The organism is Aliiroseovarius salicola, assembly GCF_027891095.1.
GTDB classification, from domain to species: domain Bacteria; phylum Pseudomonadota; class Alphaproteobacteria; order Rhodobacterales; family Rhodobacteraceae; genus Aliiroseovarius; species Aliiroseovarius salicola.
The window spans coordinates 1-44,310 of sequence record NZ_JAQIIO010000015.1 but is presented as its reverse complement, the minus strand read 5'-3'; the positions used below and the strand labels follow the sequence as shown (position 1 = coordinate 44,310).

Here is a 44,310-nt window from a genome sequence, read left to right as displayed (position 1 = left end):
TCCAAAGGCCAGCTCTGGTCAAATTTTCACGGCGGGCTCAGAGCTGCATATTGCCACGAATGTTCCAAGACTCGGCTCAGGGGACCAAGATGCCATTGGCATTAGTGGGAGCGATCGGCACCGCTCCCTGCCAAAGATTTACCGTTAAGCTTCAACTTAATCACCAAGAGCCAATCTCAATGTTGCGATAGGACACAGACACCTTGTCGCCGTCGGCAAGTTTCAATGCCCCCTCCAGACCAAGCGAGAAGTTAACCATATCGCCCTCTTTTATGTTTGGGCGGCCAGTTTTGGAAAACACTTCGTTGCCATCGCAAATTATGTGAATTTCGCCGGGCGTTTTGTCCTTTAGGCTCTTTTTCTTGGTCGAATCCCACATCACCCGTACTTCAACGCTGTGCCACTCGCCGAAGGTGTCGGGACCAAAGCAAGTTTTGCGGTTCACTTCATAGCCGTATTCGTTTCCGACAATAAATTGCAGTACCGGTGTCTCTCCGGCTAAAAAACGTACTGCATACAGATGGTTGTCTACTGCGTTCAAGATATTGTCAGAGGGAACGTTGACTTCCCATCGATAGGCTATGCGATCACCGTGCCTGTGTGCACTTGACGATTGGTACTCGGTGCGCTGCCTTGTTGCCGAACAAGCTGTTTCGAAACCAGGGGCACATCCGTCTGAGCTAAGTTGAGCCGTGACAACCCCATCTGACACGGTTAGCGATGCTTCGTCAGGCGCGAATATTTGGAATTCGTTTGCATGGGCACCGCTCACCGCCAAACATGCGGGTAATGCGGCGGCAACGAATGCTCGACATGTCAGATCAATTTTCATTTTGCTACTCCTTTGCGAACTCGATGCGCGGTTGCTTTGAACAGCTTCCAACCGCTATCCTAGGACGACAGGGGTGATCCGAAATGTCCGGAGAAAATTCAGAAATTTCTGCTAAATCTGAGGATGCGATTTGGCTCGGTAGGTCCCAATTTCTCATTCGGGAAAAGGAGTTGAAGAGCGCCAGCGGTCAAACAATTCGGTTACGGCGACAAAGCACAGAAGTATTGGCCTTTCTCGTGTCGCGCGCCGGACATGTTGTGTCGAAAACCGCGCTTATTGAAAATGTCTGGCCGGATACCTTTGTGACCGACGACAGCCTGGGGCAATGTATTGTTGATATCAGGAGAGTATTGGAGGACACAGATCACAGCATCTTGCAGACCTATCCCAAGAAGGGTTACCGTCTGGTCCCCGCAAAACACAATACACGGCAAGCTGGCATTTTTAGCACGAAACGTCGGTGGTTTTTGCCTTCCATTGCTGCCGTCGCACTGGCCGTCTTTGCTGGCATACAGGGCTACTTTTTCACTATGCGGGATACAACCGATGTCGCATCCCCGGCTTTGCCGAATGAACCTTCATTAATTGTTCTGCCGTTTGACAATCAGTCGGGCAAATCCGATCTTGAATATCTGGCTGCCGGGTTCAGTACATCCATCCGCACGCAGCTTTCAAAGTTTCCCCAGATTTTTGTGATCGCCGGACCGACCTCGATGACATTTAAGAACAGTCCTGGAACGGCACGCGGTATCGGACGTGAAATGGGCGTGGGGTATATCCTCGACGGAAGCATTCATGAACTGGGCGAGGGACTTTCAGTCAATGCCGAATTGATTGACGCAGCTTCCGAACGTACCATTTGGGCCGACCAATATGATTTATCAGGCGAGGGAGCACTGCAGGCACATACCGCCATTGTTGAGCAGATCGTATCGACATTGAACGTCGTTGTGTTGGAAGAAGAAATTGCAGCGGTCAATTCTCGACCTTCTGAAAGCGCGCACGCATACGACCTGTTCATGAGAGCTGAAGCCGCTTCCAACCGCCTTACGCGCGATGGTCGCTTGAAATCTGTCGAGCTTCTGACGCAGGCAATTGAACTGGATCCTGACTATTTAGCGGCGCACTTGGAGCTGAGTGGGCGGTACTTGAGCCTTTATCGTTTTGGTGCAGCCGACGATCCGGAAAAAGCCGTTCGTCTGGCTCGCTACCACGCTGAGCAAGCACTTGAGATCAGCCAATCTGACTATCGAAGTCATTTTAGGATGGGGATGTTGCACCTGTTTGCAGATCAGGACCATAACTTCGCCCTTGCTGCGTTTCAACGCGCGCTCGAGAAGAATCAGAACGATGCGGATGTATTGTACAATATGGGATTTTTACGGTCGCTCATGGGAGACGCTGCTGAGGCCATTGAGTGGAACGACAAGGCAAAACGTGTGAATCCTCGCTATCCGGGTTGGTATAATTTCAATGCAGCCCAATCACGGTTTTTCATTGGTGACTACGAGGAAGCTGAAACCTTGGCACGGTTGGGAATGGCGCAATATCCAACTTCTCTCCCACCCCGAAGAGTATTGATTGCCACACTCGTTGAGATGGGAAGACTAGAAGAAGCGCGAAAAGAAGTTGATGACTACCTGAAAGTTAGTCCCGATTTCCGCCTATCAACGTTTCGAAACACGCCTTTTCAACACGATGCTGACCGCGAGCGGTATTATAACGCTATGCGCGATGCGGGGATGCCAGATTAATTGTTGTACTTGTTTGGGACCTAATACTGTTTTTGCAAGCGGCTAGAACATCGGCTTTGGCTTCAGAGAACAAGTCGCCCCAACCGCTGCCACACCTTCCACGTACTAGGCAAATTTTGTTTGCGATTGGTGCGGATGGTTCGAATCCTACCACCCCAGCCACTTTCATGAAGACTTGATGTTAAGGGTTGCTAGGGCGATCTCTGAACGTCGTTGCCCCAGTTGGGGCCACAGGTTTGGATGGTTGAACGGCGAGCGGGTGCTGTTTTATTCTAAAGGGCTCCATCTGAGAACCTAGTCTCCAATCTCAGAAGTACTGCTGCTCCTACCGATTGGCGCGGCCTCTGCGCGGAATAAGGGGCAGTCATCCTAGCCTAGCTGAGTGTGGTTGAAACTTGCCCAACAGTCGATCCCGAACGAATTCTCTCTACTTACGCGCACCTTTATCAATTACGCTTGGTCACCCCATACGACGCCAGGTTTGCTACCATTAAGCTGATACGCAATTGACTGCAGTATAATGCCATTGGTATTGATGTCGCTGTATTCCTGGTCTGATTGTCCCGTGACTGAGAACACTCCAGGGCTGAACCCCAGCAAACTGGTTTTTGCTTTATTACGGATGCTCGCCACAAGTAGATCTGAGTAGGTGCCTGGCCGCGACGCGTTCCAGAGGTAAGCCGCCTTGCTGTTGAGCATATCAATGGCTCGGATAAACCCTTTGGTTTTGAAGCGCGGGGAGGGGTCGAGTGTCTCGTAGGTCCAGCTCCCTTGGTCCGGCCCAATCTGAAACCCTTGGTACACGAACCAGGGCGCGCGGTTGATTGGACCTTCGGAAACACAGACCGGCTTACCGGATGTAAGATATGCCTCGACCTGAGCGGCAAACAGCGCGTCTGAGGCGGCGCGTGCGAGGTCGGACGCCCCCAATTCAACATCTTCCAGAAGGTGGGGTTCCGTCCCAATCGGGCCAAATCTTGCGACATCATGTAAAAGATGCACGCTGTTATCGAACGATGAGCCGAGGCTCGGAACCGAATATGGCGATGCAACTGGGAAGCCCCAAAGTCCAAAAGCGCGCGAGATATATCCTGCATAGTTAGACTGATAGGACGACACCAAACGCGTGCCCTTTACGGTTAACGGAACCCCATCCCGAATGGTTTCGTGTAGGTCCCAACCTTCCACGATACGGGCAATCCCAAGGTCACTTTTTGAGTAATTGTCGAGCAGATGCAGCGATACAAGCAGTCTTGCGGTATCGCTTGCATTGTACTTATCAGTACCCTTAGCCTTCCCGTCTGTGGATGCCAGACCTTTCGGGAGTTGCAGGTCGTTGAATTTGCCCGTTTCCAACCCCGCGAGCACCGCATTTATCCGATGAGAGAACTCGGCATCGTCAATAATACCAATGCTATGTGCACTCATGATTGCAAGGATAAGAGAACCGGTGTCCCACATCGTGCTGAAATTATAGGATTGGATCTTTTCGTTCTCGAGCCAGGCCGTTGCAGGAACCATTCCGGTTTCCGGGTCCGTAAGCTTTTCGAAGTACGACCAAGCGAGTTTGGCATCATCGATCAATTGTGCGTGCTCAGTCGAACTTGCGTTGCCTGTTTTCAGTTTGGCCGGCCAGCGTCTCGAGAGACGTGTAAGCCTCGATTGCTCATTTGTAGTAGATACAGCCTCAACGAACTGGCCCAAGTTGAGAATATTGAACTGTTGGGATTTTCCAAGTCCAACAAGCTCTTGGACAAGAGCATCAGCTCTGCCTGTCCCACCGAATGTCTTCTCATTGATTACCAGCACAACATCGTCGGTAGGCGAATGACTTTCTGAAATACGCTCTTCAAGGGTATGCACCTTGGTATCTGCCGAAGGTTCTTCCAGCACTAGTGAGGCATTCACGCGCATTGCGCCGTGCTCATCATACCCGGAAAACGGATCACCCATTGGCGACAAGTTCAAAACGGCATTGAAACCACCATGTATCCCCTGTTCCACCGATAAGGCATCGCTGTCTCCTATTGCGACACACGTTGTGCGTGTCCTTCTGTGAGAAGGCGTATTTGGTTCTATTGCGCCGAAAGAAAGATCTCTCGCCCTCTGCCATGTTTCGTTCTGGCCCGAGACCAGAACACACGGGTGCTGGTTCTGTATCTCACTTGCAAGCTGGTCTGCATCATTTGTTGCGTCAGAAGAAATGAAATCCTCGCTGATTACCGTGAATGGCAACCCTGCTGATGTTAGTTTGGATTTCAGCGTGTTATCAGGTGCATCACCTTTGATGCAAAGCACCAAATGCCGCGAGATATGTGCTCCTGACCTGAACCTCAATTCTGATGGTAACATGAGATAATTGCGGCTTGGGGTGAGGTTCTGGCGAAGCCCATCGCCAAGGATTGCCCCCTGATCAAATAGCTCTTCTTCGCTGTTCAGCAGGTCACCGGGGAAACTTGTGGCAAATACAACAGGTCCTTGGTGGGATGTCGCTTCGGAAATTGCTGCTCTTATGTCTTTAACGGTTGGCGAGCGAGGTAAACGCCTGCCTCCGTTGATCTGCTGAGTACCGTCGCTGTTTCGCCAGATTTCAACCTGTTCCGGGGTCTCAGGTAGCAAGATGGAATTCAGAATCTTGGCCGAACGTAGCCCGCCCATGGTTGGGGCTTGGTCGGATGGAAGCCGAGCGACGACGGTCTGTGGAGCGGCAAATTGCGCCTTTGTGGCACTGCCTGCTGCGAGAAATTGCTTAAGCCGATATCTGGCTGTGCTCACAGATCTCATGCGCTGATATGTGTTCTGAAAAGCAAGATCCGGAAGGTCGAGCATCACTTCCACCAATCCTGGATAGTCGGTGATCAACTCGGATAGAACGTGCGCCAATTCAGTGTTGGCATCGGGTTCTCCTGATGTCTTATGATCCAATCTCACGGCAAGACCCACAGGAACGTTCTGGGAGATAATTGGATCTAAAAAAGAAAAGAGCCCAGAGGGTGAGGTGTTGGGCGTAATCCCGTCGATGAGAATTAAACAAGGGTCTGTGTTGGCAGCTTGTAAAGGTCTCAATGTAGAAGAAAACGCTGTCGCCCCACTGAGGATGACGCGGGAAAGAAATGTTCGACGGTCCATAATCTAGCCTCAATCTACTGCCTGTCATGAACTATGGCAGCTAGCTCAGCCTTGGCCAATGCCGCAGTTTACCGCACACCCAACCATGCGACGATAAGCGAGTTTCGTCATTATTCGTTTTGTATTAGCATACATTCAAGACCTAGTATGTAATCTCGAGCGACTGAGGCAGCAGAGTTTGAAAAAAACGGAAAAGATCAAAAGCAAGGCTTCGGCTAAACCTGTGTTTTTTGATCCCACGTCTCACCGACTGGTGTTTTTTTCCGTTTCTGCAATTGTGTTCCTGATTTTAGCGGCGGTTTGGTTTACCTTTTTTGCTGCACATATCTACGAAACCAGTCTCCCTCCGCTTGCTGCAGATGGCACAACTTCAATCGTTGAAAACAGCCAAGGGAACTTATCGTCACCTCAAACTCAAATACAGAAGGACCCGTTGGCCAAGGTGCAAAGTTCGCCCGGGGTGCACAGTTGGGCCGATGCAGACAATGATAACGAAACTGTGGGCAAAGAAGTCGTAGCGCAAGCCGCTCCTCGGTTCTCTAAAGTCCATGCGTTTGTCCCCTACTGGTCTAAGGCAGGTCTTGTTGAAGCACGCACAAACATCGCTGCAATTGACGTTCTGTTGCCCGAGTGGTTTTCAGTTGATGGCAGATCCGGAGAGCTGACCAGCCTTCCGAACGACCAACGCAACAAACTTCTGGGTATTTGGGGTCAACACCGCGATCGCATAAGTCTCCTTCCTGTCATCAATGCCGGCGTCAATCAGGGCGAAAATCGCCTCTCGTGGCTAACCTCTCCGGATCAGCAAGAGGAGCTCATCAAGGCGGCGTCTGCTCTGGCAGAAGAGAAGGAGTTTGATGGCTTCTGCTTCGATTTCGCCGGCGCATCCGCTACAGAAGTTGAAGGCATTAGAACCTTCGCTTTGATACTGAAGGCGGAGTTTGATCTGAAGGGAAAGGAAAGCTGTATCATCGCTGCAATTGAGGATGAACTTTTGAAACATCCAACAATTGCCGATCTGACAGACAGGCTGATAGTGCTCGCCTTTCAGGAGCCCGGACCTTTCAGTGTGCCAACGCCGCTCGCCGATCAGATATGGTTTGAGCAAGCATTGTCTGCTCTTCTTGAGAGAGTCCCTGCCGAGCAACTTGTCATCGCGCTTGGTAGCTTTGGGATGGATTGGGTTAGTGGAAATCCCAATCCCGATTATTTGAACTATTTCGAGATTACCGAGGCTGCTGCCCAACATGATAGCTCTATCGAAATGGACGCTGAAAGCCTTAATTCACATGTATCGTTTTCTGATGATGAAGGGCATCGGCATCAGATTTGGTTTTTGGATGCCTTAAGTGCTTTCAACCAATTGGCGCGCTCGCCGCTTGATGAGCTTCTTGGGATCGCAATATGGCCTGTATCCGGGGGGGATCCCGGAGTGTGGGATTTGATTTCTCGCATGGATCCAAGTTCAAATGATGCTTCAGTCGCTTTGCAGAACATCCGATCAGCACCTCATGTCCATTACGTAGGCAAGGGGCCTCTGCTTTCTGTTCGAAACCCAGCTATCCCAGGACGGCGAGACCTGGTTCTTGATGATGAAAGTGGACTGATCATTGATGCGAACTACCTAGAGCTTCCACGAGCTTTCACGGTTCACCTCAAGGGCACAATGCCGAAAAACACAGTCATTCTCACGTTCGATGATGGGCCAAGCCGTGCTTACACGCCAAAAATCCTGGACATACTAAAGGAATATGATGTTCCAGCAGTGTTTTTTGTAGTTGGAAGCCGTGTCCAGAGTTCTCCTGAATTGGTTGGCAGGATGGTTGAAGAAGGGCATGAACTGGGGGTTCATACGTACTACCATCCCAATATATCTGAGATCTCCGGTTTGCGTCTCAGATTGGAACTACATGCATCACAAGAACTAATCAAAAGCGTCTCAGGCCTGAATACCAATCTGTTTCGTGCTCCATACGGTTTCGATGAAAACCCCGAAACTCTTGAAGAGGCAGGAGTTCTTAATCTGATCGCTGACGAGCAATATGTTGTAGTTGGGATCGAAATCGATTCTTCGGACTGGATGCGTCCGGGAGTGGAAAACATCGTGGATACCGTCACGACCCTTGTCGACGCAAATCAAGGTAACGTTGTTTTGCTCCACGATGCAGGAGGAAACCGAGAACAAACGATCCAGGCGCTGCCGAAAATTATTGAAGCATTACAGGAGATGGACGTCTCCATTGTTCCTCTATCTAGTATTTCCGAACAAGGTGAGATTTTTCATTCGCGTGAGGTGATACAAGAACAAGATCTCCTTCGAGATCTTTCTTTCTGGCTGATCCGGGCCCTGAAGACAGCCATAACCGCAGCTTTCTTTGTCTTGATCACAATTGGCATCATTCGTTCCGTGGGGGTGCTGGTGCTGGCACTTATCAAGGAACGGCGCACGCATGAAAGTGGTGCTCCCCAATTGCCCGTTACGGTCTTGATCCCGGCATATTGCGAAGAAACGGTCATCACCAAGGCGATAACATCGGTGCTCCAATCGACCTACCCGATTGAGGAAGTGATCGTTATCGATGACGGTTCGACGGATGACACAGCTCGTGTAGTGAGTGCCAATTTCAGTTCTGATCCCCGCGTCCGATTGGTTCGGCAAAACAACCAGGGCAAGGCGGAAGCCCTGAACAATGGGATAGGTCTCATCACAACGCCGGTTTTTGTGGCGATTGATGCAGATACGATCATCGCACCCGAGGCGATTGGACTTCTGGTCAAGCACTTCAATGATGAAAAAGTTGGCGCTGTGGCCGGCAACGTCAAGGTCGGAAACCGCAGGAATTTGATCACCCGACTTCAGGCTGTTGAGTATATCACGGCGCAAAATCTGGACCGCCGGGCTTTTGAAGTATTCAACGGTATCATGGTGGTTCCGGGTTCGATTGGCGCCTGGAGGACCGAAGCTGTATTGGAATCTGGTGGCTATACGCTTGAAACAATCGTTGAGGACGCCGACTTGACAGTATCGATTATCCGGAGCGGGTACAGCGTCGTATTCGAGCCGGATGCACATGCATTCACCGAAGCCCCTGAGACGATACCTCAGTGGATGAGGCAACGGTTGCGTTGGCATTTTGGGATGCTGCAGATTGCGTGGAAGCATAAATCGGCGTTCCTGGAGCGTCGGCCGGTTGGACTGTTTTCTATTCCTGATCTGGTATTTTTTGGCGCAATCGCATCGCTTTTTGCGCCGATTGCGGATTTTGTGATGGTCGTCAATCTGATTGATATTATTAGTCAGTTGGGCAACGCCGAACTGGCCAGGCCAGAGAGCAGCGCCATAGTTGTTGCTATTGCCTATATCGCTTATTTGCTCTCTGATCTCGTGTTGGCGGCCATCGCGTTTGGTCTTGAGCCAAAAGAAGATAAGCGACTGTTGCCATGGGTTCTAACCCAGAGATTTTTCTATCGCCAAATCTATTGGATGGTAGCTCTGCGTTCGGTCGCCAGGGCTTTGACTGGGAAATTTACAGGGTGGCGCAAGATCACACGGACGTCGTCGATCAGCCCAACAGCGACTCTTGGGCTTTCGAGGGCGAAAGTCAGACATGTATTTGCCGACAAGGCACCGCGATGAGTGTGATATGGAAACGAGGGCAGCGTCAGGCCCTATGGCATCAACCGCAGACCTGAAAACTTACTGTGCCCGATCCAGATCCGAACCTTTGCATAGTGTGTTTTTCGATATCGATCAGAAATCCGTCACCGCCGAGATTTTTGCTGCAACAACCATTGCAGTCTGAATCAGCACATAGGTCGAGCACTTCTACCACAATCTCTCGATTGCCTTTGCGTAGCCTAAGGTGTTTGCCACCTAGTTTGCGCCAGTGTTTCTTGTGAACAGCGGCAATGTTTCTGCGCGCCACCCATCCCTCTGATTTTTTACCACTTACTCCGTAAAACTGACCTGCCCACTTGCAGCCATTATACTGTACGCACTCCACGCTTCCCGGGTCGGGGTAACTTTCGTAATTGGTCAGAGCGGCTTTTTGCCACTTCCCTTCACAGGTCACATCAGCCAGCGCCGCGGGTGCAACTAAAAACAGGGCATAGAATAAGATCGGCTTCAAAGCCTTCAGCATCGTCATACTGCTCTCCTCTAGTCGGAAACTTGATTGTTTCCCAGTGCTCCATTCTTTTGGATAAGCGTAAAAGCCGAATAGTTTTCAAACTTGACGGAAAACGGATGCTGCGATCCGTTAGGTGCAAGTTGCCAGCCCCCAATTAGGGTTCTGAAGTCGCTTTCTCGCTTAATCGAAGCTTTTCGTCCGGCGTTTTCCACTCGAGATTTGGTAACTTTTCACCTTCGATACTACGTATGAATAGGGTAGTATTGTGTTTATTTTAGGGTTTCTACATGCTTATGCGACATTGGCAAAGTTTCGCTTAAATGTAGGTAAGGGATCTGTCAGAAGAAACCCGCCTGAAGTGGGCAGGTCGCTCAATTAGCGTTCTTGCATGTCCAAACCTTCCCCCTTCCGCTATTTCAACACCAGTCCCGAAATCATCCGGCTTGCGGTGATGATGTATGTCCGTTTTCCACTATCGCTTCGAAATGTGGAGGACCTGCTACATGAGCATGGCATCGAAATTAGCCACGAGACCGTGAGACACCGGTGGAACCGCTTCGGTCCCCTTTTCGCGTCGAAGATCCGACGAAAGCGAGTTCAGCAACTTCGGGCTTTCTCGCGGTGGCAGTGGCACCTGGACGAGGCTTTCGTGAAAATCAATGAGGAGCGGCACTACCTCTGGCGTGCTGTGAATCATGAAGAGGAGGTGCCGGAAAGTTATATCATTAAGCGACGGAATAAGCGCGCGGCCCTTAAATTCTTGAGGAAAACGATGAAGCGACATGGCCAGCCCGAGCTTGTCGTTGCAGATCGCCTCAGGTCCTATGGGGCCGCAATGAGAGAGATCGGCAATGCGGAAAAGCAGACAACTGGCCGATATTTGAACAACCGGATCGAGAACTCGCATCTTCCTTTTCGACGACTAGAACGCGCCATGTCACGATTTCGAAGGATGCGAAGTTTGCAGAAACTCGTCGCCGTCCACGCCTCAGTCTTCAACCACTTCAATCAGGATCGCAGTCTTTCAAAGCGAGAACATTTCAAGCTCAACCGAACCGTCGCTCTCACCGAGTGGCGCGGTCTTTGCGCTGCATAAAGGGCAGTCATGCGGGCCTAGCTGAGACGAGTTCGAATTAGTCTGACAGCACACTTTAGATGACCTATCCCAAGAGCAGGCGGAATTCGACGAGGGACTGAAAGCTTTTGAAACGCTGGTCAAATAACTTGAAAACGGCGACGTGGCGATCTCAGGCGGGGGCATCAAAATGTAAAAAAACCACCCAACTTTCTCAAGAGATTGTTCGAACGTGAGCCGAATGAAAGCCGCACGAATGGAGTGTTCCGACGGCTGTTAAAACTCATTTCCCGCAGCGCAAACACCGAACGTGGCATTGGTGAAACCACAACATCTCCCAATGAACCGGAAATTTAGGAAGAGTATTAACGGCCCAAAGCCGCCGCTCGACTTTGCTTCTGAATGCTGCGATGCGGCACATCATAGCTGCCATTGATGCGCGGTGCAGCAATTTTGACCAGCCAATGTCGGTAGCGCGCAACGAAGCGGACCTTCAAGGCAACAGAATGAATGTTCGGGCAGTCCAAAGTGGGCATGCTGCAATCAGCTCATCCAGTTCGGATTACAACGAAAGGCGCCAGGGTAGTTTCCGGCGCCTTTCTCAGGATTCTGATTTGGCCTCTGTTTTTGGTCTGTCAACCGATGTGATGCAATCCTCTATGAGTGCGTCAAATCAATTACGAACAGGCAGTCGAACATCATTTTCTCACCGCCCGCCCGGACCATCCCGGATAGGCGCGCCTTGCCAGTCATGTCCACAAAATCGCCAGTAGTTGCGATAACATTATCAACCGTCGGGAAGCCACCGGTGATATGCGAACGGGAACCTTCCCCAGATCCAAAGCCGTTTATGAAGGTCTGTAAACTGGTCTCACCTTTTGAGATGATCGTCCCGCCGGGAAGCATGAAGATTGATACACCGGTTAAGGTCAAACCACCGTTTTCATCGGGCGTGATATTAGCCAAACAATCTATACCCCGGCCCAACTTCAATTTGGACCCAGGGTCAATGACATCCATTTCATGGCACGCAAAACTCGTCAGCGCAAAGCCAACGTCTTGCTCCGTTAGCTCTACGCCTAAACGTGCCGAAACATCAGCCAAGTTTCCAACTTCGGTTCCTTCACCATACATCTGCAAAACGACCGAGGTATTGGGGGCTGTGCTCGACGCTGTTGGTAAGGATCCAAATCCTAGACTGAGCGCCGCGATTGCAAAGATATTTCTGATTTTCATAACGTCACACTCCTTGGCAATTGTGGATTTCTGACAACTTCCGACGCTAGCTCAGCATCGAAACAACCTCTTCGGTGGACCAAAGAGCGTTGGCGATGTAGCGGAAATTGGTTAATGCGGCGAGGTAGCCGTCGCCTTCGGGAAGCATTGCCGCCGCGGTTCCATCCTTGACCACTGCCACTTCAAACCCCTGTTCAAGCAGTTCACGCAAATGGCTTTCGGTACACAGGTTTGCCGACATTCCCGCTAAGATGACTTGGTCCACACCATTTTTGCGAAGCTGCAATGCCAGGTCATTATGTTCGGGGCCATACAGCTTGTGAGGCGACGAAACGATGGTTTTTCCGTCGTTGATGTAAGGTTTGTATTGTTCCAGAAAATCCGCACCGGACCCTTCAAAACCTTCAAGACTCAGAGGATCCTTGCGGTCAAACATGCCAATCTTGTGCATGAGCTTTTCAAGCGCACCCTCAAATTTCCAACCCTTGTCGGTGGGGTAGTAGTAGTGGGGTGAAACCGCGACGGTTATGTCGGCAGCCTTGGCCGCCTTGAATAGGCTCTCGATGTTGGCAACCGTGTTGTTTTTTACGACGCTGGCGCCGACGACACCCCAAGTCACCCCATCGGGGCTGAGAAAATCGTTTTGCGGGTCGGTCACAACAAGCGCCACACGCGATTTGTCAATGACCATGTCGCTGGGTGGTAATGCGGGCTGGGCTGGATCTGCATAGGGGTCATCCTGCGCTTGTGCAGCGGAACCCGCCAAACTTGCAGCAGCTGCTACGCCAACTGCCGCCGTCCCGGAAAGGGCCTGACGACGGGTGATTTTCGGGTCGTCATCGTGATTATGGCAGTTACACATGCTTTCTCTCCTTGTTCAGTGAACGGATGCTGAACTCTGCCATATGCCATGTGCCTTTTCGTCCGAGAGGTGTAGCATTTACGGTCATCACTGATTTGTGATGACCTAAAGCATCCAGTCGTGACAAAATGAGAGAATGCAACTCAGCCATGAACCTGTATTGAACGAATTAGACATCCAGGCAGAACCTTTTGCGGTTTGTACATTGGAAGGCTCATGCAAACTGTATCTGGGGCAACGACCCGAGGCCGTGTGGCACTATGTCGTTTCTGGAACGGGAAAGCTGAAAATCCAATCTATGACCGATGTCGAGTTGCATTCAGGGCGCATTGTTTTGGTCCCAGCAGGAAGCCGGCACAGTTTAATCCATAATGGCTCTGCCGATGTTTCTGGAGGTGTCAACATTCCGGCAAAACTCGATCTGGAGCGAATTGCCGCCAAAGGTGAAGGCAATGGCAAAATGATTGTTCTGTGTGGTGCAGTCTCGCTGGGAATGCGCAATACCAACGGTCTTGTAGACTTGCTGCGGACGCCCCTTCATTTGGATATCGAAACCTCCGCCATCGCCGAACGGGCCGTGCTGGGTATCATTGATGAGGTTACCGGTCATCGCACAGGGGGGCAGGCCATGGTTCGCCTGTTGCTGCTGCAATGTGTGTTCGAGATCCTGCGCCAACGTCTTGAAGCGGGTGATCCAGCGCTCATCTGGTTATCTGGATTGGCCGATCCGAATTTATGGCAGGCCTTGCGCGTTATGCTTGATAATCCAGGCGGAGCACACTCTCTCGAAAGTTTGGCAGAGGCTGCTGGCATGAGCCGCTCACGTTTCGCTGAACAGTTTAAGGCCGCCTATGGCCGTGCGCCGATGTCGTTCTTGCGTGAATTGCGAATGGCGCGTGCGGCACAGATGTTGCTCGACGGGAGACAACCAGTCAAACAGATTGCTCGAAAACTCGGGTTTCAAAGCCGTAGTGCATTTACCCGGGCGTTTACCGAGTTCTGCGGACAGTCCCCGCGTTTATTTCGCACGTCTGACCACTCCTGCTATTAACGATGCATCTTTCCCTAAGTGTCGCCAGTTTTACAATTATGGGTTCCAAGCTGCGTATTGCTTCAAGCCTGACCAACATCTTCTTTGGTGAGGCGGCCATTGATTGAAAGTCTGCTGCCTGCGCATTGGTGCCTGATACAGAATTCCACACAAGGGCTCAAACCGGACCTCGGAGGCATAGCAGCATCTGTCGTCAGTCCAATTCGCTAGCGGTCGCTTCGGCCCATTACCAGATCTTGGCCAGTGATGCATTCGCCGCGCACCCAGATAAGGGCAGCCACACTACTCATTGTGCACTTTCGTTCCGGCAAGAGGCGGTTTCCAGCCATTCGCAGCGGAAATGAGTTTTGTTTATGTTTTAGTGCTGAGGGACCGGGTTCGCGATATGGGCTGTCATTCCGATGAGGTTGCCTCGTGTATCATAAACCTGTCAAAAATCTTGTCAGGCTATCAGGGGGCTTGCGGCGCTGGCTCCAGTCCATAGTCTTCGATGATCTCTACTGCCCTGCCATTTGCGAAGTTTTCGCGCAGCGCGGCAAAAAATTTCCCTGACGCGACTGCATCCGGAAAAGACTGCCGTATCGCGGCGTAATAAAGGATTGCTTTATCGGCCCCAGCATATCTGACGTTGTGGGTCAGATCATTTAAATCAAGGATCCGCCTGCCTCGGTCCCGATTGGAATAAACCGCATCAAGACGGCCGGCTGCGAGTTTGCGGAAACCCGAAACATCATCCGGTCGCGGATCAATTTTAATCGGGTCGAGACCCGCTTCTGTCATCCGGTCGCGCAAGGCTTCGAGTTGGACAGCAGTGTTGGACGGCGCGAAAACCCCCACACGAAATCCTTCGATTTGGGAAAGGTCAGCGAAGGTCATGACATTTCCGGTGCTAACGAAGAACCCGTATTCCGTGCGAAACAACGGCGACGAAAACTGAAGCCATGCCTCTCGTTCGGCGTTGCGGCCGATCACCATCATTCCGTCCGCTGTGCCTTCGCGCATCAATTCCTGCGCACGGCGCCACGGAAAGATATCAAAGCTGCAGTCCAGCTCCGCAGTCTCGCAGGCCGCAGCGATTACGTCCCGGCCTGGTCCGGCCACCTGATTATTTTCTCCATAGATGAATGGCGCGAAGTCCAGCGTAACAAAACGGATATCCTTTGCTTGTAACGGGGCCGAAAGAACCACAGCCAGCGCAAATGACAAAATGCGTAACATCTGTATCTCCGGACAATCTCTTTTAATGCTGATCCAAGGTCTATAACATGTGCCATACTTCACCGCCAATATTGGAGCGCGGCTTGGTATTTTTGACTAAATCCGTTCGCGGCCGGTTTCTCAGAATTACGGTGCCGCTGATATTTCTTTCGGTGCTGGGTGTATTTTCCGCAATAGAATACATGGCACATAGATCCGCAACGGCGCGGTTACAGCAGACATCCGGCGCGTTGCTGAGAACGCAAAGTGCCGCTTTGGCCAACCCGCTTTGGAACCTTGATTACGAACAGGTCCGGTTGAGCCTTGAAGCAATTGCGACCAATCCGGAAATTGTTATAGCCCGCGTTTATGGCGAAGACGGTGAAATCATGGCCCAGGCCGGTGATGATGTTGCCCTGCAAGGTGATGAGTTCTTATTTCAGCAAGAGATCGTTTTTGATGCTGGGACAGGGCCGCGCAGGATCGGCGAAATCGGGTTTCTGGTGACGCAAAACGATATCAGGCAACAGACCCGCGATCGTCTGTTGCTGGCTGCATTGATCGCTCTGGCAGCGGTTACCATGGAAGTTGGCGCGGCACTTTTCGCGCTTCGCCGAATTGTCGGAACGCCTCTGGAGCGACTGCTCACCGCAATCAACGCCGCCAAAAGTGACAGATCGCGTGCCCGGGTCGGCGAAGCGCCGCCGGACGAGATGGGGCAAGTGATGTCGGCCTTCAATCAGATGCTGGACCAACAAGAGGCTTATGAATCCGAATTGCTGGTTCAAACCCGAATGGAAAGCGAATTGAGTATCGGGCGCGATATGCAGCTTTCCATGGTGCCGCGGGATTTTGGAGCGCTCACCAAGGGGCATCCGATCTCACTTTGGGCTACGCTAGAGCCGGCTCGCGAGGTAGGGGGTGATTTCTACGATGCCTTCCATGTAGGCGGCGGAAAGCTATGCCTTGTGATCGGGGATGTGTCCGATAAGGGCGTGCCTGCTGCGCTGCTGATGGCAGTTACAAAAACCATGGTTAAGTCAATTGCTGCCGAAGGCGCATCCGCCAGCGAAGTAGTGGCTACAGTTAATGAAGAACTGTGCCGTGGCGATCACCGGGATATGTTCGTGACGCTCTTCGTCGCAATTTTGGATCTGAACTCCGGCGCCCTGAGTTACTGTAACGCGGGTCATAATCCGCCGCTTCGGCTGCACCGCAATGGTCAGGTCTGTGCTCTGCCTGATCGTAACGGTCCGGTTGTAGGTGCGTTGCCAGGGCTGAAATATACGCAATCCGATGCACAGTTGACCGATGGTGAAACCCTGCTGCTTTACACGGATGGTGTAACCGAAGCCTCGGACAGCAAGGACATGTTGTTCGGAGATACAGGATTGCGCAATCTGCTGGGCAGTCTCGCAGGGCAGCCTGTGACGGACATCGTGCATTCTATTGTGCAGGCGGTTGAGCATCACGAAGGCGAAGCCGACCGGACAGATGACGTGACTATCCTCGCAGTGGAATTCCACGATGCCGGGGTCTTACACTGGCGCGGTACGACCCATGCCACCCTTGAGGAGATCAGCAGGCTTGGCCAGGATATGGCAAGTGCATTGGGTGATGATGCGTCAGCGGTCGCGACAAAGGCACAACTAATTCTGGACGAGATTGGTTCAAACGTGGTCAATCATGCTGCCAAAAGATCAGACACGCCGGTGGAAATAATCGTAGAAGTTTCCGGAACAACCGCAGAACTGACACTGGAAATTTCCGATACGAGCCCGGCATTTGACCCTGCAACGGCGCCGGAACCAGACACCTCTCTTTCGGTTGAAGAGCGTGTCATTGGCGGTCTGGGTCTTCATGTAGTCCGTAACATAAGTAAGACATTCTCATATGCTCGACAGGTGGATCGGAACATCTATTATATTACGGTGAGCGCATGACAAACTTGGGCAATCGCACCGGACGGATCGGTAATCGGGGGAAGCGACATTGAATATTGAAGTGATTGACGACGGTATTGTCGCTCTTATTCGGCCCGAGGGAAAACTGGATTCGAGCAACTCCGCCGAGTTTGAATTGGCGGTGAATCAAGTTGTGAACGGACTGGATACAAGCCTGATCGTAGACCTTGGAAAGGTGTCATTCATGGCCAGCGCCGGGCTTCGTGTGTTATTAGGCGCCGCAAAAAAACTTTCAGCTGACGACCGAGCGCTGAGAGTATTTGGATTGAACGGGCTTGTGCGCGAGACGTTCGAAATCTCCGGGTTTGTCTCAATTCTTGACATCAGTACCAGTGAAGCAGAAGCCCGCGAAGGGCTGAAGTAATGCCTTCGAACCTGATGATCGCGGCAACCGTTTTTGGTGGTCTCGGTCTGTTTTTCTTTGCACTTCAGTTTCTCAGCCAGAACCTCAAATTGCTGGCGGGGCACCGGCTGCGCACAGGGATAGCAAAACTGACCGCTAATCCGGCATCCGGGCTGGGTGTTGGTGCAGTGATGATCACCGTTACGCAAAGTGCAGCGGCTTCGGTGTTTTTGATGGTTGGCTTGGTGCGTGCCGGGATGATGAACCTCAGGCAGGCACAGCCGGTGATCCTGGGTGTGTCCGTCGGGGCCGGGCTGACCGTCCTCTTTCTGACCATCGATATCCAATTGGCCGTGTTTCTGGTCATTGGCGGCTCGGGAATTTTCTACGCCTATGGCGGCGCATCGGCTGTGCGTCTGGCAAGTGTCGTTTTTGGAATCGGCCTGTTATTTCTCGGCCTTCAGATCATGCGTGAAGGGGCGACAGCGCTGGAGCTTCAACCTTGGTTTCAGTCAGCTGTCGAACTGACACGTGGCCAGCCGTTGCTTGGCTTTCTGATTGGCGCAGGGCTCACCATTATTGTTCAATCGTCGGTCGCGGTGACCGTTGTGATGATCGCCTTCCAGCGCGTTGGGTTGTTCGAACAGACCGAAGCCATCATGTTTGTCTACGGCGCCAATGTGGGGTCGTCGGTACTGACCTATCTTCTCGCGTCAGGCCTGACCGGCGTCGCGCGGCAGGTTGCTCTTTATCTCGTCGGATTCAATTTTTTGGCAGCGCTCATTCTTGTCCCGCTGCTATATGTCGAGATCGGGTTGGGCGTTCCTCTTGTTGCTGCTGGGGTGTCGTCCATCAGCAGTGACCCCGGAACGCAGGCGGCCATCGTTTATCTGGTTTTTAATTCAATACCTGTGCCTTTTTTGTTGCTCGCGCTTGGCGGCACAGCGCGACTTCTGGCGCGGTTCGCGCCAGAAACAATGATAGAACAGCATTCCAAACCCAAATTTCTGGCTGGTACTTTGCCGAAAGAGGCCGGTCTGGCTTTTCACTTGATTGAACTGGAACAGGCCCGGCTTTTTAATCCGCTTGCCACAGCGTTGGATGCAATGCGCGCGGGTCGCACAGGCGCGGCTCTTGATGACGCGCTGGATGCGTTTGACAGCCTAGAAAACTCGGTTTCGACCGCAGTTGACCGCGTGACTTCCTCAACAGATTTGGGGCCTGATGCCTACGATCAGTTGGACGTAATTCTGAAGGTTCAGGCCAACCTGATTGCAGCACGACAAACGATGGCAGGGCTCGCAGTCGAGATCGCGCATTTACGTAAATCCGCGCCGGATCTTTCGTTCCCGGATGCGATGGTCGAAGGGCTGGATACAATCCTGCATGTGCTCGTCGACGTGGCTGAAGCCCGAGAGACAACTGATATTGAGGCGCTCTCCCGAATGACGTCGGATGAAGGCAACGGATTCAGATCAGTTCGGGCCGCCTACCTTGCCGGGGAAGATGCTGTAGATGCCAACGACAGGATTTCCCTGCTTGCTGCTGCCAACTATTGCGAACGCCTGATCTGGCTGATGGGTGAGATGTGTCAAAGCTACGACGAGTTGCGTAGTCACTGATCGTGATCTGCGCCTGCAATAAGGTCTGATGGTATCTGAACAAAGTACAGGTCGGGCAAATTATAACTGCGCAACATGCAATAAGAAGCCCCGGCAAGTACTGCCGTGTATCAGATGTGACTTTTGCCGACCACGCTCTGGTATTAGGAATGTCTGCCCGATAGCCACAGTTGATCGATTTTGGCTTTCGATTGTAGATTTAAACGTTTTTCGCAAAATACGTGCGTAACACAGTGCATAGCAACAAGGCTGACGCTGTAATCTACGAAGTCGGCTTTGTGCGCATCATACGCATTCGGGTATTGCGCAGCATCGGGCAATAGGGGCTCGATGCTGTCCTTGGCCGCGCATAGCGCCAAAGTCCGGTTTGGGCCGTGAGAGACCGCGACGATGGCTCAATTGACCCTATATTTTCCGCATCGCCGCAAGTCCGCTTCGAGCCCACAGTGACATATGCTGCGCAACGTATGAACGAACAAAATACGCAAAGCTGACATTGCTGATGTTCAGGCCGACTAGCACCCGACATCACAATGGCCAGTCTTCAATGCAGGCCCTAAGGATACGAATCGAAGTTGACGCCGGTTCTATTCGGTCTTGCTAGCCCTTGGCATACCACCCGTTGTCAACATAGGTCGCGTTGCCGTTGACGAAGCTTGCTTCATCTGATGCCAGGAAAACTACAACGGCGGCGACTTCTTCGGGATAGCAAATCCGGCCCTGCGTTGCCGCCATACCTGAATCTTCCCACTCTTGACCAGCGGCATCCAGCTCGGCAATTTCCTTCAGCCCATGGGCGGTTTCCACGAAACCCGGGCAAACGGCATTACAGCGGATTCCAGCGTCGCGATATTCGGTTGAGATTGTACGGGCCAATTGCAAAACAGCCCCCTTGGACATGCAATAGACAGATTCCAGCGCGTACCCGAGTTCTGCGGCAATCGACGAGGTAATAACGATCGAACCGCCGCCGGTGGCGCTCATGTCCTTAACCGCACGGCGACATGTTAGAAACGCGGATTTCACGTTCACATCCATCAGCCAGTCATACTCGTCCTCGGTGGTTTCATGCAGGGACTTCACAATAATTGTGCCAGCGTGGTTGAACAGAACATTATATGGCCCATAGGTTTCCACGGCGGCATCAAAGGCCGCGTTGATCTCGGCGTCCTTGGTCACATCTGCATGGAAAAACGCCGCCTCGCCACCAGCGCTACGGATCATGTCGACCGTTTTTTGCCCTTCTTCATCCTGTATATCGAAGATACTGACCTTGGCACCTTCCTCAGCAAAGGCCAGTGCGGTTGCCCGCCCCATACCGGTGGCACCGCCGGTTATCACTGCAATTTTACCTGCCAGACGACCATTTGGGGATTTGGAATTTTGGGGCATTTGTCGTTCTCCAAACTGAAATTCAGATACATTCACCGCCATCAATGACAAGCGCATGCCCGGTCATGAAGGTGGACATGTCAGAGGCAAGAAACAGGATGGAATCGGCGATTTCACCAGTCGTGCCCCAGCGACCCATCGGAATGGTACGCGCGACATAGCTTTCCAGCTTGTCACGCCCACCCATCTGCATTTCGAATCCGGCGTTGAATGGGGTGTCGATAAAGCCCGGGCACAGGGCGTTGATGCGAATATTGTGTTTAGCATAGTCGGCGGCCATTTGGCGGGTCATCGCCACGACGGCATGTTTGGTCGTCGCATAGGCGATCATCTCGCGGTCATACTGCACGCCTGAGTTTGACGAGGTGATGATGATGCTGCCGCCGCCCTGGATGCGCATGTGCCCGACCGTTGCCCGTGCCGCGATGAAGTGGGACCTGACATTCAGTCGCCAAGACATATCCATCCCTTCAATGGGGACTTGTTCCAGATTGCCTTCGATCTGGTAACCTGCGTGGGAATGCAACACATCAAGGCGACCGTAGGTTCTGACAACCTTGTCAATCTGGGCGCTGACAGCGTTATCATCGAGTACGTCTAGTCCTGCCGAAACCGCGGTCACACCTTCGGCTCGCAGATCTTCCACCACCTGCGCCGCTTTGTCGGCATCAATATCTGTAACTACCACCTGTGCGCCATGGCGAGCCATTGCCATCGCACCCGCGCGTCCTATGCCCGAGCCCGCGCCCGTCACCAAAATAACTTTGCCCTCCAGAACAGGAAAATCTGACAGAGAACGTGAGGTTTCAGCATGGGTCATTTTGTTTTCTTGCCTCCGCGTCGAAGCAGCATTTGAGCGGTGATCAGCATAAGCAGAGACACCCCCATAACCATGGTGCCGATGGCGTTGATTTCAGGAGTGACGCCGCGGCGGATCGACGAAAACACATAGATCGGAAGTGTTGTCTCGGACCCGGCGACAAAGAACGCGATGATGAAGTCGTCAAAGCTGAAGGTGAAACTGAGCAGGAACCCGGCGAGGATTGCCGGGAATATTAATGGTAAGGTCACCTGTCTGAAGGTTCCCATTGGGGTCGCGTAAAGATCTGAAGACGCTTCGGTCAAAGCGCGGTCCATCCCGGCGAGGCGGGCGCGCACGATGATGACCACCAATGCCATCAGGAACATCGTATGTGCGGCGATCAGCGATCCCATGCCCATGCGCAGCTTCGGTGGTTCGAACCCGTTCGGCCAGATTGAGGCAATTAACGGGTTTAACTGGTCAAAGACCGTGACCAGCCCGATTAGGGTCGCGATCCCGATCACGATGCCGGGGATCATGACAGCGACATAGATCAGCAAATCAAAGGCAGTGCGAACCGGGCCTTTTATCCCTTGCAGGGCAACGGCTGCCATAGTTCCGAAAACGCTTGCAAACAAGGCCGAAGCAAAGGCCACCATCAGGCTGGTTTCCAACGCGTCCATCACGAATGGATTGTTCAGCGCCTTGCCGTACCATTTGGTTGAGAAGCCCTGAAGCTGGCTTGCGTGACGCCCGGCGTTGAAGCTGAACAGCGCGATCACACCAATTGGGATATACAAAAAGAGGTAAACGCAAATAGCATAGATTCTCATCGGGTCACCTCACATGATCGACACATCTTCACGGCTAGCGCCGAGGCGGCTGATTAGCCGCATGTAGAATGTGACGGTGATCAACATGACCGCCACAAGGGCCACCGCCACCGCCGAGCCATAGGCCCAGTTACGTGATTGCAGGAACAAATCGACCAGCGCGTTGCCAACGAAAAAGACCTTGCCCCCTCCCAGCAAGGCCGGGATCAGGTATTCCCCCATCAATAGGATGAACACGAGCATACAGCCGGTTGCGATACCGGGAATTGAAAGAGGCAGCGTGATTTGCAGGAACGTACGCCATGGTTTGGCCCCCAGATCGGAGGACGCCTCGAGCAAGCGTTTGTCCAGTTTGTCGAGGCTGACGTAGATCGGGAATACCATTAGTGGCAAATAACCGTAAATGATGCCGACCAGAACGGCAAATGGCGTGTTGATCAGACGAATGCCTTCGAGTCCTACCCATTCCAGCAGCGCGGGAATTCCGCGCCCGCCCAGCAGGAAGATCCAAGCGTAGCTTCGGATGAGGATCGAGGTCCAGAATGGAACGATCACCAGCACAAGCAGGATCGTTTTCCACTTCGGATTCGCCTTTACGGCAAGAAAGTAGGCCAACGGATAGGCGATCAACAACGCTAACAACGTGCCTATCGGGGCCAGCGTCATCGTGTTCTTGAAGGCGGTCCAACGGGCTGGAAGATTGGCATATTGCTCAAAGGTGAAAGCGGGCACAACGCCACCGGACGGCGCCCGCTCTCCAAAGCTGAAGATGAAAACAACACTTAGCGGAATGATCAGCATCACCAGAAACCAAGTTCCGGCAGGTGCCAACAGCAACCAATTACGTGTACGATGCGTCATGTTGTTTTACCCCAAACCTGATCAGGCCGACTTGAAGCGGGCCATCAACTCGGCACGGTTCGGATCGGTCAGCGTGACCGCAGCGCCAAATTCCAGCGGATCCAGAAGTTCCTGAGCTGGGAACAGAATCGGATCGTTCTTCAACGAGTCAGGCAACAGGTCAAAGGTTCTTGAATCGGCGGTCGGGTAACCGTGGGCGAGCACCTCTTTGGCATTCACCTGCGGATCCAGCAGGAAGTTGATCAGAGCGTAACCTGCCTCCTTGCGTTCCGAGCTTTTCGGGATGGCAAAATAGTCGCTCCAGATCTCGCCACCTTCTTTACCCAGTACATAGTGGATTTCAGGTATGTCTGTGTTGAGCTGTTTGCCGTCACCAGACCAGCAAATCGTCAACCAGGCATCCCCGTTCCGCATCGACGGCTGATAGTCGGACGTGATTGCAAACAAGTGTGGTTTAACCTCGATCAGCAGCTTTTCGGCATCCGCCAGTTCTTTTTCGTCGACCGAGTTGAACGAATATCCATGGTAATTCAGCGCGCTGCCGATTGTGGTCAACTGATAGTCATGCACCATCGTGCGGCCCGAGAATTTGTCCATCGTGATGTCAAAGAACTCTTTCCAGGACGAAATCGGCTTGCCATCGTTGTGCTTGGTGTTCACGGCCATGCCTGTCGAACCCCAGTTTTTAGGCACTGCATACAATGTTCCATCGACGGATCCAGCTTCGGCATAGCGCGGATCAAATGCCGATGCGTCATAGTTTGGCAGTTTGGACGTATCCAAAGGTTCAATCAGACCCTCTTTAACGTAATCTTCGATCGTATAGTTGGTCGGCACATACACATCCCAACCAGTCGCACCAGCTTGCAACTTCGCCAACATTTCTTCGTTTGACCCGAATACATTGACCTGCACATGCGCGCCGGTCGCTTCGGTAAAGGCCTCAAAGTTTGCCGGATCGTGATAATTCGGCCAAGTTGCAACAACGACTCGGTCACCAATATTACCAGCAAAGGCTGGGCTGGGGCGTAAACCAGGAACAGTCGCCCCCAAAACTGCGGTCGCAGCGCCCAATCCAGTGACATTCAGAAAATGGCGACGCGTGATCGAGCCCTTCCGGTAGCTTTCCAGCTTTTCCATGAACTCCGTCTTGGAGATGTGGTCGATGTCTTTGGTCATTGAGTTTACTCCCTTTGGTTGCAGTATTTTTTAGTTTGGATTGAGAATGAGCGCCGCGCTGGCGTCCCAGGACACCCGCGCCTGATCGCCCACCTCAAAGCCCCCCTCATTCAATTCTGACTGCCTTGGCGACAGCACCAGAAAGTCGCCAAGCGTCTCGTGGTTCACCAGGTATTCGGTGTGCTCTCCCAGAAAAATCCGGTTGTGTACTTCCACCTTCACCCCGTCGCTCTGGCGATGAAGCTTCATCTGTTCGGGGCGCACGCTGATGCAAACATCCTGTCCCTCAGCCAATTCGACACCTGGGGTTCCCTGTACGCTCATACCGTTGTCCAGAAGAATAGTGGCCAGCCCACCGTTTTGGTCGGTTACGTTGCCGCTGAAGAAATTGGAGGTGCCGACAAAACCAGCGACATATCGCGAATTTGGGCGATCATAGAGCTCCTGGGGGCTACCAATCTGAACAATCCTACCCTCTCGCATGATGCAAATGCGGTCGCTCATCGACAGCGCCTCTTCCTGGTCATGCGTAACCAGAACGAACGTAATGCCCAGCTGTCGCTGCAAATCCTGCAACTCGATCTGCATCTCCTTGCGCAACTTGCGGTCCAGCGCCGCCATCGGCTCGTCCAGCAACAACAACTTGGGCTCATTGATGATCGCCCGGGCCAAGGCAACCCGTTGCTGTTGACCGCCCGACATTTCCCAGATTTTCCGATCCTCAAAATCGCTGAGCCGGACAATTTCAAGTGCCTTGGTGACCTTTTCGGCAATTTGCGCTTTGGGCAGGCGCGGGCGACGTTGGCGCAAGCCATACCCGATATTCTGTGCCACCGTCATGTGCGGGAACAGCGCGTATTGTTGGAAAACCATGTTCACCGGACGGTGATGCGCATCAAGGGTGTTTACTACTTCGCCATCCAGCAAAACTTCGCCCTCGGTAGGGGTCTCAAAACCAGCCAGCATTCGAAGAGCTGTTGTTTTTCCGCATCCTGACGGGCCAAGGAATGACAGAAATTCTCCCGCGCTGATCGACAGGTTCAAATCGCTGGCTGCCAGTACATCACCGAAGCTTTTCGAAACACCTCTTAGCTCAGCAATAGCCTTTTTATTCGCTGGGCTGGAGTCGCCGACGTATCCCCCGTTTTCCATTAAGCTCTATCTTTTCCTGATTTGTTGAATACTATCCATTTAGGAAAAACTGTAAGAAAAACTGATTTGACTGTATATACCACGTTTTTAGTATAACAATCAGAGTAGCGGGGAAACTGCATGAAAACACTTATAGAAGCGACCGGAACGCTCATTGATGCGATCGGTTCCGAGAGTTTTGCGCAAGCCCTGTCTAACGCTCTGACGGGGATCGCCCCGTTCGACTATACAGTGGTTTTTGGATACCTCGGGGCAACCCGTCCGTTGGATTTGTTCGACGACTTTCCAAGAGGTAAACGCAAGATTTTTGTCGAGGATTACCAAGAAGGTCCCTATCTTCTCGACCCTTTCTATCTGGCGTGCGCAAACCAGGTCGTTCCGGGTCTTTACAGGATCAAGGATCTCGCGCCGGATCGGTTCTTTCAGGGCGAGTACTTTCGAAGCTATTACGCCCGCACCGGCCTCGCTGAAGAGATTGGTTATTTCATTGAGATGCCCGGTAACGCAATCGTCGTGGTTTCACTTATGCGAGCTCAAAAGGCGTTTTCTGCGAAGGAATTTCGTCAACTTGGCGAATACTGGCCTGTGGTGCAAGCCGCCTGCCAACACCACTGGTCCGACCTCGCAGTTCAATTCGGTGTAGACGCGAACAACCCATCGGATGATAGCTTGCACCACAGCGTCGAGCTTGCTTTTACCAGTTTTGGAGAAGGCGTTCTTACCCCGAGAGAGAGAGAGGTCGTGGAATTTACTCTCAAAGGGCACTCTGCAGATGCAGTAGGGCGCATCCTTGAGATCTCGCCCGGAACAGTGCGCATCCATAGAAGGAATGTGTATTCGAAACTTCAAATCAGATCCCAAGGAGAGCTGTTTTCCAAATTTATCGATACACTGGTTTCAGGGGGTAGCCCCTAAGGAAATTGCTGAGGGGTTTGGATGCACAGCTTTGGAACTCTCGGCATGCTAACTGGTCATTCCTGCCATCGGCGAAACGCAAAGAATTGCCGGTGAAAGCCCGAACTAGGCACTTGTTTTGGGGGCGGTCAACGTCTGTTTTCGCCTGTAGCCTGTAGCCTGTAGCCTGTAGCCTGTAGCCTGTGACCACAGACTTAATAAAAACCAAATATTTGCGATGTACGGTGATCAGCGGGGTGGAGCACGGAGCTTCGGGATATATGAGTACGGAGCGACAGAAAATGCAGGCGGATGATTGGTACACCTGCATTGATGACGAACTCGAAGCGCTTCGTATCGCCGCGTGGTCAGCAGTCCATGAACACTATACCCTGCCTCCGAAGGCCCGGGGCGCAATCGGGCCGAAACTCAGTAAGCTCAACAATGCAGAAAAGAGTGCAATTATTTGAAGCACCTTTTCACTGCGCATACGGTATCAACATTAAGATGGGAGTCAGAGTCTTCCTGAACGCCGGCTGCACTATTCTGGATACTGCTGCAGTGACGATCAGCGACCAATGCGCACTGGGTCTTAGTGTACAGATCTACTGCGCCGAACACCATCAGGGTTCCGTCAAGCGATGCTTTGAAGTGCTGAAGATTGCGCGGCCCTGTTTATCGGAAGACAAGTATGGATCGGCGGTGCCGCAATCATTCAGGCAGGTGTAATAATCGGCCAGGGCGCGGTCATTGGTGCGGGCAGTGTCGTCACAAAGGACGAAGATGACGGGCAGATCGTGGTGGGCAACCCGGCACGACCGACCGGTCGGAAAACGTGGTGGCTCCGGCAGGGACTGTTTCCGCCACCTGCGCCAGCATATTCGCCAAGCCGCCATTCGTGCGCTTGTATTTGCTGATGTACAAACGACGGCTTAGTCCCGCATATCGGTCATCTGTGCGGATCGCAGCGAATGTCCGCTCTTCGTCCTTAGTTTCAAACCTGAAGCATAAATTATGTTTGCTCCGCGCTTCGGACTATGCGGCAACACTGCATCACATCCGGATAGGGTATCTGATCATATTTCTTTGAAATCAGACACTTAGATAGCATTTGGAAGTGTGGGTGGGAATCCTACCACCCCAGCCAGCTTTCATAAAGACTTTAAACTAAGGAATGCTAAGGCGATCTCTGGACATCGGTGCCCCAGATGGGGTCTCAAAGTGGCGTATGTGTGCTGGTGGGGAAGGTCATGCTGTTCTAGCTATGACTGGTTAGAAATGGTCTGACAGTACACTCAAAACCGACCGAATAGCGGTGCGGATGGCGGAGATTTTGCCGGAACAGGAAGATCTTGTATCAAAGAAACCGAGTGTCCACTCAGAATTTCAATCTCATGATGTCCCGCGAGTAAATCCACGGTTTCACCATAGTTAACTATGTTCGTGCCATTGAACCTTACAGATCCTCCGTTCACGCGGTAGGTGCCATCAACAATAATAGAGACGCTGCGCGAGGAGGGGTGCAGTGTTTTGCCGGGGATATAGATTGGTCCCCAAAACGGAAGATAATTTTCCCGTAGTGTTGCCAGATCTTCGCCGAGTAATCCTATTGGTTTGTTCTGTGATTGCTCTGGTGTGAGGCCTTCAAGATCAAGCTGCCAGCCACTTTTCAAAACAAATCGTGGGCTATGCTGGTTGACGATATCCTGCATTATAGGCTCGTTTTTCGCGCGGTAATCCGTCATGCCCCAGGTGCTCATGAAGGGGCCGTGTTTTGGGAAAGACGACACCATTGTTCGTGCGTCAATGTATGGCGCGCCGGGCGCAAATGTTTCATGGATGACGGTGAGTGTTAGGAGTTGTCGATCTAGTGTCTGATGCATTGATCGAATGAAAGACAGCGCGCCTGTCAAGAGGGTGAGTAAAACTAAGGCAGATATAATGACTGGTCGAGTTGTACGGGAAATATGCGCAAACCCATTCCCCGAAACCACGGCAGCCGATGCCAGCACAAATGGAAAGAAATAGGGGTAAAACTGATTGTAAATGAGCGGTGTCGCCAAGGGCAGAGCAAGGGCAAGCGTTGTAAACCCAAGCACACGATGTGAAGATTGGCTCAGCTGATGGAGGGCAGTGATGACGCCCGCGGACAAAGGGATAATCCAAACCAGATTTTCTACAAAAGCACGGGTGGAATAATGTTTAAAGATTCCAAATTTTTCGCCAGAAAGGGTGACATCTGTGGTGCGTTCAATAAAGTTGAGGGGCGAGGCATAGTCGACAAATGTCAGACTGTGCAACCAGATCAGACCGCCAAAGACAGCCAATGACGTGATAGCTGCGACTGTTGCTGCGACCAGAAAGTATCGCAGAGATCTTTGAGAGATGAGCTGAACAGCGGCAAGCATCAATAAGCAAGGTAAATAGAAGATGGCCTTGATCGTGAAAAAACCGGCCAAGCCGATCAGCACACCTGCCAGAACGATACGTTTCGGAAACTGCACGGCGCTCACCGTCAACCACATCGCACCCATCAGGCAGCATAGGGCTAGCGGATCGGTTCGCAGTGACAGACCGTGACGAAGAGTGAAGCTGAATGACCAATAAGCCAAAACCGCAAAAAGCGCAGCGTTGACTGATGCCAGACGACGGGTGGTGTCAAAGATGAACCAGGTGGTCATGGTCACCACGAAAAACATCATCAATCGGGCGGCAATGATCTGATCAACTTCGTTCTCAGACACATAGGGTAGCCATCTGAAAAGGTGGATGAAACCGGTTTGCAAGAGCTCACGAAGGTCGCCGCGCTGATGATCGTAAATCATTGAGAGGTTCAGAAACTCGTCCCAATTGACTTCAAACCGAAACACCATGATCAACCGCATGAGCGCAATGATCACAACCGAGGCGATCAGTAGGCTGCGCAGGAAGCCGTTTTGAGCGATGGAGGAAGGAGTTTTAGTCATTTAATCGCTCTTGAACACAACATATCTCTGAAGCAGGAATGACAAGGCTACGACCGGGACAAGCGCTATTAGCCCTGCCAAATAGTCATTTGCCCCCAACATTCCAAAAAGTTTTATAAGGCTGATATTAAAAAGATAAAGCAGCGCCCAGACCGTCAGAAACGAACAGAACCGACCGCGAAGCCGTGATCTGAAAACGAGTTTTCCCTGGCTTAAAAAGCTGACACATATCCCAAAAATCAGCGCTACAAAGCTTGCCAGATAATAGGGTAAGCCAAGATAAAGACCTAACGCATAGATACCATAGCTGAAGGCAGTGTTCGCCAACCCCACCAGAACAAAGCGGATCATCAGCGGCGCCACCATCAATCGCCCCATGACTTCACCCTCTGGTATAAGCCAAAAAGCCTTTTTTTCTGGTTCACCATGAAATTCACCATGCAAAGTCGTAGATCACCCATCCGCCCTAGGGGCACATTATATTTTTGTGCAAGATTACGTGTCTCATCCAGTGCTTGAGACAACAGCTTCCAAGTGGTGTTAGCGTTGCTATACCGGTTTGCAATCAACACTTGGGGAATGTGAATGGCTTGTTGATGGCGTGACAAGGCCCAAGACAGATCGACATCCATTGCATAGTGAAACTGCGGATCGTAGCGCAATTCCCCCAGGCTTGACCGACGAATGCCGATTGGTATGCCGAACATGTTGCGTGCTGTCGTGATCGTCGCAAGCCCTGCCTTGTCGGCATCAAACAGGTGGCCTCGTTTAAAGATCCGGGTCGCTAGTTTGCGACGGGCCGGGTTGACATAGACTAAATTGCAATAGGCCGCTGCAACCTCGGGGTTCTCCGTCAGCGCCTCCTGCGCCAGTTCCAGCGTTCTCGGATCAGCCAGATAATCATCATGGCACAATAGCATGTAGAACTCGGTCTCGATTTCGTTCAGCAGGGCGTTGAAATGGTCCTGCATCGGAAGGGTTTCTGATTGCGTGATGATCCGCATGTTCAGGCGTGGTTCCCAGCTCGACAGGATCTCGGCCGTATTGTCGGTCGAGGCATTGTTGCTCACCACAACGCGCACGTCCTCTAAGGTTTGCTCCGCCACCGAGGTCAGTGCCTCGCCAACGAATTCTGCACCGTTATAGACCGGAATGAGAACCGTGAACTGCGCCAAATCTCTACCCCACCCGTTTGAGATAGCCATTGCGGGCGACCGTGATCTGCAACTTAGTGTGCCGCGCGTGATCAATCTCGAAATGGTCATCCTCTTGAAGATAGCTATGCACAGCAGTCATCGGGTTGTCGCCCGGCCCCCAGGGCCTGTCACCGATCGCAGTGTCTGGCAGGGTTTCGATCAGTGTGTCAAAGACGACGACATAGCTATTATGCGTCACAAGTGGGCCATAGGCTCGCAGTTCTTCCAGCACATGGTCATGAGTGTGGTTCGAATCCAGACAAACCAAAACCGACCTGCGACCAGCAACCTTTTCCCGAATTTGTGAAATTACGTCAGGATCTATGCTTGATCCTTCTATCAGATCCAGACGGTGCGCCATTGGATGAGCCTCGATCGCCTGTCGGTTTTGAGCACGAATGTCGATGTCAACGGCAACAACTATGGCGTCACCCGGCCCTCCGCACATCGCATTCAATTCCAAAAGAGATGCATAAAAAATGACCGACCCGCCGCGAGCAATCCCGGTCTCGATAATCAGATCTGGTTTAAGCGACCAGACCAACTCCTGCATTGCGACAATATCCTGCGGATATTGAATAATGGGCAATCCCATCCAATCGAACTGATAGGAATATCGCCGTTCCTGAGCTTGCGCCAGCCAATCCAGCGTCTTAGCAGAGAAACCTTCATCTGCCGCCATTCTGGCAATGTCTTCCCGCCGCTCGTTTTCAAATTCCTGGTCTGCCATCTGTACCTCGCATTTAAAAATCTTGTGTTCCTTATTCAGGACTATCGTTCGTCTTTATGTCTACGCCACCACTCGAATGTCGATTGCAAACTGTCCTGAAGGGCGCGCGCGGTGGGAGCGTTCAACTCTTGGAACTGCCGGGTAAGATCAGGGATAAGGACACGCGGTTCGCCCGGCCTGTCGGGAAGCGCTCCAACCCGGATCAGGTCGGGGCGTTCTGCAATCCGACCCAATTCCAGCGCAACATCCGCCAAGGTGGTAGATGAGCCATGCCCGAGATTAATCGCGCCTTCAATTGGAGATTTCACCAACATTGCTATGGATAATGCGACATCCCTGACGTCTGAAAGATCCCTTACCTGCCTCCCAGAGGAACATTCCGCAGGTGTTTCGCTCAACAGAGCCCTGCACAATGAAGGGACAAAGCGGTATGGATTCTCGTGCGGCCCGAAAAGGTGGAATATGCGTGCCCAAGAAAAGGAAACGGGAAGCGATTGCAGGTCGTTTAAAAGTGAGAGTTTGCTCTGTCCATAAAGGGTGGCTGGCGTGTCTTGATCTTCAATCTCAGTCAAAGGCTGATCGGACCCCGTGTATTCGGCACAGCTTCCAAGGGCGACAATGCGTTGTCCCCCGGCCGACTGAAAGGTTTGAAACAACACCTTTCCTGCCTCATACCACTGCCGGTTTGTCTCAGCTTCCCAGAAAGCGCCATGCTGTGTTTCCCAGGCGCAATGCACCAGATAGGCGGGTTTAGTTTTGGCGATCAATCGGGCGCAGCTCTCCGAGTCGGTGAGGTCTGCTGAATGCCAATGAATCTTGTCGTCCACATGGCTTTCCCGTGAGACCGCATGAACCTCGAACTCCCCGAGCAGATGCGGTAGCACCCGCGAACCAACAAAGCCCCGCGCACCTGTGATCATGAGTCTGGGTCGATCCATCACTTTACGTCCATGTCACGTAAGAATGGCAGGGCCAGATCGCGTTCGGAGATGGTCTGCGGCGCGATCGGCCAGCAGATGGCGATGTCCGGGTCATCCCAGCGCAATCCAGTTTCAACACCGGGTTTGTGGAACGCATCAAACTGATAGAACAGGTCTGCGTTGTCGCTCAGTGTAATGAACCCATGTGCCACGCCGCGTGGGATATATAGCGACAGCAAATTTTCGGCGCTGAGCTCTATGCCATACCACATCATGAAACTGGGAGAGTTTGGTCGCATATCTACGATGACGTCAAACACATGCCCATGGATGCAACGCACCAGCTTTGCCTCACCTTGCGTTTCGGGAATATAGTGCATCCCCCGCAGGGTCGCGCGCGTCAAGTTGTGAGAAATGGCCATCTGTTTGTCTGGCAGGCTCAGGCCGTTCTCAGCGAATTCACGGGCACAATAACTGCGCGCGAAAAATCCACGAGAATCTTGATTGGGGGTGGGGCGGATCTCAACTGCTCCCGTGATCGGAGTGGCCACAAACTGCATCAAAAGACCTCAAGCTCGGGAATGGCGACAACGAATTGCGCGCCCCATTCTCGCGTATGGGCAAGTTGTCCGGCAATCTCTTCACGTAGGTTCCAGGGGAGAATAAGGATATAGTCGGGCTTTTCCTTGTCGATCACCTCAGGCGCATGGACCGGAATATTCAAACCCGGTAGCAGCTTGCTCTGTTTTTGCGGACTCATGTCAGAAGTGAAAGGCAGGAATTCCGGCCCAATCCCGCAATAATTCAAAAGTGTGTTGCCCTTGGCAGGAGCACCATAGCCGCAGACGGTTTTGCCCTGCTTCCGCGCGTCGATGAAAAATGCGAGAAGATCACTTTTGCATTTGGCAGGCAGTTGAGAGAACTGGGCATAGCTTTCCACGCGATCCACCCCGAAGGCCGCTTCCTCGGTTCGAATCTTGTCCCGCGTTCTCGCGAGATCCTTATCATGCACACCACTGGAGGTATGGCTGGCATAGACCCGTAAGGATCCGCCATGTGTTGGCAACTCCTCGACCCCATGCACAGACAGGCCGTGGGTCGCGAAGATTTTTTCGACGGCAAGCAGTGACAGGTAGAAAAAGTGCTCGTGATAGATGGTGTCGAACTGGCCTTCGGTGAGCATACGCATCAAGTGGGGAAATTCGAATGTTGCCGTGCCATGGACCGTCAGGATCTTGGCAACTCCGGCGATGAAATCGTTGATGTCCGGGACATGGGCAAGCACATTATTGGCAACCACCAGATCGGCCTTCTGCCCCCGGCGAACGATCTCGTCAGCAACGCCGCGACCAAAAAAATCCGTGATGCAATCGATGCCGTGATTATCCTTGGCATATTGTGCAACATTGGCCGACGGCTCGACCCCAAGCACAGGCACCCCTGCGTTTTTAAAATACTGCAGCAAATAGCCGTCGTTGCTGGCCAGTTCCACCACCAGAGAGTTCGAACCGAGCGACAAGTCTTCTGTCATTTGAGAGGCATAAGATTTTGCATGCTCCAGCCACGACTTTGAGAAAGAAGAGAAATAGGCGTAGTCCTCGTCAAAATGGGGGGGTGTTTCCACGTCTGTAAGTTGGACCAGCCAGCAGGACGTACAGACACGGGCCACAAGTGGATAAAAAGTCTGACCAACATTGACGGCATCTCCCAACTCCCGAAAGTGGTTTGATACAGGGCTTAACCCAAGATCGACCACATCGTGCACCAGAGGGGATTGGCAATTCCGACACTTATCCGGCATGACGCCCCCCGCTTTGGTCAAGAATGCCAATCTGGCTTTGCGTCAATTCCCACATATCCTGCCCGTTGTAGTAAGCGTGATACCAATGGGCGGTATGACCAATTGCGTCTTGCAAGTTCCAACGGGGTTGCCATCCCAATTCGGCCTGCGCTTTTGCGCTGTCAAGTGACAAGAGCTTTTCCTCAAAAATCTCGCTGCTTTCCTGGATTTCGATTTTCGCTCCGTCGCCCCAGGCATTTGACAGGGTGCGAGCCATTGTTTCTACCGGCTGGCAATCCCTTTGGGCAGGACCGAAATTCCACCCACCGCTGAAAGCTTCATGATCGTCGTGCAGAGCCTGCGCCAGTTTCAGATAACCATGCAGGGGATCCAGAACATGCTGCCACGGTCGAGTGGCCCGAGGGTTTCGTAACACCAGTGGCTGATCCTTCACAAACCCGCGGACGGCATCAGGCACAAGACGGTCCGCGGCCCAATCCCCTCCTCCGATGATATTGCCCACCCGCAGAGCGGCAACGCCTGTACGAGGGAAATAGCTGTGATGATAGGCTGAAATAACCGCTTCACTGGCCGTTTTGCTGGCACTATAGGGTTCCTTGCCACCAAGAGGGTCGTTCTCACGATAGGGCCAGTGCCATTGCCGGTTCTGATAGACTTTATCCGTTGTGACGATCAACAGGGCACTAAGATCGGCCAAGTCGCGCGCGGCTTCCATGGCATTCACGGTTCCCATGACATTGGTGCTGAACGTGCCGACCGGCTCGGCATAGGCTGTCCGGACCAAGGGTTGCGCTGCCAGGTGAAAAACGACTTCAGGGTTTGCAGAGGCCATCGCCTGTTGCAAAAGTCCAAGGTCACGTATGTCCCCAATGGTGGAGCTTTCTAGTCTGGAACCCAAGTCAACAGCCTCAAAAAACGAGGGCGTTGTCGGCGGCGCGAGGGCAAAACCGCTGACGCGCGCACCATGGGCCAGGAGATAGCTGCACAGCCACCCCCCCATGAAACCGGTGTGCCCGGTCACAAAAACTCGCCGATCTGTCCACCAAGATCTGCTCATCACCACCGTTTCCACGGCGCATTGCCGTTTTCCCAATAGGTTTCCAGCAACTCCATCTCACGAGAAGTATCCATGCATTGCCAGAAGCCGTCGTGCCGATACACGCTCAATTCCCCTTGCTCGGACAGTTCTTCTAAGACGTTTTTTTCCAGCTCGATGTCATTTTGGTTTTCCGGCAATCTCTCAAACACCGAGCGATGAAAGACGAAAAAACCACCGTTGATCCAGCCTTGTCCAGTCTGGGGCTTCTCGCTGAAAGATGTCACCGTGTTGCCTTCGATTGCCAGTTCTCCGAAGCGGGAAGAGGGGCGAACCGCAGTAACTGTGGCCAGTTTTCCGGATTGCTTATGGTGTGCAACGACGGCACTGATATCGATATTCGCGACCCCGTCTCCATAGGTGGCAAGGAACAGGTCATCGTCGACATGTTGCATGGCCTGTTTTAACCGGGAACCGGTCTGGGTATGAATACCCGTATTCTGAATACGGATCTTCCAGGGGGGTAGCACTTCGGTCTGTTCCAGGTTGGAAACGGTATCTGCCCTGAGATCAATCTCGATATCCTGGCTAAAGTTTCGGTAATTCAGGAAATACTGCTTGATCACATCGCTTTTGTAACCGGTGCACAAAACAAAGTCGTTGTGACCGAAACTGCTGTAGTACTGCATGATGTGCCACAGGATTGGTCTTCTTCCAATCTCGATCATCGGTTTGGGCTTCAGTTCGGTTTCTTCCCGAATGCGGGTTCCCAATCCCCCACAGAGTATAGCAACTTGCATGATTTCTGCCTCAATTGTATTGGCATTCGCCGAATGATGAGAGTTAGACGTCTGATTGGTTTTCCTTCTCGGCTCGTGCAGGGCGAAGCTCAGGCGGAACAGGTTGTACGTCTTCGATCGTTTCGATCCGAGGACTGTTGTTAACCAAGTATAGCGGTCGTGCCTTGGCTTCGTTGTAAATGCGCCCGACATAAAGGCCGACCACACCAAGTGTTAGCAGTTGGACACCGCTGAGAAATGACAGGAGCAGCACGGTCGACGTCCAACCTGCAACAACGTATCCACCAAAGAACCACCCCAGAAAGACAAATATCGTCGCCGTGAAGGACACCAGTGACACCGTCAGTCCGAACCACAACGCGATACGCAGTGGGATGTCCGAAAATCCGAGGATACCATTGGCCGCCAGTCTGAACATGGCTGAAAGTTTATACTTTGTCTCTCCGGCAGCTCTTTCTTGTCGCTCGTATAGAATTTGGGTTTGGCGAAAGCCAACCCAACTGACCATACCGCGAAAATACCGATCCTGTTCGGGCATAGCCTTCAACGCATCGGCAACTTTTCGATCAATCAGCCGAAAATCACCGACATCCCGTGGCAAATCGACCGGAGACATTTTGGCCAGCAGACGATAATACAGATTGGCCGAGGCACGTTTAAACCATGTCTCGCCCTTACGAGTTTCGCGCTGGGCAGCGACAACATCAAACCCCTCACGCCACTTGGCGATCATTTCAAGGGCGACCTCTGGAGGATCCTGTAAATCGGCATCCAAAATCACTATCGCCTTGCCTCTTGCTGTCTCAATCCCGGCTGTGATTGCGATCTGATGCCCGAAGTTTCTGGAGAGATCGACCAGACGATATCGAGGATCAGCGCACTTGCCATTTAATATCTCATAAGAAAGATCAGTGCTGCCATCATTGACCAGAATGACTTCACCCGGACCGTTCAACTGGTGCAAAATGGCATCCATCCGCTCGAATAGAAGCGGCAGAACATCCTCTTCGTTGTAGACCGGAATCACAAAGCTGAAATCCACAACTGTCTGGTGGGTATTTTGCATAATTGCTCGAATACTTATTGTTTGATAACTTCTTAACTCTAGTTTTCGCCAAAAAAGGTATCAAATGCAACTCTGGATCCATAAGTCGTGTGCGGACAAAGTGATTTTACAGCATCGACGGAGGTGCGGAACCAGCGTTCGATCTGATTGGCAATATCAGAATAAATCGACCTGAGGCGGGCAGATTGCAAAACTAGCGGGGCATAGTTCTCGGCTCATGCAGACCGTTGTTTTTAGTAAGTTTCAGGGGCGTCTCTGGTCGTGAAGCATATATGTCGAGTTCATGGCGTCGGACATTTCCACCAACCACTTTTGATCTTTCCCTTGTCTATGAACGACTTTTCAGAGACTTGAATTGTACATTGCTGAAGCCATTTTTCGAGACAAGCGATCAGTTGCAATTGGAGTTCCAGTCCACTGCCGTTTTTATAGTTGTTGGTGCCCTCGCGGAGATCAAGGGGCGTGAGGAGGAACGGATTGAGCAGTGTTCGTGTTTCCTCTTTACGACCAACCATCTACCGACTTGGATCGAACCGGGTGATCGTCGTTTTTATGTCGTGGAAAAGGATCATGACGGGCATGCAGCAGGACCTGAGAGTGAAGCCTTTCAGGAGCTGGTTAGTCGGCTGAGACAGGAGCTGGAGCACCCTGAGCAGTTGGCCGCACTCTATGCCGCCTTGATGCCGCATGAGGCCCCCGAGAGCTTTAATGCCAAATCGCTGAATGTTGAGCGAGACGGAACGGCTGTCATGAAGCGCATCCAGGAAGCCTCACAGCAGGTGCAGAGGGGACTCTTGGATGAGTGCTGTGGGGAAGGTCATGCTGTTCTAGCTATGACTGGTTGGAAATGGTCTGACAGTGCACGTGTTTGCGCTATGTGAGCCTGTGTTTAATAACGATCTTGCCCAGTACATCACCTTGACCTGTGCGCAACAGCGCTTCTGGGACTGAAGAAAGAGGAAGCACTTCTTCCAAATGGGGGGCGATTTTACCCTCCACCGCCAATTGGGCGACGCTTTTGGTAAGAGCCCGCCCGGATGGAACCAATAGCATTCCTATAGAGTGGTTTCGCGAACAGAACCTTCCCCCTAGCACGAGGGCAAGCAAGGTTGGCACGCCGCCGCCCAAAGCCATATAGTCGCCTCCTTCAGCGAGCACCCTGGAAATTTCAGCTGGTCCACGGGTTGCGACCATATCGAGAATTTTATCCCATTCCCGGCCGACCTCAGTGAAGTTGAACTTGTGGTAATCGATAACTTCGTCTGCCCCCAGAGTTTTAAGCCATGCAACCTTCTTTTTATTATCTACGGCTGTCACATAGGCCCCAGCAGCCTTGGCCAATTGTAGTGCCATAGTTCCGGAACCGCCGCCCGCGCCGTTGATCAGAAACCGGGCTCCTTGCTGCAAATCGGCTGTTCCTGCCACCGCGATACCACCTGCTTGCGGAAGGCAGGCGGCTACTTCGTCAGAAAGAGCATCAGGCACAACAACAGTTTCATTCGCAGGTACGCATGCATACTCGGCAAATCCACCCCGCGTCATGACATAGTCCCCCATGACGCGCTGGCCTATTTCAAATCCGGAAACCCCAGCCCCTAATTTATCGACTAAGCCAACGATATCAGATCCCAACACAGGGACTTTAGGACTGAATAGACCCCCGATCATGCGCACCCAAAGGGGTGAACCAACAAGATATTCCCAATCAGACAGGTTTACGGCACTGGCCAGCACCCTTACCCTAATTTGACCCTTCGCGGGCTCAGGAAGGTCGATATCTGACAGTTGAAGTACTTCCGGGCCACCGTAGCGATCATAAACAACTGCTTTCATTCTCCGATCCATATTTTCAAATCTCAAAAAAGTTATGTGTCGAGTAGAAACTCCATCTTTATAAAACTGTGTACGCAGTCAGCTGCAAAGAAAAATCTCACACCAATTGTGTCGGATCATGTCAGAGGAAACCAGTTTGAGGCGGGCAGGGTGCTGAACTTGCGTTCTACCATGTCCAAACCTTCCCCTTTCCGCTACTACAAAACCAGCCCCGAGATCATCCGCCTTGCGGCGATGCTGTACGTCCGATTTTCCGCTCTCGTTGCGGAATGCCCAGGATTTTCTGCGCGAAAGCGGGATCGATGCCAGGCACGAAACCATCTGGTTTTGGAGGAACGGATTTGGACTGCTGACCGCATCAGAAATCCGGAGGACGCGCATTCAACCGCACCGCTGCTCCCACCAGTGGCGCGGTCTTGGCGCGGTTTAAAGGGTCGTGATGCTGGTCTAGCTGAGACTGGTTGGTATTGGTCTGACAGCACAGCCACTTCCATGAAGACTAGATGTTAAGGCCTGAAGGGGCGATCTCTGCTTGCTGTTGCCCCAGTTGGTGCCTCAGGCACGGCGAGCTACATCAAAAAAATTCATGAAAACTTCCGAAACAGCCTCGTCATGTCAAAGAGCTCATCCAGTCGGTCATATCGATCTTTGGTTTTGTCCCAGCTTTCTTCCTGCGTAGCGGCGATCATTGCTTCCAAAAGCATCATTGTTGAGATGTTAGAATCCCAAGCAGAAGGAATTTCAACCCAACAGTTGAACGTGTGGTCGGCAACTGAGGCAATTGGGCTTGCCCATTGATCTGTAATCAGAATGATCTTTATCCCCCGCTCATGTGCCAGTTCGGCTAGGCGTTGCAGGTTGGTTTCATAACGGCGGACGTCAAACATCAACAGCGTGTCCCCTTCAACCATATCCAGCACATAATGCGGCCAGGTCGCTGAGGAGGAAGTCATATGCGTGACACGCTGCCGGATCGCCTGAAAATGGGTAAACGCATAGTCAGCCAGAGCGCGTGTAATACGCCCCCCAACAACGTAAAGTCGCCCTTCCGTGTGGGCGAGCTGATGCACCGCAGTATCAAACAGCACCGGGTCAAGATTTGAAAAAGTCTGCTGCAGGTTTTCGGTCACCGCGAGTGAGAACCGATGCAGCATATGCCCTTCCGGCGCTTCACTGGCCCAGTTATCGCGGCGCTTGGTTGGGCCGGAGACTTTGGCCTCCAGTTCTGTCAACAATGCCCGGTGAAACTGCGGATATCCTTTGAAGCCAAGTTTCTGCACCATGCGCGCAACAGTCGGGGTCGAGACTTTGGCGTTCTCCGCCACGATGGTGATCGAAGCCAGACCGGCCGCCGGATAATTTTCCAGCAGCAGATTTGCGAATTTCCGCTCTGATTGCGTCAGCGCCGGATAGCGCTCGCGGATCAGGTCGCGGACGGTGGCTGGTGGCTTCGTCAAATGCTCCTCCACGGGTCAACATGGCTTTGTCTTAGGCAGTTTGGCCTGAAAAGAAAAGCGGTGCCGGGTTTGTTGGAATATAAACGTGATAAATTATTGACACAAAAATCTCTTCATGAAAAGATTTTTACAGAAATGGCTGGAGCTTGGGGGAGGTCTGTTCATGCCAGCAGGCATATCTCAGACAATTGACAATGTGGTGGAGGTGCTGAACCGCAAAGGGGCAGGGGATGTCCTGCTGCTTTGTGAACATGCATCAAGCCATATTCCCCAACAATATAAGGATCTGGGGCTACGTGACGAAGATCGCCTGAGCCATGCGGTATGGGATCCAGGTGCTCGCGCTGTTTCGTTGCTCCTGTCCAAAGCGTTGGACGCGCCAATGGTTGCCAGTCGGGTTTCACGGTTGGTCTATGACTGCAATCGTCCACCCGAATCACCTTCAGCCATGCCGGAGAAATCGGAACGGATCGAGGTCCCGGGGAACAGGGGTCTCAGCCCGGAAGAGCGAAAAAATCGTGCGGATGCGATTTACTTTCCTTTTTGTACTGCGGTTACCGAAGTGATCGAAGAGCGAAACAAGGCAGGATTGAAAACAATCCTGGTCACAATGCATAGTTTTAGCCCGGTCTTTCACGGTCAACACCGGGCGGTCGAGATCGGCATTCTTCATGATGATGATAGCGATCTGGCAGACGCAATGCTTGCACACACGTCCACCCTCTCCCACAGGCGCATTGAACGCAATGAACCCTATGGTCCCGATGATGGCGTGACGCATTCCCTGAAATTGCACGGAGTGTCTAGAAGGCTGCCAAACGTGATGCTCGAAATCCGCAATGACCTGTTGAAGACCGCAGCCGATGAAGAGGCCATGGCAGAGGAAATGCTGACATTGCTCCGCCCGGCTCTGGCAACGCTTGAACTCAAGGGAGGTGGCGATGCCTAAGGCCATTTTGGCATATGTACGCGGAATTGATGCGATGAACCGCTTTATCGGCCGCATTGCGATGTATTTGGTTTTTGCATTGATTGGAGTGCTGCTCTGGTCCTCGGTTTCCAAGACATTTTTTAATCCGTCGCTCTGGACGCTGGAAACCGCGCAATTCGTCATGGTGGCCTATTACGTGCTGGGTGGGCCGTATTCGATTCAGATGCAATCGAATGTAAGGATGGACCTGTTCTACAGCAGTTGGTCAACACGGACCAAAGCGATGGTGGATGCTTTTACCGTGTTCTTTCTTATTACCTATCTGGTGATCCTGCTTTACGGCGCGATCAGTTCCACAGCCTATAGCTTGGGCTATTTCGGGCTCGAGCCGTTTCAGTTTTTCTGGGATTTGTTCACCACGCTTCTGACCGAAGGCCCAGCCGCTGCGGGTGAGGAGATGGGATATCTGGAGCGCAGTTCCACTGCGTGGCGTCCTTATCTGTGGCCCGTCAAATTCATCCTCTGCTTCGGTGTCTTCCTAATGCTGCTGCAATGTCTTGCTGAACTGTTCCGTGATATCGGGCACCTGCGTGGGGTTGAGCTATAATGTCATATGAAATGATCGCTACCGTGATGTTCGCGGGCATGATGGTCATGCTCATGACGGGACAGCGGGTGTTTGGCGCGATTGGCTTTGTCGGCGCCATCGCCGGGCTGTTTCTCTGGGGCACAGGTGGAGTCGAGATCCCATTTTCGGCGGCGATGAAGCTGATGAAATGGTATCCGCTTCTAACCCTGCCGATGTTCATCTTCATGGGGTATGTGTTGTCGGAATCCAAGATCGCTGATGATCTTTACCGGATGTTCCACGTCTGGATGGGACCCGTGAAAGGCGGACTGGCAATTGGTACGGTTGGTCTGATGGTGCTGATTTCCGCCATGAACGGGCTGTCAGTGGCCGGTATGGCGATCGGCGCCACAATCGCCCTGCCTGAACTGTTGCGCCGGGGGTATGACAAGATCCTCGTCACCGGGACCATTCAAGCGGGGTCCAGCCTTGGCATTCTGGTGCCGCCCTCGGTGGTGCTGGTGCTTTATGCGATGATCGCCCGCCAGCCGGTTGGGCAATTGTGGCTTGCTGGCGTGATCCCCGGCTTGATGATGGCCACGATGTTCATCATCTACATCTATCTGCGTGCACGCCTTCAACCCCATCTCGGCCCGGCAATGGGACCCGAAGATCTTGCCGAATATGAGCGCGTCACCGACCACCCGCTGCGTCTGAATTACATCGTAATTGGCACACTAGTGTTGACGCCGCTTCTGATCTTCACTGGTTTGATGGAGGCAAAGTCCGCGCTGGGGCTGGCCATTGGTCTGGGTGCCCTGTCATTCCTGACCCGGAACCTGACGGGGTTCCACAAAGATCTTTATATGAAAGAGAAATACCGCCTGCTGTTCTCCGGTGTGCTGCCGCTGGCGATTTTTGCTGCGATGATGCTGCCTTTCGTGAACGGTTGGACCTCGCTTGTGGAAAGTTCAGCCATAGGTGCGATGACCGCGTTTTTTGCAGCCGTGCTCAAGGGGCGGATGAACAAGGAGGTGTTTGAAACCTCGGTGCGCTCAACCCTTGGCATTTCCTGCATGTTCATGTGGATCATCCTTGCCGCCCTCGCTTTTGGAGCGATTTTCGACGGGTTGGGCGCGGTCAAGGCAATCGAAAACCTGTTCACCGAACGTCTGGCCCTCAGCCCCTGGATGATCCTCATTCTGATGCAGCTGAGCTTCATCGTCATGGGCACCTTCCTTGATGACACCGCGATGCTGGTTATCGTCGCCCCACTTTATGTGCCGCTGGTGGGTGCGCTGGGCTTTGATCTCATTTGGTATGGGGTGCTTTACACAATCACCACCCAAATCGCCTATATGACGCCGCCGTTCGGCTACAACCTCTTTCTGATGCGGGCCATGGCTCCGCCAGAGATTGGTCTCAAGGACATCTATGTCTCGATCATCCCCTTCGCACTGGTGATGGTGCTGGCCCTGAGCCTGATCATGATCTTCCCGCAAATCGCCCTTTGGCTGCCGGAATATGTCTATGGAAAATAACCAAAAGAGCCCTGATGCAGGGGCCAACTGAAAAACAAGGAGAGTGAAAATGACAACAAGACGTAAGTTTTTAACCACCGCTGGTGCTGGTGCTCTTGCGGCTCCTCTGGCAACTCCTGCCATCGCGCAATCCACAATTAAGTGGCGCATGCAAACCTATGCAGGGGCTGCTCTGGCGGAACATGTGATCGATCCGGCCATCAAAATGTTCAACAAGATTGCTGGCGACCGGATGCAGATCGAGCTCTTTTATGCCGACCAACTGGTCCCGACTGGTGAGCTGTTCCGCGCCATGCAGCGCGGCACGATTGATGCCGTGCAGTCGGATGATGACTCGATGGCCTCACCAACCGAAGTGACCGTGTTCGGAGGCTACTTCCCATTCGGTTCGCGCTATTCTCTGGACGTGCCGGTGTTGTTCAATCAGTACGGCCTAGGTGAGATCTGGGATGAGGAATATTCCAAGGTTGGCGTCAAACACATCTCGGCGGGCGCATGGGATCCGTGCCATTTTGCCACCAAAGACCCAATCCACAGCTTGGAAGACCTGAAAGGTAAGCGGGTCTTTACCTTCCCGACCGCGGGTCGTTTCCTCGCGCAATTCGGCGTTGTTCCTGTGACTCTTCCATGGGAAGACATTGAAGTTGCCGTTCAAACCGGCGAACTGGACGGCGTTGCGTGGTCCGGGATCACCGAAGACTACACTGTGGGCTGGGCCGATGTGACCAACTACTTCCTGACCAACAACATCTCGGGCGCTTGGGCAGGTAGCTTCTTTGCCAACATGGATCGCTGGAACGAGCTTCCGGAAGACCTGCAAACCCTGTTCCGTGTCTGCTGCGATCAGTCGCATTATTACCGCCAGTGGTGGTATTGGGGCGGTGAAGCCAGCCTGCGTGTGAACGGCACCAAGATGCAGCTCACCTCAATTCCGGACGCAGAATGGACTCAGGTCGAAAATGCCGCTGTGAAATTCTGGGATGAGATCGCCGCCGAAAGCCCAACCAAGGCCAAAGTGGTCGAGATTTTCAAGCGCTACAATGCTGACATGCAGAAGGCCGGTCGGCCCTATCGCTACGGTTAAAAGAAAAAAGGCCCTGGCGTGAATGCGCCGGGGCCATCACTGACAAAGGATGGGCAATATGTCCGGTATTCTG

Annotated in this window: 39 protein-coding genes and 1 pseudogene; 16 read left to right on the top strand and 24 right to left on the bottom strand. The window is 52.5% G+C overall.

Annotated elements, in window-relative coordinates:
- Nucleotides 1-160: 160 nt before the first annotated feature.
- Complete coding sequence (locus O2N63_RS16875; protein ID WP_271055475.1) at nt 161-832, bottom strand: hypothetical protein; 672 nt, start codon at nt 830-832, stop codon at nt 161-163.
- Nucleotides 833-915: 83 nt separating this feature from the next.
- On the opposite strand from O2N63_RS16875, the gene O2N63_RS16870 reads away from it, so the two are divergent.
- Entirely contained in the window at nt 916-2,586 is a 1,671-nt protein-coding gene (locus tag O2N63_RS16870) for a winged helix-turn-helix domain-containing tetratricopeptide repeat protein (protein WP_271055474.1), read from the top strand.
- 450 nt (nt 2,587-3,036) lie between these two features.
- On the opposite strand, the gene O2N63_RS16865 is transcribed toward O2N63_RS16870, so the two are convergent.
- The gene (locus tag O2N63_RS16865) at nt 3,037-5,715 is read right to left on the bottom strand and encodes a DUF3131 domain-containing protein (protein WP_271055473.1); all 2,679 of its coding nucleotides are present in this window, start codon (nt 5,713-5,715) and stop codon (nt 3,037-3,039) included.
- Nucleotides 5,716-5,893: 178 nt separating this feature from the next.
- Here O2N63_RS16865 and O2N63_RS16860 point away from each other — a divergent pair, with 178 nt between their 5' ends.
- A complete protein-coding gene (locus O2N63_RS16860) occupies nt 5,894-9,352 on the top strand; it encodes a polysaccharide deacetylase family protein (RefSeq protein ID WP_271055472.1) in 3,459 nt (1,152 codons plus the stop codon).
- Nucleotides 9,353-9,392: 40 nt separating this feature from the next.
- Here the strand turns inward: O2N63_RS16860 and O2N63_RS16855 are convergent, their stop codons facing one another.
- Complete coding sequence (locus O2N63_RS16855; RefSeq protein ID WP_271055471.1) at nt 9,393-9,863, bottom strand: hypothetical protein; 471 nt, start codon at nt 9,861-9,863, stop codon at nt 9,393-9,395.
- Nucleotides 9,864-10,233: 370 nt separating this feature from the next.
- Between O2N63_RS16855 and O2N63_RS16850 the strand changes: the two genes are divergently transcribed.
- Nucleotides 10,234-10,941 (top strand): IS6 family transposase, encoded by a 708-nt coding sequence (locus O2N63_RS16850; RefSeq protein ID WP_271055470.1) that lies wholly within the window; start codon nt 10,234-10,236, stop codon nt 10,939-10,941.
- A 636-nt stretch (nt 10,942-11,577) separates the two neighbouring features.
- On the opposite strand, the gene O2N63_RS16845 is transcribed toward O2N63_RS16850, so the two are convergent.
- Both O2N63_RS16845 and O2N63_RS16840 read right to left on the bottom strand, forming a co-directional pair.
- Nucleotides 11,578-12,156 (bottom strand): hypothetical protein, encoded by a 579-nt coding sequence (locus tag O2N63_RS16845; RefSeq protein WP_271055469.1) that lies wholly within the window; start codon nt 12,154-12,156, stop codon nt 11,578-11,580.
- A 46-nt stretch (nt 12,157-12,202) separates the two neighbouring features.
- A complete protein-coding gene (locus O2N63_RS16840) occupies nt 12,203-13,018 on the bottom strand; it encodes a cysteine hydrolase (RefSeq protein ID WP_271055468.1) in 816 nt (271 codons plus the stop codon).
- A 136-nt stretch (nt 13,019-13,154) separates the two neighbouring features.
- Here O2N63_RS16840 and O2N63_RS16835 point away from each other — a divergent pair, with 136 nt between their 5' ends.
- A complete protein-coding gene (locus tag O2N63_RS16835) occupies nt 13,155-14,069 on the top strand; it encodes an AraC family transcriptional regulator (protein WP_271055467.1) in 915 nt (304 codons plus the stop codon).
- 450 nt (nt 14,070-14,519) lie between these two features.
- On the opposite strand, the gene O2N63_RS16830 is transcribed toward O2N63_RS16835, so the two are convergent.
- On the bottom strand, nt 14,520-15,350 hold the full coding sequence (locus tag O2N63_RS16830; protein ID WP_271055466.1) for a substrate-binding periplasmic protein: 831 nt from the start codon (nt 15,348-15,350) through the stop codon (nt 14,520-14,522).
- A gap of 119 nt (nt 15,351-15,469) precedes the next feature.
- Here O2N63_RS16830 and O2N63_RS16825 point away from each other — a divergent pair, with 119 nt between their 5' ends.
- From O2N63_RS16825 to O2N63_RS16815, 3 genes are read left to right on the top strand one after another with little or no spacing between them, the layout of a single operon-like run.
- Nucleotides 15,470-17,209: an ATP-binding SpoIIE family protein phosphatase gene (locus O2N63_RS16825; RefSeq protein WP_271055465.1), complete on the top strand. Its 1,740-nt coding sequence runs from the start codon at nt 15,470-15,472 to the stop codon at nt 17,207-17,209.
- A 49-nt stretch (nt 17,210-17,258) separates the two neighbouring features.
- Nucleotides 17,259-17,594: an STAS domain-containing protein gene (locus O2N63_RS16820; protein WP_271055464.1), complete on the top strand. Its 336-nt coding sequence runs from the start codon at nt 17,259-17,261 to the stop codon at nt 17,592-17,594.
- Nucleotides 17,594-19,195 (top strand): Na/Pi cotransporter family protein, encoded by a 1,602-nt coding sequence (locus tag O2N63_RS16815; RefSeq protein WP_271055463.1) that lies wholly within the window; start codon nt 17,594-17,596, stop codon nt 19,193-19,195. Before O2N63_RS16820 ends, O2N63_RS16815 begins: the two co-directional genes overlap by 1 nt.
- A 600-nt stretch (nt 19,196-19,795) precedes the next feature.
- Here the strand turns inward: O2N63_RS16815 and O2N63_RS16810 are convergent.
- Genes O2N63_RS16810 through O2N63_RS16785 form a run of 6 tightly spaced genes read right to left on the bottom strand, consistent with a single transcriptional unit; the run spans nt 19,796 to nt 25,414 of the window.
- Entirely contained in the window at nt 19,796-20,587 is a 792-nt protein-coding gene (locus O2N63_RS16810; protein ID WP_271055462.1) for an SDR family NAD(P)-dependent oxidoreductase, read from the bottom strand.
- A gap of 22 nt (nt 20,588-20,609) precedes the next feature.
- Nucleotides 20,610-21,407, bottom strand: coding sequence for an SDR family NAD(P)-dependent oxidoreductase (locus tag O2N63_RS16805; protein ID WP_271055461.1), 798 nt, complete (start codon nt 21,405-21,407; stop codon nt 20,610-20,612).
- Nucleotides 21,404-22,222 (bottom strand): ABC transporter permease, encoded by an 819-nt coding sequence (locus tag O2N63_RS16800; RefSeq protein WP_271055460.1) that lies wholly within the window; start codon nt 22,220-22,222, stop codon nt 21,404-21,406. Before O2N63_RS16800 ends, O2N63_RS16805 begins: the two co-directional genes overlap by 4 nt.
- Before the next feature lie 9 nt (nt 22,223-22,231).
- Nucleotides 22,232-23,083 carry an ABC transporter permease gene (locus O2N63_RS16795; RefSeq protein WP_271055459.1) on the bottom strand — a complete coding sequence of 284 codons (852 nt, stop codon included), beginning with the start codon at nt 23,081-23,083 and terminating at the stop codon, nt 22,232-22,234.
- A 21-nt stretch (nt 23,084-23,104) separates the two neighbouring features.
- Nucleotides 23,105-24,262 carry an ABC transporter substrate-binding protein gene (locus O2N63_RS16790; protein WP_271055458.1) on the bottom strand — a complete coding sequence of 386 codons (1,158 nt, stop codon included), beginning with the start codon at nt 24,260-24,262 and terminating at the stop codon, nt 23,105-23,107.
- Between the two features lie 30 nt (nt 24,263-24,292).
- Complete coding sequence (locus tag O2N63_RS16785; RefSeq protein WP_271055457.1) at nt 24,293-25,414, bottom strand: ABC transporter ATP-binding protein; 1,122 nt, start codon at nt 25,412-25,414, stop codon at nt 24,293-24,295.
- 120 nt (nt 25,415-25,534) lie between these two features.
- Here O2N63_RS16785 and O2N63_RS16780 point away from each other — a divergent pair, with 120 nt between their 5' ends.
- From O2N63_RS16780 to O2N63_RS16770, 3 genes are all read left to right on the top strand, one after another.
- Entirely contained in the window at nt 25,535-26,329 is a 795-nt protein-coding gene (locus tag O2N63_RS16780; protein WP_271055456.1) for a helix-turn-helix transcriptional regulator, read from the top strand.
- 281 nt (nt 26,330-26,610) lie between these two features.
- The gene (locus O2N63_RS16775) at nt 26,611-26,778 is read left to right on the top strand and encodes a hypothetical protein (protein WP_271055455.1); all 168 of its coding nucleotides are present in this window, start codon (nt 26,611-26,613) and stop codon (nt 26,776-26,778) included.
- Between the two features lie 201 nt (nt 26,779-26,979).
- Entirely contained in the window at nt 26,980-27,225 is a 246-nt protein-coding gene (locus O2N63_RS16770; RefSeq protein ID WP_333780741.1) for a DapH/DapD/GlmU-related protein, read from the top strand.
- 378 nt (nt 27,226-27,603) lie between these two features.
- Here the strand turns inward: O2N63_RS16770 and O2N63_RS16765 are convergent, their stop codons facing one another.
- Genes O2N63_RS16765 through O2N63_RS16720 form a run of 10 tightly spaced genes read right to left on the bottom strand, consistent with a single transcriptional unit; the run spans nt 27,604 to nt 36,823 of the window.
- Nucleotides 27,604-29,274, bottom strand: a complete 1,671-nt coding sequence (locus O2N63_RS16765) for an ArnT family glycosyltransferase (protein ID WP_271055454.1) — start codon at nt 29,272-29,274, stop codon at nt 27,604-27,606.
- On the bottom strand, nt 29,275-29,640 hold the full coding sequence (locus tag O2N63_RS16760) for a GtrA family protein (RefSeq protein ID WP_271055453.1): 366 nt from the start codon (nt 29,638-29,640) through the stop codon (nt 29,275-29,277).
- Nucleotides 29,640-30,479: a glycosyltransferase family 2 protein gene (locus O2N63_RS16755; protein WP_271055452.1), complete on the bottom strand. Its 840-nt coding sequence runs from the start codon at nt 30,477-30,479 to the stop codon at nt 29,640-29,642. Before O2N63_RS16755 ends, O2N63_RS16760 begins: the two co-directional genes overlap by 1 nt.
- A complete protein-coding gene (locus O2N63_RS16750; protein ID WP_271055451.1) occupies nt 30,454-31,200 on the bottom strand; it encodes a cephalosporin hydroxylase family protein in 747 nt (248 codons plus the stop codon). Before O2N63_RS16750 ends, O2N63_RS16755 begins: the two co-directional genes overlap by 26 nt.
- A 41-nt stretch (nt 31,201-31,241) precedes the next feature.
- Nucleotides 31,242-32,120, bottom strand: coding sequence for an NAD-dependent epimerase/dehydratase family protein (locus O2N63_RS16745; RefSeq protein WP_271055477.1), 879 nt, complete (start codon nt 32,118-32,120; stop codon nt 31,242-31,244).
- Between the two features lie 17 nt (nt 32,121-32,137).
- Nucleotides 32,138-32,680, bottom strand: a complete 543-nt coding sequence (locus tag O2N63_RS16740) for a dTDP-4-dehydrorhamnose 3,5-epimerase family protein (RefSeq protein ID WP_271055450.1) — start codon at nt 32,678-32,680, stop codon at nt 32,138-32,140.
- Complete coding sequence (locus O2N63_RS16735; protein ID WP_271055449.1) at nt 32,680-33,921, bottom strand: class I SAM-dependent methyltransferase; 1,242 nt, start codon at nt 33,919-33,921, stop codon at nt 32,680-32,682. Before O2N63_RS16735 ends, O2N63_RS16740 begins: the two co-directional genes overlap by 1 nt.
- Nucleotides 33,911-34,978, bottom strand: a complete 1,068-nt coding sequence (gene rfbG, locus O2N63_RS16730) for a CDP-glucose 4,6-dehydratase (RefSeq protein ID WP_271055448.1) — start codon at nt 34,976-34,978, stop codon at nt 33,911-33,913. The genes O2N63_RS16735 and rfbG overlap by 11 nt, the downstream gene beginning before the upstream one ends.
- Nucleotides 34,978-35,757 carry a glucose-1-phosphate cytidylyltransferase gene (gene rfbF / locus O2N63_RS16725; protein ID WP_271055447.1) on the bottom strand — a complete coding sequence of 260 codons (780 nt, stop codon included), beginning with the start codon at nt 35,755-35,757 and terminating at the stop codon, nt 34,978-34,980. The genes rfbG and rfbF overlap by 1 nt, the downstream gene beginning before the upstream one ends.
- 43 nt (nt 35,758-35,800) lie before the next feature.
- Entirely contained in the window at nt 35,801-36,823 is a 1,023-nt protein-coding gene (locus tag O2N63_RS16720) for a glycosyltransferase family 2 protein (protein WP_271055446.1), read from the bottom strand.
- 362 nt (nt 36,824-37,185) lie between these two features.
- Between O2N63_RS16720 and O2N63_RS16715 the strand changes: the two genes are divergently transcribed.
- On the top strand, nt 37,186-37,704 hold the full coding sequence (locus O2N63_RS16715; RefSeq protein ID WP_271055445.1) for a hypothetical protein: 519 nt from the start codon (nt 37,186-37,188) through the stop codon (nt 37,702-37,704).
- On the opposite strand, the gene O2N63_RS16710 is transcribed toward O2N63_RS16715, so the two are convergent.
- Nucleotides 37,697-38,656 (bottom strand): quinone oxidoreductase family protein, encoded by a 960-nt coding sequence (locus tag O2N63_RS16710; RefSeq protein ID WP_271055444.1) that lies wholly within the window; start codon nt 38,654-38,656, stop codon nt 37,697-37,699. The genes O2N63_RS16715 and O2N63_RS16710 overlap by 8 nt on opposite strands.
- 171 nt (nt 38,657-38,827) lie before the next feature.
- Here O2N63_RS16710 and O2N63_RS16705 point away from each other — a divergent pair.
- Nucleotides 38,828-39,068: pseudogene (locus tag O2N63_RS16705) on the top strand (IS6 family transposase); the annotation flags it as partial.
- A 172-nt stretch (nt 39,069-39,240) separates the two neighbouring features.
- Here the strand turns inward: O2N63_RS16705 and O2N63_RS16700 are convergent.
- Entirely contained in the window at nt 39,241-40,113 is an 873-nt protein-coding gene (locus O2N63_RS16700) for a MurR/RpiR family transcriptional regulator (protein ID WP_271055443.1), read from the bottom strand.
- A 163-nt stretch (nt 40,114-40,276) separates the two neighbouring features.
- On the opposite strand from O2N63_RS16700, the gene O2N63_RS16695 reads away from it, so the two are divergent.
- Genes O2N63_RS16695 through O2N63_RS16680 form a run of 4 tightly spaced genes read left to right on the top strand, consistent with a single transcriptional unit; the run spans nt 40,277 to nt 44,237 of the window.
- The gene (locus O2N63_RS16695; RefSeq protein ID WP_271055476.1) at nt 40,277-41,062 is read left to right on the top strand and encodes an N-formylglutamate amidohydrolase; all 786 of its coding nucleotides are present in this window, start codon (nt 40,277-40,279) and stop codon (nt 41,060-41,062) included.
- A complete protein-coding gene (locus O2N63_RS16690; protein WP_271055442.1) occupies nt 41,055-41,651 on the top strand; it encodes a TRAP transporter small permease subunit in 597 nt (198 codons plus the stop codon). Before O2N63_RS16695 ends, O2N63_RS16690 begins: the two co-directional genes overlap by 8 nt.
- On the top strand, nt 41,651-43,153 hold the full coding sequence (locus O2N63_RS16685) for a TRAP transporter large permease (protein WP_271055441.1): 1,503 nt from the start codon (nt 41,651-41,653) through the stop codon (nt 43,151-43,153). Before O2N63_RS16690 ends, O2N63_RS16685 begins: the two co-directional genes overlap by 1 nt.
- 49 nt (nt 43,154-43,202) lie before the next feature.
- Nucleotides 43,203-44,237 carry a TRAP transporter substrate-binding protein gene (locus O2N63_RS16680; RefSeq protein ID WP_271055440.1) on the top strand — a complete coding sequence of 345 codons (1,035 nt, stop codon included), beginning with the start codon at nt 43,203-43,205 and terminating at the stop codon, nt 44,235-44,237.
- The last annotated feature ends 73 nt before the right edge of the window (nt 44,238-44,310 follow it).

What these genes read in the sequence shown, in the direction of transcription:
- O2N63_RS16720 (WP_271055446.1), bottom strand. Translation starts at nt 36,823, where the DNA reads ATGCAAAATACCCACCAGACAGTTGTGGATTTCAGCTTTGTGATTCCG.
- O2N63_RS16810 (WP_271055462.1), bottom strand. Translation starts at nt 20,587, where the DNA reads ATGCCCCAAAATTCCAAATCCCCAAATGGTCGTCTGGCAGGTAAAATT.
- O2N63_RS16735 (WP_271055449.1), bottom strand. Translation starts at nt 33,921, where the DNA reads ATGCCGGATAAGTGTCGGAATTGCCAATCCCCTCTGGTGCACGATGTG.
- O2N63_RS16690 (WP_271055442.1), top strand. Translation starts at nt 41,055, where the DNA reads ATGCCTAAGGCCATTTTGGCATATGTACGCGGAATTGATGCGATGAAC.
- O2N63_RS16875 (WP_271055475.1), bottom strand. Translation starts at nt 832, where the DNA reads ATGAAAATTGATCTGACATGTCGAGCATTCGTTGCCGCCGCATTACCC.
- O2N63_RS16755 (WP_271055452.1), bottom strand. Translation starts at nt 30,479, where the DNA reads ATGGCTATCTCAAACGGGTGGGGTAGAGATTTGGCGCAGTTCACGGTT.
- O2N63_RS16835 (WP_271055467.1), top strand. Translation starts at nt 13,155, where the DNA reads ATGCAACTCAGCCATGAACCTGTATTGAACGAATTAGACATCCAGGCA.
- O2N63_RS16680 (WP_271055440.1), top strand. Translation starts at nt 43,203, where the DNA reads ATGACAACAAGACGTAAGTTTTTAACCACCGCTGGTGCTGGTGCTCTT.
- O2N63_RS16775 (WP_271055455.1), top strand. Translation starts at nt 26,611, where the DNA reads ATGCAGGCGGATGATTGGTACACCTGCATTGATGACGAACTCGAAGCG.
- O2N63_RS16740 (WP_271055450.1), bottom strand. Translation starts at nt 32,680, where the DNA reads ATGCAGTTTGTGGCCACTCCGATCACGGGAGCAGTTGAGATCCGCCCC.
- O2N63_RS16790 (WP_271055458.1), bottom strand. Translation starts at nt 24,262, where the DNA reads ATGACCAAAGACATCGACCACATCTCCAAGACGGAGTTCATGGAAAAG.
- rfbG (WP_271055448.1), bottom strand. Translation starts at nt 34,978, where the DNA reads ATGAGCAGATCTTGGTGGACAGATCGGCGAGTTTTTGTGACCGGGCAC.
- O2N63_RS16825 (WP_271055465.1), top strand. Translation starts at nt 15,470, where the DNA reads ATGGCACATAGATCCGCAACGGCGCGGTTACAGCAGACATCCGGCGCG.
- O2N63_RS16685 (WP_271055441.1), top strand. Translation starts at nt 41,651, where the DNA reads ATGTCATATGAAATGATCGCTACCGTGATGTTCGCGGGCATGATGGTC.
- O2N63_RS16780 (WP_271055456.1), top strand. Translation starts at nt 25,535, where the DNA reads ATGAAAACACTTATAGAAGCGACCGGAACGCTCATTGATGCGATCGGT.
- O2N63_RS16760 (WP_271055453.1), bottom strand. Translation starts at nt 29,640, where the DNA reads ATGGTGGCGCCGCTGATGATCCGCTTTGTTCTGGTGGGGTTGGCGAAC.
- O2N63_RS16850 (WP_271055470.1), top strand. Translation starts at nt 10,234, where the DNA reads ATGTCCAAACCTTCCCCCTTCCGCTATTTCAACACCAGTCCCGAAATC.
- O2N63_RS16855 (WP_271055471.1), bottom strand. Translation starts at nt 9,863, where the DNA reads ATGACGATGCTGAAGGCTTTGAAGCCGATCTTATTCTATGCCCTGTTT.
- O2N63_RS16845 (WP_271055469.1), bottom strand. Translation starts at nt 12,156, where the DNA reads ATGAAAATCAGAAATATCTTTGCAATCGCGGCGCTCAGTCTAGGATTT.
- O2N63_RS16710 (WP_271055444.1), bottom strand. Translation starts at nt 38,656, where the DNA reads ATGAAAGCAGTTGTTTATGATCGCTACGGTGGCCCGGAAGTACTTCAA.
- rfbF (WP_271055447.1), bottom strand. Translation starts at nt 35,757, where the DNA reads ATGCAAGTTGCTATACTCTGTGGGGGATTGGGAACCCGCATTCGGGAA.
- O2N63_RS16805 (WP_271055461.1), bottom strand. Translation starts at nt 21,407, where the DNA reads ATGACCCATGCTGAAACCTCACGTTCTCTGTCAGATTTTCCTGTTCTG.
- O2N63_RS16745 (WP_271055477.1), bottom strand. Translation starts at nt 32,120, where the DNA reads ATGATCACAGGTGCGCGGGGCTTTGTTGGTTCGCGGGTGCTACCGCAT.
- O2N63_RS16815 (WP_271055463.1), top strand. Translation starts at nt 17,594, where the DNA reads ATGCCTTCGAACCTGATGATCGCGGCAACCGTTTTTGGTGGTCTCGGT.
- O2N63_RS16870 (WP_271055474.1), top strand. Translation starts at nt 916, where the DNA reads ATGTCCGGAGAAAATTCAGAAATTTCTGCTAAATCTGAGGATGCGATT.
- O2N63_RS16865 (WP_271055473.1), bottom strand. Translation starts at nt 5,715, where the DNA reads ATGGACCGTCGAACATTTCTTTCCCGCGTCATCCTCAGTGGGGCGACA.
- O2N63_RS16750 (WP_271055451.1), bottom strand. Translation starts at nt 31,200, where the DNA reads ATGGCAGACCAGGAATTTGAAAACGAGCGGCGGGAAGACATTGCCAGA.
- O2N63_RS16840 (WP_271055468.1), bottom strand. Translation starts at nt 13,018, where the DNA reads ATGTGTAACTGCCATAATCACGATGACGACCCGAAAATCACCCGTCGT.
- O2N63_RS16800 (WP_271055460.1), bottom strand. Translation starts at nt 22,222, where the DNA reads ATGAGAATCTATGCTATTTGCGTTTACCTCTTTTTGTATATCCCAATT.
- O2N63_RS16795 (WP_271055459.1), bottom strand. Translation starts at nt 23,083, where the DNA reads ATGACGCATCGTACACGTAATTGGTTGCTGTTGGCACCTGCCGGAACT.
- O2N63_RS16785 (WP_271055457.1), bottom strand. Translation starts at nt 25,414, where the DNA reads ATGGAAAACGGGGGATACGTCGGCGACTCCAGCCCAGCGAATAAAAAG.
- O2N63_RS16695 (WP_271055476.1), top strand. Translation starts at nt 40,277, where the DNA reads ATGCCAGCAGGCATATCTCAGACAATTGACAATGTGGTGGAGGTGCTG.
- O2N63_RS16765 (WP_271055454.1), bottom strand. Translation starts at nt 29,274, where the DNA reads ATGACTAAAACTCCTTCCTCCATCGCTCAAAACGGCTTCCTGCGCAGC.